The 56,357-nt window shown below is 59.7% G+C and carries 52 protein-coding genes (2 of these 52 running past the window's edge); 38 read left to right on the top strand and 14 right to left on the bottom strand.

Annotated features, from left to right (window positions below; translation table 11 throughout):
* Window positions 1-927, bottom strand: partial view of an inorganic triphosphatase gene (locus FFH90_RS29335; protein ID WP_138866473.1) — the 5' portion only. Its footprint begins 441 nt before the window's first position; the window shows 927 of its 1,368 coding nt (coding positions 1-927); it begins with the start codon at window positions 925-927; its stop codon lies beyond the left edge, outside the window.
* Between the two features lie 177 nt (window positions 928-1,104).
* On the opposite strand from FFH90_RS29335, the gene argE reads away from it, so the two are divergent.
* Together argE and argA are read left to right on the top strand one after the other, a co-directional pair.
* Window positions 1,105-2,262, top strand: a complete 1,158-nt coding sequence (gene argE, locus FFH90_RS29330; RefSeq protein WP_111453013.1) for an acetylornithine deacetylase — start codon at window positions 1,105-1,107, stop codon at window positions 2,260-2,262.
* Window positions 2,263-2,397: 135 nt separating this feature from the next.
* On the top strand, window positions 2,398-3,696 hold the full coding sequence (gene argA / locus FFH90_RS29325) for an amino-acid N-acetyltransferase (protein WP_019580550.1): 1,299 nt from the start codon (window positions 2,398-2,400) through the stop codon (window positions 3,694-3,696).
* 66 nt (window positions 3,697-3,762) lie between these two features.
* On the opposite strand, the gene FFH90_RS30085 is transcribed toward argA, so the two are convergent.
* Complete coding sequence (locus FFH90_RS30085; protein WP_168206190.1) at window positions 3,763-3,918, bottom strand: hypothetical protein; 156 nt, start codon at window positions 3,916-3,918, stop codon at window positions 3,763-3,765.
* Window positions 3,919-4,410: 492 nt separating this feature from the next.
* Here FFH90_RS30085 and FFH90_RS29320 point away from each other — a divergent pair, with 492 nt between their 5' ends.
* Together FFH90_RS29320 and FFH90_RS29315 are read left to right on the top strand one after the other, a co-directional pair.
* Window positions 4,411-5,751 carry an OprD family outer membrane porin gene (locus FFH90_RS29320; RefSeq protein ID WP_064621028.1) on the top strand — a complete coding sequence of 447 codons (1,341 nt, stop codon included), beginning with the start codon at window positions 4,411-4,413 and terminating at the stop codon, window positions 5,749-5,751.
* A gap of 396 nt (window positions 5,752-6,147) precedes the next feature.
* Window positions 6,148-7,530, top strand: a complete 1,383-nt coding sequence (locus tag FFH90_RS29315; protein WP_064621027.1) for an OprD family porin — start codon at window positions 6,148-6,150, stop codon at window positions 7,528-7,530.
* A gap of 53 nt (window positions 7,531-7,583) precedes the next feature.
* Here the strand turns inward: FFH90_RS29315 and FFH90_RS29310 are convergent.
* Window positions 7,584-8,806, bottom strand: a protein-coding gene (locus FFH90_RS29310) for an IS3 family transposase (protein ID WP_168206155.1) whose coding sequence is annotated in 2 segments (ribosomal slippage) — window positions 7,584-8,455 and window positions 8,455-8,806 — 1,224 coding nt in all. Because the reading frame shifts where the segments join, the coding sequence is not laid out codon by codon here.
* 331 nt (window positions 8,807-9,137) lie between these two features.
* On the opposite strand from FFH90_RS29310, the gene FFH90_RS29305 reads away from it, so the two are divergent.
* From FFH90_RS29305 to FFH90_RS29275, 7 genes are all read left to right on the top strand, one after another.
* Window positions 9,138-9,776, top strand: a complete 639-nt coding sequence (locus FFH90_RS29305; RefSeq protein ID WP_138866472.1) for a peroxiredoxin — start codon at window positions 9,138-9,140, stop codon at window positions 9,774-9,776.
* 239 nt (window positions 9,777-10,015) lie between these two features.
* A complete protein-coding gene (ssuE, locus tag FFH90_RS29300; protein ID WP_018928624.1) occupies window positions 10,016-10,609 on the top strand; it encodes an NADPH-dependent FMN reductase in 594 nt (197 codons plus the stop codon).
* 101 nt (window positions 10,610-10,710) lie between these two features.
* A complete protein-coding gene (locus tag FFH90_RS29295) occupies window positions 10,711-11,676 on the top strand; it encodes a sulfonate ABC transporter substrate-binding protein (protein WP_138866471.1) in 966 nt (321 codons plus the stop codon).
* Window positions 11,677-11,701: 25 nt separating this feature from the next.
* Window positions 11,702-12,850 carry an FMNH2-dependent alkanesulfonate monooxygenase gene (ssuD, locus tag FFH90_RS29290; protein ID WP_018928626.1) on the top strand — a complete coding sequence of 383 codons (1,149 nt, stop codon included), beginning with the start codon at window positions 11,702-11,704 and terminating at the stop codon, window positions 12,848-12,850.
* Window positions 12,851-12,859: 9 nt separating this feature from the next.
* Window positions 12,860-13,642, top strand: coding sequence for an aliphatic sulfonate ABC transporter permease SsuC (gene ssuC, locus FFH90_RS29285; protein ID WP_018928627.1), 783 nt, complete (start codon window positions 12,860-12,862; stop codon window positions 13,640-13,642).
* Entirely contained in the window at window positions 13,639-14,445 is an 807-nt protein-coding gene (gene ssuB / locus FFH90_RS29280; RefSeq protein ID WP_138866470.1) for an aliphatic sulfonates ABC transporter ATP-binding protein, read from the top strand. Before ssuC ends, ssuB begins: the two co-directional genes overlap by 4 nt.
* A gap of 34 nt (window positions 14,446-14,479) precedes the next feature.
* Window positions 14,480-14,695, top strand: coding sequence for a molybdopterin-binding protein (locus tag FFH90_RS29275; protein WP_003229256.1), 216 nt, complete (start codon window positions 14,480-14,482; stop codon window positions 14,693-14,695).
* 95 nt (window positions 14,696-14,790) lie between these two features.
* Here the strand turns inward: FFH90_RS29275 and FFH90_RS29270 are convergent, their stop codons facing one another.
* A complete protein-coding gene (locus FFH90_RS29270) occupies window positions 14,791-15,426 on the bottom strand; it encodes a TetR/AcrR family transcriptional regulator (protein WP_018928629.1) in 636 nt (211 codons plus the stop codon).
* Window positions 15,427-15,666: 240 nt separating this feature from the next.
* Window positions 15,667-17,043 (bottom strand): glutamine synthetase family protein, encoded by a 1,377-nt coding sequence (locus FFH90_RS29265; RefSeq protein WP_018928630.1) that lies wholly within the window; start codon window positions 17,041-17,043, stop codon window positions 15,667-15,669.
* A 278-nt stretch (window positions 17,044-17,321) separates the two neighbouring features.
* Here FFH90_RS29265 and FFH90_RS29260 point away from each other — a divergent pair, with 278 nt between their 5' ends.
* The 8 genes from FFH90_RS29260 (at window position 17,322) to FFH90_RS29225 (ending at window position 26,491) form a co-directional block, all read left to right on the top strand.
* A complete protein-coding gene (locus FFH90_RS29260) occupies window positions 17,322-18,098 on the top strand; it encodes a gamma-glutamyl-gamma-aminobutyrate hydrolase family protein (protein ID WP_064621023.1) in 777 nt (258 codons plus the stop codon).
* Window positions 18,099-18,136: 38 nt separating this feature from the next.
* Window positions 18,137-19,495: a glutamine synthetase family protein gene (locus tag FFH90_RS29255; protein ID WP_138866469.1), complete on the top strand. Its 1,359-nt coding sequence runs from the start codon at window positions 18,137-18,139 to the stop codon at window positions 19,493-19,495.
* Between the two features lie 72 nt (window positions 19,496-19,567).
* Window positions 19,568-20,932: an aspartate aminotransferase family protein gene (locus tag FFH90_RS29250; RefSeq protein ID WP_018928633.1), complete on the top strand. Its 1,365-nt coding sequence runs from the start codon at window positions 19,568-19,570 to the stop codon at window positions 20,930-20,932.
* Window positions 20,933-21,114: 182 nt separating this feature from the next.
* Window positions 21,115-22,209: a polyamine ABC transporter substrate-binding protein gene (locus tag FFH90_RS29245; RefSeq protein ID WP_018928634.1), complete on the top strand. Its 1,095-nt coding sequence runs from the start codon at window positions 21,115-21,117 to the stop codon at window positions 22,207-22,209.
* 176 nt (window positions 22,210-22,385) lie between these two features.
* Window positions 22,386-23,483: a polyamine ABC transporter substrate-binding protein gene (locus FFH90_RS29240; RefSeq protein WP_018928635.1), complete on the top strand. Its 1,098-nt coding sequence runs from the start codon at window positions 22,386-22,388 to the stop codon at window positions 23,481-23,483.
* Between the two features lie 61 nt (window positions 23,484-23,544).
* A complete protein-coding gene (locus tag FFH90_RS29235) occupies window positions 23,545-24,687 on the top strand; it encodes an ABC transporter ATP-binding protein (protein WP_018928636.1) in 1,143 nt (380 codons plus the stop codon).
* Window positions 24,684-25,604, top strand: a complete 921-nt coding sequence (locus FFH90_RS29230) for an ABC transporter permease subunit (protein WP_018928637.1) — start codon at window positions 24,684-24,686, stop codon at window positions 25,602-25,604. The genes FFH90_RS29235 and FFH90_RS29230 overlap by 4 nt, the downstream gene beginning before the upstream one ends.
* The gene (locus FFH90_RS29225) at window positions 25,601-26,491 is read left to right on the top strand and encodes an ABC transporter permease subunit (protein ID WP_018928638.1); all 891 of its coding nucleotides are present in this window, start codon (window positions 25,601-25,603) and stop codon (window positions 26,489-26,491) included. Before FFH90_RS29230 ends, FFH90_RS29225 begins: the two co-directional genes overlap by 4 nt.
* Window positions 26,492-26,633: 142 nt before the next feature.
* On the opposite strand, the gene FFH90_RS29220 is transcribed toward FFH90_RS29225, so the two are convergent.
* Together FFH90_RS29220 and FFH90_RS29215 are read right to left on the bottom strand one after the other, a co-directional pair.
* Window positions 26,634-29,036 carry a penicillin acylase family protein gene (locus tag FFH90_RS29220; RefSeq protein WP_138866468.1) on the bottom strand — a complete coding sequence of 801 codons (2,403 nt, stop codon included), beginning with the start codon at window positions 29,034-29,036 and terminating at the stop codon, window positions 26,634-26,636.
* A 102-nt stretch (window positions 29,037-29,138) separates the two neighbouring features.
* Window positions 29,139-29,717, bottom strand: a complete 579-nt coding sequence (locus tag FFH90_RS29215; protein WP_138866467.1) for a DUF6436 domain-containing protein — start codon at window positions 29,715-29,717, stop codon at window positions 29,139-29,141.
* Window positions 29,718-29,814: 97 nt separating this feature from the next.
* Between FFH90_RS29215 and FFH90_RS29210 the strand changes: the two genes are divergently transcribed.
* Window positions 29,815-30,762: an alpha/beta hydrolase gene (locus FFH90_RS29210; protein ID WP_018928641.1), complete on the top strand. Its 948-nt coding sequence runs from the start codon at window positions 29,815-29,817 to the stop codon at window positions 30,760-30,762.
* 42 nt (window positions 30,763-30,804) lie between these two features.
* Here the strand turns inward: FFH90_RS29210 and FFH90_RS29205 are convergent, their stop codons facing one another.
* Window positions 30,805-31,557: a DUF2059 domain-containing protein gene (locus tag FFH90_RS29205; RefSeq protein ID WP_018928642.1), complete on the bottom strand. Its 753-nt coding sequence runs from the start codon at window positions 31,555-31,557 to the stop codon at window positions 30,805-30,807.
* A gap of 133 nt (window positions 31,558-31,690) precedes the next feature.
* Between FFH90_RS29205 and FFH90_RS29200 the strand changes: the two genes are divergently transcribed.
* Both FFH90_RS29200 and FFH90_RS29195 read left to right on the top strand, forming a co-directional pair.
* Window positions 31,691-32,323, top strand: coding sequence for a 2OG-Fe(II) oxygenase (locus FFH90_RS29200; protein WP_018928643.1), 633 nt, complete (start codon window positions 31,691-31,693; stop codon window positions 32,321-32,323).
* Window positions 32,324-32,325: 2 nt separating this feature from the next.
* Complete coding sequence (locus FFH90_RS29195) at window positions 32,326-32,811, top strand: DUF523 domain-containing protein (RefSeq protein ID WP_018928644.1); 486 nt, start codon at window positions 32,326-32,328, stop codon at window positions 32,809-32,811.
* Between the two features lie 29 nt (window positions 32,812-32,840).
* Here the strand turns inward: FFH90_RS29195 and FFH90_RS29190 are convergent, their stop codons facing one another.
* Complete coding sequence (locus tag FFH90_RS29190) at window positions 32,841-33,425, bottom strand: transporter substrate-binding domain-containing protein (RefSeq protein ID WP_138866466.1); 585 nt, start codon at window positions 33,423-33,425, stop codon at window positions 32,841-32,843.
* Window positions 33,426-33,565: 140 nt separating this feature from the next.
* Here FFH90_RS29190 and FFH90_RS29185 point away from each other — a divergent pair, with 140 nt between their 5' ends.
* Window positions 33,566-33,991, top strand: coding sequence for a DUF4399 domain-containing protein (locus FFH90_RS29185; protein ID WP_111453006.1), 426 nt, complete (start codon window positions 33,566-33,568; stop codon window positions 33,989-33,991).
* Between the two features lie 77 nt (window positions 33,992-34,068).
* On the opposite strand, the gene serA is transcribed toward FFH90_RS29185, so the two are convergent.
* Window positions 34,069-35,298, bottom strand: coding sequence for a phosphoglycerate dehydrogenase (serA, locus tag FFH90_RS29180; protein ID WP_018928647.1), 1,230 nt, complete (start codon window positions 35,296-35,298; stop codon window positions 34,069-34,071).
* Window positions 35,299-35,502: 204 nt separating this feature from the next.
* Here serA and FFH90_RS29170 point away from each other — a divergent pair, with 204 nt between their 5' ends.
* The 4 genes from FFH90_RS29170 (at window position 35,503) to FFH90_RS29155 (ending at window position 39,711) form a co-directional block, all read left to right on the top strand.
* Window positions 35,503-36,897, top strand: a complete 1,395-nt coding sequence (locus tag FFH90_RS29170; protein WP_138866465.1) for an FAD-binding oxidoreductase — start codon at window positions 35,503-35,505, stop codon at window positions 36,895-36,897.
* A gap of 38 nt (window positions 36,898-36,935) precedes the next feature.
* Window positions 36,936-37,601, top strand: coding sequence for a fumarylacetoacetate hydrolase family protein (locus tag FFH90_RS29165; protein WP_018928649.1), 666 nt, complete (start codon window positions 36,936-36,938; stop codon window positions 37,599-37,601).
* A gap of 181 nt (window positions 37,602-37,782) precedes the next feature.
* Window positions 37,783-38,718: an SdiA-regulated domain-containing protein gene (locus tag FFH90_RS29160; protein WP_018928650.1), complete on the top strand. Its 936-nt coding sequence runs from the start codon at window positions 37,783-37,785 to the stop codon at window positions 38,716-38,718.
* Window positions 38,719-38,805: 87 nt separating this feature from the next.
* Complete coding sequence (locus tag FFH90_RS29155; protein ID WP_064621006.1) at window positions 38,806-39,711, top strand: SdiA-regulated domain-containing protein; 906 nt, start codon at window positions 38,806-38,808, stop codon at window positions 39,709-39,711.
* Window positions 39,712-39,772: 61 nt separating this feature from the next.
* Here the strand turns inward: FFH90_RS29155 and rpiA are convergent, their stop codons facing one another.
* Window positions 39,773-40,444, bottom strand: coding sequence for a ribose-5-phosphate isomerase RpiA (gene rpiA, locus FFH90_RS29150; protein ID WP_138866464.1), 672 nt, complete (start codon window positions 40,442-40,444; stop codon window positions 39,773-39,775).
* 349 nt (window positions 40,445-40,793) lie between these two features.
* Between rpiA and ilvA the strand changes: the two genes are divergently transcribed.
* Together ilvA and FFH90_RS29140 are read left to right on the top strand one after the other, a co-directional pair.
* Window positions 40,794-42,308, top strand: a complete 1,515-nt coding sequence (gene ilvA / locus FFH90_RS29145) for a threonine ammonia-lyase, biosynthetic (protein ID WP_028939103.1) — start codon at window positions 40,794-40,796, stop codon at window positions 42,306-42,308.
* A 39-nt stretch (window positions 42,309-42,347) separates the two neighbouring features.
* Entirely contained in the window at window positions 42,348-42,776 is a 429-nt protein-coding gene (locus FFH90_RS29140) for a DUF2269 domain-containing protein (RefSeq protein ID WP_018928654.1), read from the top strand.
* A 117-nt stretch (window positions 42,777-42,893) separates the two neighbouring features.
* Here the strand turns inward: FFH90_RS29140 and FFH90_RS29135 are convergent, their stop codons facing one another.
* On the bottom strand, window positions 42,894-43,550 hold the full coding sequence (locus tag FFH90_RS29135) for an HAD family phosphatase (protein WP_138866463.1): 657 nt from the start codon (window positions 43,548-43,550) through the stop codon (window positions 42,894-42,896).
* A 143-nt stretch (window positions 43,551-43,693) separates the two neighbouring features.
* Here FFH90_RS29135 and FFH90_RS29130 point away from each other — a divergent pair, with 143 nt between their 5' ends.
* Both FFH90_RS29130 and ptsP read left to right on the top strand, forming a co-directional pair.
* Window positions 43,694-44,173 carry an RNA pyrophosphohydrolase gene (locus FFH90_RS29130; protein ID WP_007897732.1) on the top strand — a complete coding sequence of 160 codons (480 nt, stop codon included), beginning with the start codon at window positions 43,694-43,696 and terminating at the stop codon, window positions 44,171-44,173.
* Window positions 44,174-44,195: 22 nt separating this feature from the next.
* Window positions 44,196-46,475: a phosphoenolpyruvate--protein phosphotransferase gene (gene ptsP, locus FFH90_RS29125; RefSeq protein ID WP_105340763.1), complete on the top strand. Its 2,280-nt coding sequence runs from the start codon at window positions 44,196-44,198 to the stop codon at window positions 46,473-46,475.
* 95 nt (window positions 46,476-46,570) lie between these two features.
* Here ptsP and FFH90_RS29120 read toward each other — a convergent pair whose 3' ends face one another.
* The gene (locus FFH90_RS29120) at window positions 46,571-47,317 is read right to left on the bottom strand and encodes an NRDE family protein (RefSeq protein ID WP_138866462.1); all 747 of its coding nucleotides are present in this window, start codon (window positions 47,315-47,317) and stop codon (window positions 46,571-46,573) included.
* 134 nt (window positions 47,318-47,451) lie between these two features.
* Here FFH90_RS29120 and FFH90_RS29115 point away from each other — a divergent pair, with 134 nt between their 5' ends.
* The 3 genes from FFH90_RS29115 (at window position 47,452) to FFH90_RS29105 (ending at window position 50,166) form a co-directional block, all read left to right on the top strand.
* On the top strand, window positions 47,452-48,234 hold the full coding sequence (locus FFH90_RS29115; RefSeq protein WP_105340765.1) for a sulfite exporter TauE/SafE family protein: 783 nt from the start codon (window positions 47,452-47,454) through the stop codon (window positions 48,232-48,234).
* Window positions 48,235-48,317: 83 nt separating this feature from the next.
* Window positions 48,318-49,130, top strand: a complete 813-nt coding sequence (lgt, locus tag FFH90_RS29110) for a prolipoprotein diacylglyceryl transferase (protein ID WP_111452999.1) — start codon at window positions 48,318-48,320, stop codon at window positions 49,128-49,130.
* A gap of 64 nt (window positions 49,131-49,194) precedes the next feature.
* Window positions 49,195-50,166 (top strand): thymidylate synthase, encoded by a 972-nt coding sequence (locus tag FFH90_RS29105; protein ID WP_064621000.1) that lies wholly within the window; start codon window positions 49,195-49,197, stop codon window positions 50,164-50,166.
* A gap of 93 nt (window positions 50,167-50,259) precedes the next feature.
* On the opposite strand, the gene cadR is transcribed toward FFH90_RS29105, so the two are convergent.
* The gene (gene cadR / locus FFH90_RS29100) at window positions 50,260-50,709 is read right to left on the bottom strand and encodes a Cd(II)/Pb(II)-responsive transcriptional regulator (RefSeq protein ID WP_007897786.1); all 450 of its coding nucleotides are present in this window, start codon (window positions 50,707-50,709) and stop codon (window positions 50,260-50,262) included.
* 84 nt (window positions 50,710-50,793) lie between these two features.
* Here cadR and FFH90_RS29095 point away from each other — a divergent pair, with 84 nt between their 5' ends.
* The 4 genes from FFH90_RS29095 to FFH90_RS29080 form a co-directional block, all read left to right on the top strand.
* Complete coding sequence (locus tag FFH90_RS29095) at window positions 50,794-53,115, top strand: heavy metal translocating P-type ATPase (RefSeq protein WP_138866461.1); 2,322 nt, start codon at window positions 50,794-50,796, stop codon at window positions 53,113-53,115.
* Between the two features lie 16 nt (window positions 53,116-53,131).
* Entirely contained in the window at window positions 53,132-53,995 is an 864-nt protein-coding gene (locus tag FFH90_RS29090) for a LysR family transcriptional regulator (RefSeq protein WP_018928662.1), read from the top strand.
* Between the two features lie 227 nt (window positions 53,996-54,222).
* The gene (locus tag FFH90_RS29085) at window positions 54,223-55,299 is read left to right on the top strand and encodes a putative 2-aminoethylphosphonate ABC transporter ATP-binding protein (RefSeq protein ID WP_138866460.1); all 1,077 of its coding nucleotides are present in this window, start codon (window positions 54,223-54,225) and stop codon (window positions 55,297-55,299) included.
* A protein-coding gene (locus FFH90_RS29080; protein ID WP_138866459.1) for a putative 2-aminoethylphosphonate ABC transporter permease subunit crosses the window boundary here: on the top strand, window positions 55,299-56,357 show its 5' portion. 666 nt of this gene lie beyond the right edge of the window; the window shows 1,059 of its 1,725 coding nt (coding positions 1-1,059); the start codon lies at window positions 55,299-55,301; its stop codon lies beyond the right edge, outside the window. Before FFH90_RS29085 ends, FFH90_RS29080 begins: the two co-directional genes overlap by 1 nt.

Raw genomic sequence — 56,357 nt, 5'->3', positions numbered from 1 at the left:
GCGCACGTCTTCGTCGTCCAGGCCGGCCTGTACCAGCGGGCGCCAGTCTTCCAGCAAGGCATCCAGCGCGACCCGCAGATCGTGAGTCGACTGACGCGGCGCGGCTTGACCGAGGCTGCTGATCAGCGCGCGCATTTCAGCGAGGTTTTCGACCCAGTCCTGCAGCAGGCGCCAGTGGCCATTGAAGCGATACTGCTCGGCCAGGCGCTGGCTGCTGCCAAGCAAATGCCAGCACAAGGCGGCGAACGCATCGTCCAGTGGCATTTCGGCGGTGATCTGCGGCGCCGGCAAGCTCAGCGAGTAGCTGTTGGCGTCGAACAGGCGATAACCGCGTTCGGCCTTGCTGATGTCGCATGGCATCAGCGGCAGGGTCGCGGCCAGTTCGGCGGCCAGTTCCAGCAGTGCGGCCGGCTCGCCTTCGCGCAGTTCCAGTTCCAGCTCGCAGATTTCTTCTTTCTGCTTGCCGACCACCACGTGGCCCAGGTCCAGCGCGGCTTCGATGACCACTTTGGTCTTGCCACGGCCCCAGGCGATTTCCGCGCGTTCACGCACGAAATCGGTGGTGAAGATGGCTTTCAGGGTTTTCTTGTCCAGTTCGGCCAACTGCTCGGGCCAGCATTCGCCGTCGAGCTTCTTCACGTCGAGTTTGGCTTTGGGCAGGTGCCAGTCGTACTCGTGACGTTCGGACAGACCGGCGACGCTCTGGCCACGGGTCTTGAGGGTCTGAATCACTTCTTCGCCATCGCGGCGCAGGCGCAGGGCAACCTTGGCGCGGGCCAGGTCGCGCTCGGGCGTGTCGAAGTACTGGTTCATCAACTCACGGCGTTCCCAGCCACTTTTGTTGCGTTTCTTCAGTAACGGGTGCTCGCGCAGGGCGGCGAGGGTTTCGCGGCTGACGCGGAGTTTGATTTCGGTTTCTTTCTGCATGGCCGGAAAATCCAGGATCGGGAGCGCAGCCGGGGAAATGTGTGGCTGCCAAGGTCGTGCAGTGTACAGGACTCAAGGGTTGTAGGGTCTGTTGACGCTTGGTGACGGCCGCGACGGTTTATTCCTGTCGCCGGATGGCTCTATGATGGACTTCAATTCGGGAGTTGGGAGTCAGCGATGCCTTTGCCGTCCATGAAAGATCAGTTCGCTGCGCTGATCGCCGCGCCGTCCGTCAGCTGTACCCAACCGAATCTGGATCAAACCAATCGGCCGGTCATCGACTTGTTGGCGACATGGCTCGGGGAGCTGGGTTTTGCCTGCGACATCCAGCAGGTCAGCCCCGGCAAGTTCAACCTGCTGGCCAGTTTCGGTTCCGGTCCCGGCGGCCTGGTGCTGGCCGGTCACAGCGATACGGTGCCGTACGACGCGGCGCTGTGGCAGACCGATCCGCTGAAACTGACGGAAGTGGACGGCCGTTGGGTGGGCCTGGGCAGTTGCGACATGAAGGGCTTTTTTGCCCTGGCCATCGAAGCCGTCAAACCCTTGCTCGAGCAACCATTCAAGCAACCCTTGCTGATTCTTGCGACCTGCGATGAAGAGAGCTCGATGTCCGGTGCGCGTGCCTTGGCCGAAGCCGGGCGGCCACTAGGTCGTGCGGCGGTGATTGGCGAGCCGACGGGGCTGAAACCGATCCGTCTGCACAAAGGCGTGATGATGGAGCGCATCGATATCCTCGGTCAGAGCGGTCACTCCTCGGACCCGAGCCTGGGCCATAGCGCCCTTGAAGCCATGCACGATGCCATCGGCGAACTGCGCGGCTTGCGTCTGGCGTGGCAGCGGGAATTTCGTAATCCGCAGTTCAGTGTGCCGCAGCCGACGATGAATTTCGGCTGCATTCACGGTGGCGATAACCCCAACCGCATCTGCGGCCAGTGCTCGCTGGAATTTGACTTGCGTCCGCTGCCGGGCATGGACCCCAGTGCCCTGCGCGCGGCGATTTTGCAGAAGCTCAACCCTATTGCCGCACGGCACCAGGTGAAGATCGATTACGCGCCATTGTTCCCCGAAGTGCCGCCATTCGAGCAGGCCGAGGACTCGGAATTGGTGAGGGTCGCCGAAAAGCTCACCGGCCATCGCGCCGAAGCAGTGGCGTTCGGCACAGAAGCGCCTTATCTTCAGCGCCTTGGCTGTGAAACACTGGTCTTGGGCCCCGGCGATATCGCCTGCGCCCACCAACCGGGGGAATACCTCGAAATGTCACGTTTGCAGCCTACCGTGCATCTATTACGTCAACTGATCGAACATTACTGCCTGACGCCGGCGTCGCTCGTATAAATTGCCAGTGTCACTACCCGTACTTATGAGGAGAGCGCGCGTGTCGCCAAGCCTGTTCCGACGATAACCATCAGCCCGCTGTGCGTTTACTGCGTTACTCTTTTTTCGGCTGCTATTTATTACAGGCCCAGGTTCATGCCCGAATACGTCAATTGGCTTCGTCACGCTTCGCCTTACATCAACGCCCACCGCGATTGCACCTTCGTCGTCATGCTGCCCGGCGACGGTGTGGAGCACCCGAACTTCGGCAATATCGTCCACGACCTGGTGCTGCTGCACAGCCTGGGCGTGCGACTGGTACTGGTTCACGGTTCGCGTCCGCAAATTGAAACCCGCCTCGCTGCTCGCGGCCTGACCCCGCACTACCACCACGGCATGCGCATCACCGATGCAGCGACGCTGGAGTGCGTGATCGATGCGGTCGGCCAACTGCGCATCGCCATCGAAGCGCGGTTGTCCATGGACATGGCCTCGTCGCCGATGCAGGGCTCGCGCCTGCGGGTGGCCAGCGGCAATCTGGTCACTGCGCGGCCGATCGGCGTGCTCGAAGGTGTCGATTATCACCACACCGGCGAAGTGCGCCGGGTCGACCGCAAGGGCATCAATCGCCTGCTGGACGAACGCTCCATCGTGCTGTTGTCGCCGTTGGGTTACTCGCCGACCGGCGAAATCTTCAACCTCGCCTGCGAAGACGTCGCGACCCGTGCGGCCATCGACCTGGGCGCAGACAAGTTGCTGCTGTTCGGCGCCGAGCTCGGTCTGCTGGATGAGCAGGGTCGTCTGGTTCGCGAGTTGCGTCCGCAACAAGTGCCGGCACACCTGCAACGCCTGGGCAGCAACTATCAGGCCGAGCTGCTGGATGCGGCCGCTGAGGCATGCCGGGGCGGTGTGGCGCGCAGTCATATCGTCAGCTACGCCGAAGACGGCGCGCTGCTGACCGAACTGTTCACCCGTGACGGTGGCGGTACGCTGGTGGCCCAGGAACAATTCGAAGTTGTGCGCGAGGCGGCCATCGAGGACGTCGGCGGTTTGCTGGACTTGATCAGCCCGCTGGAAGAGCAGGGCATTCTGGTTCGCCGGTCCCGCGAGGTATTGGAGCGCGAAATCGAGCAGTTCAGCGTGGTCGAGCGTGAAGGCATGATCATCGCCTGCGCGGCGCTGTATCAGATTGCCGATTCGGATGCGGGGGAGCTGGCGTGCCTGGCGGTGAACCCGGAGTACCGTCATGGCGGTCGCGGTGATGAATTGCTGGAGCGCATCGAAACCCGCGCCCGGGCTCAGGGCCTGAAAACCCTGTTCGTGCTCACCACCCGGACCGCCCACTGGTTCCGTGAGCGAGGATTCGTGCCGAGCAGCGTCGATCGCCTGCCGTCGGCGCGGGCGTCGCTGTACAACTATCAGCGTAATTCGAAGATCTTCGAAAAAGCCCTCTGACTGAGTGGCTGTCTATATTGGCTTTTGTGGCGAGGGAGCTTGCTCCCTCGCCACAGGTTTTGCGTGCTACTCGGTGACGTATTTGGCGCTGACATACGGCGCATAGTCCGGCAGCACCGCCTCTACCTTCCCTTGTTCCTGCAAGAATTTCGTTCTCTCGCCAATCGCTTTGGCCGTGCCGTCATTGCGCTGCGCGGTGATCTGCTGCGCGGGGCTGACCATTTCCGGATCGTTATTGAAACGACGCCAATCGACTTTATGGCCTATGGTTTCTCGAATCGTCGTCGGCTCGAAGGCCTGCGGTGGGGGGGGACGCCGGTTTGATAGCCGAACGCGAGCGTCGTCGCCTGAGTGGAAAGAGAAAATATTAGCGATACACAAACTGTAACAAATTGACTAGATAGTGCGCGTTTAGCCATGATGGCGTCGCCTTTTCGATAGGGATTGACGCGTACGGGATGTGCCAAAGCCAATGGGAATAAAAAAAGGCTGGTAAATACCCTTTAGGAATTAGCTTTTGGGCCAATGCCGTTATATCCGGTTCGATGAGCCGCCGGCAGGGACTCAATATTCGACGTTAGACCTTGGTCGTAGACACACATGGTTACGATTGACTTGGTAGTCACGGTCTGGCGCTAATCGCGCATCTGTGGATCCAGGGCTCTCGACCCAAGACCAAAGAACACAAAAATTAGAAAACGAGAGGAGCGAAACATGAATAAGTCCACCTTAGCCCTGGCTGTGGCCGTGGGGGTTTTGGCGCAGCAGGCAGGCGCAGCGGGTTTCCTGGAAGATAGCAAGGCTTCCGTCAGTTCTCGCACGATGTATTACGACGCTGACGTACGTGAAGGTGCGAGCACTCCTGCTAACAGACAGCGAGAAGCCGCTGAGGGTCTCAAGTTCGATTACCTGTCCGGGTTCACCCAGGGTACCGTTGGTTTCGGTATCGACGCCCAGGCACTGGTCGGCATCCATCTGGATGGCGGCAGGGGACATCACCCGCTCGGTAACAGCAACTCCTTCTTCCCGAGCGACGGCGACAGGTCCGCCGACGAGTGGAGTCGTCTGGATGGCAACGTCAAGGCGCGCTTCTCGAAGACCGAGGCCCACTTGGGTGGCGCTTTGGCACCTAACTTGCCGATCCTGATCGCGAACGACAGCCGTGTGCTGCCGCAGACCTTTGACGGTGGGACCATCACCTCGAAGGAAATTGACAATGTGACCTTCAACTTGGGTCAACTGGAGCACGCGTCGGGTCGCGCCTCCTCCAACAGAACTGGCCTGGCAGTGGCTGGCGGTACTCATGACAGCAACCAGTTCCGTTACGCCGGTGCTGACTGGAAAGTCACCAAAGACCTCACGCTGCAGTACTACTACGCGAACCTGGAAGACTACTACAAGCAGAACTTCCTCGGCCTGGTGCACGTCTACCCGATCGCCCCGAACCAGTCGTTCAAGACTGATATTCGTTATTTCGACAGCAGCTCCGATGGCAAGAACGGCGACGTCGGCTACCGCTTCAACAACAACAATGGTTACGCCAAGAATCCAGGCGAGGTCGATAACAAGACCTGGAGCGCGACGTTCACCTACACCCTGGGTGGCAGCGCGTTCCTGCTTGGTCATCAGCGTGTCAGCGATGACGGCGGCTTTGTCTTCTTGAACCAGGGCAGCCTGATCGATAGCAAAGGTCGTCCAGAAGGTGCCGGTGGCGCCAGCTTCTACTCGTTTACCGACGCCACCGTGGGCAGCTTCATCCGTGCCGGTGAAAACACCACGTACGGTCAGTACTCCTATGACTTCGCCTCACTGGGCGTGCCAGGTTTGAAAGCTTCGATTGCTTACCTCGATGGCCGAGACATCAAGGCAACCAACGGCGTGGGTAAAGACCTGAATGAGCACGAGACTGACGCGCGTGTGGACTACGTGATTCAAACGGGCCCACTCAAAGGGTTTGGCACGACTCTGCGTCACGGTACTTACAGCGGTAATACCAGCACCGCTGACCAAGACCAGACCCGTCTGATCTTCAACTACACCTACAGCTTCCTGTAATAACCCTCAAAAAAAAGCCTCGCCTGTTGGCGAGGTTTTTTTTGGTGTGTTTTTTTATATTCCAAAAAAATAGCTTAAGTTGATTATTTATTCTTTTTTGTTTTTTACCCAAGTCTATAAAATGAATCCATCAGGTACTCATTGGCAGCGACACGAGTATCGGATTCAGCACCCCCCGATTTTGAAGATCAAGGAATTGGTTCATGAGCCGATACCTTATGTCCCGGCATGGATATATATGCCTAAATGGCATTAAAAAAAACCGCGATAAATCTTTTGGTTTGTCATGTCGGCAAAAACAAGGGGGCTGACCACCCGGCGCTCATTGCGCATCTTTGGATCCGGGCACTCGACCAGGACCAGGAACCCAGAATTAGAAATGAGAGGAGCGAAACAATGAACAAGTCCACCTTGGCCCTGGCTGTGGCCGTAGGGGTTTTGGCGCAGCAGGCAGGCGCCGCCGGTTTCATCGAAGACAGCAAGGCTACATTGGGGCTGCGTAACTTCTACATCAACACCGATAACCGCGATTCCGACGCGGGTACCGCCAAGGTCAAGGCCAACGGCGTTCAAAGCAAGAACGAAGAATGGGGCCAAGGTTTCGATCTGCGCTTCACTTCCGGCTACACCCAAGGCACTGTCGGCTTCGGTATCGATGCCATCGGCCTGTTGGGCGTGCGTCTGGACACCGGTGGCGGTACTAACGGCGCCACTTCGACTTCTTACGGCGGCACTGTTTTCCCAAGTGAGTCCAACGGCAAAGCGGTTGATAACTTCTCCAGCCTGGGCCTGACTGCCAAAGCCAAGATTTCCCAGACCGAATTGAAGTTGGGTACCCTGCAGCCAAAACTGCCGGTGATCGTGACCAACGACGGTCGTCTGCTGCCGCAAACCTTCCAGGGCGGTCAGATCACCTCGAACGAAATCAAAGACCTGACACTGGTTGGCGGTCAGATCGAGCACGCCAAGGGGCGTAACTCCAGCAACAACGAAGAGTTGTCGATCGCTGGTGCCAACGCTCACACTGCTGCCGGTCGTGACAGCAACAAGTTCATCTATGGCGGTGGCGACTACAAAATCACCAAGGACCTGACCGCCCAGTACTACTACGGCAACCTGGAAGATTTCTACAAGCAGCACTTCCTGGGTCTGGTTCACAACTGGTCGATTGGTCCAGGTGTACTGAAGTCTGACTTCCGTTACTTCAACAGCCGTAACGATGGCGCCAACGGCCATGACTCTGCCTATTTCACTACAGGTGACTACGGAACCGGCATTACCAAAGGTAAAGTCGACAATAACCTGTATAGCGGTCTTTTCCTGTACTCGGTTGCCGGTCACACCTTCGGCGGCGGTTACCAGGTCAGCAATGGTAATAGCGACTTCCCTTGGCTGAACCAGGGTGATGGCTCGTCGGCTTACCTGACTACCGACAGCCAGATCGCCAAGTTTGCCCGTGCTGGCGAACGTACCTGGCAAGCTCGCTACGCGTTCGATTTTGCCAAAGTCGGCGTCCCAGGCCTGACTGCGGGCATGGTTTATCTGCGTGGCGATAACATCGACACAACCGGTAAAGTGGGGGCAGCTCAGACTAGCGTCAACGCAACTGGCCGTTCCGAGTGGGAACGCGACCTGACCCTGGCGTACGTAGTACAAGAAGGTCCGTTGAAAAACCTGGGCCTCACCTGGAAAAACGCCATGTGGCGCAACGACATCCCAGGTCAGCGCGACCAGGACGAAAACCGTCTGATCGTCAGCTACTCGATCCCGCTGTTGTAATAGCGCTCGCATAACCTGTCTAGTCCTGAAATAGGTTTACACCTGTTTCACCCTCAAAACGCCCGATGCACCGCATCGGGCGTTTTGCATTTCAACGATAGGTGCGGACGTTTGCTGTTGTAGATGCTTATCGACTCGTCGACCATTCGAATCGCCTCGGCCAGATCTCTAGGTCGGTGAAGCAGAAACTCTGTCTTCAAGATCCCGTTCACACGCTCTGCCAAAGCGTTCTGATAACAGTCATACCCGTCGGTCATCGAGCACCTGATTCCATGTTTGGCGTGCAACTTCTGGTAGAGATCAGAGCAGTATTGCGAGCCGCGATCTGAGTGATGCACCAGCGTCTGATCCGTTCTTCTGCCCCGTAGAGCCTTACTCATCGCCTGGATGACCGATTCGGTGTGCAGGGTTTCATGCACGTGATGGCCGACGATTTTGCGAGAGTAGGCATCGGTCACCAAGCTCACATAGGCAACGCTTTGTTGGGTCGGCAAATAGGTGATGTCCGCCACCCAGACCTGCTCGGGTCCCGTGGCAGTCACTTGATCAGGGCCAGGTTTTAACCGGTTCGGATGTCGGCGGAAGCGATGATGGCTGTCAGTGGTCTTGTGATAGGCGCGCTTGCGAGGAACCAGTTGCCGATTGTCTCGCAAGATATCGAATAGCCGATCTCGACCTACCGTTTGCGTCAGCTCAGGCTCCGCCTGCATAAGGCCATGCAGCTTGCGAGTGCCCAGCCGGGGCATCTGAAGACGTGTTTCCAGGACAAAACCCAGCACTTTCTGAGCATGACTGGCTTGCGCGTCATAAGCCCGGTTTCGTTTGTAGTACGCCTGCCGGGATATGCCCAGAAACTGGCAAGCCCTCTGAATGCTCAGGCCTTGGACTTGCCCTTGGGTGAGGACTTGCCGGATCGCTTTTTTACGATAGAAACCCCGTAATCGTTCTTCAACACGTCAACCACCGCTTCGAAGAATTGGGCTTTCTGATTGGCAAGGGCCAGTTTTTCCTCCAGCTCCTTGATTCGCTGCTCAGGGGTCAGCGGCAAACTTTGTTCGTCCATCGGTCGGCTCCTCTGGGCGCGAATAGAGGCGCCTTGGCTCCAGTCCTGCCGCCCATGCTTGCGTAACCACACCAGCACAGTCGACCGCCCCTGAATCCCGTAGCGCCGTTGAGCCTCTTTATAACTCAACTCGCCTTTTTCGACCTGATCGACGACTGCCAATTTAAAGCCCAGCGTGTAATCTCGCTGGCTGCGCCTTTTCCCCGTATCCATTGGTTCCTCCTGAAGATAAGTCAGAAGGTGTAAACCTTATTCAGGACGAGACAACCGACAAAAAAAAGCCCCGCCCGGCATCACGCCGGGCGGGGCTTTTGCGTTTTCAAGGCGGGCTCACCCCCGTAAACCCTCCTTGAAGTTCCCTTTTTGCAACAACTCAAGGCCTTCTCGAACCTTGGGATCGATGTTCGTCCCGATGGCGGATCAGGTCCAGTGAACAGATCTTTAATATTTCTTTATGATCTAAATAAATTGATATTTATTCTTTTTAATTAAATTGGAACGCAGGCACAGTTGAGCTCAACAAGCACTCACCAGGAGCAGCACCATGAGCCTCAGACTTGGCGATATCGCCCCCGATTTCGAACAGGATTCCAGCGCCGGCACCCTCCGTTTCCACGAATGGCTGGGCGATAGCTGGGGCGTGCTGTTTTCCCATCCGGCAGACTTTACGCCGGTGTGCACCACCGAGCTGGGCTTCACCGCCAGGCTCAAGGATGAATTCGCCCAGCGCAGCGTCAAAGCCATTGCCCTTTCCGTGGACCCGGTGGATTCGCATCACAAGTGGATCGAGGACATCAACGAAACCCAGAACGCCATCGTCAATTTCCCGATCCTCGCCGATGCGGACCGTAAAGTGTCCGACCTGTACGACCTGATCCATCCGAATGCCAACGACACCTTGACCGTGCGCTCGTTGTTCGTGATCGATCCGAACAAGAAGATCCGGCTGACCATCACTTACCCGGCGAGTACCGGCCGTAACTTCAATGAGATTCTGCGGGTAATCGATTCGCTGCAGCTCACCGACAACTACAAGGTGGCCACACCGGCCAATTGGCAGGACGGTGATGAGGTGGTGATCGTGCCGTCGCTCAAGGACGAAGATGAAATCCAGCGACGTTTTCCCAAGGGTTATCGCGCGGTGAAACCGTACCTGCGCCTGACGCCGCAGCCGAATCGTTAACGTCAAAAGATCGCTCCCACGCAGAGCGTGGGAACGATCATGTCTACCAAAGCAGGGGATTTTCAGGCCGTTTCGACGGCCTGTTTTTTTGTCCGGAAAAAGACAAACAACATATTCACTTAAGCTATAACCAAATGAATAAATATGATTTATGGATATATAAATCACCTGTTAAGGTCATTCCATCGACGCGAGATCGCAAGCTGCGAATCGCCAACACCGCTCAAGGAATTGTCTGAATGCTGGTCGTCTCACTCGGTGGCAGCCCCAGCCCACGCTCCCGTTCCGGGGTGTTGCTGGAGCGCTCCAAACGCTGGTTGCAAGAGCAAGGTGTGGAAGTGGTGAGTTATCAGGTACGGGACTTCCCGGCTGAAGATTTACTGCATGCCCGCTTTGACAGCCCGAAGGTGATCGATCTGTTGCAACAGATTGATAACGCCGACGGCCTGCTCATCGCCACACCGGTTTACAAAGCGTCGTTCTCCGGCGCGTTGAAAACCGTACTGGATTTGCTGCCCGAACGCGCCCTGGCCCACAAAGTGGTTCTGCCAATGGCGACCGGTGGCAGCATCGCCCACATGCTGGCGGTGGATTACGCGCTCAAGCCAGTGCTGTCGGCGTTGAAGGCTCAGGAAATGCTCCACGGGATTTTCGCCGTAGACAGTCAGATCGCTTACGGCGAAGGCAGCGCCCAGGCGCAGTTGGCTCCCGAGCTTGCACAACGACTGAATGAATCGCTGGAGCTGTTCTACAGCGCCATGGCTCGCCGGCCCAAGCCGCTCGATCCAAACCTGTTGAACGAACGTTTGTTGAGTGCTCGCTGGAGCATTTAAGCCAGCCCTCAAGCAACATCTGAATTTGAAGTACTCACCTTACTGGCCCGCCAACGGGCAAGCAGGTGCAGCCAAAACCCAACTGCAAAAAGGAGAGCGCCATGCGCCCTGTCATTTTGCGTCGTGGTCTGGTCGCTCTGTTTGCTGCGGCTGTGTCCTTCGGCGTCATTACTCAAGCCCAAGCCGAGACTTTGCGAATCGGCTATCAGAAATACGGCACCCTGGTGCTGCTCAAAGCCAAAGGCACTCTGGAAAAACGCCTCGCCGCCCAAGGTGTGGACGTGCAATGGACGGAATTCCCCGGCGGCCCGCAACTGCTTGAAGGCCTGAACGTCGGCTCCATCGACTTCGGCGTCACCGGCGAAACGCCTCCGGTTTTCGCTCAGGCCGCGGGCGCCGATCTGCTCTACGTCGCTTATGAACCGCCAGCGCCCCACAGCGAAGCGATCCTGGTGCCGAAGGGCTCGCCGATCAAATCGGTGCAGGAACTCAAGGGCAAGAAAGTCGTGCTCAACAAAGGCTCCAACGTGCACTACCTGCTGGTGCGTGCGCTGGAAGACGCCGGCCTCAAATACACCGATATCCAGACCGTGTTCCTGCCGCCCGCCGATGCCCGCGCCGCATTCGAGCGCGGCAGTGTCGATGCCTGGGTGATCTGGGACCCGTACCAGGCTGCCGCCGAACAGCAACTGCAAGCGCGCACCTTGCGCGATGGCAAAGGCATCGTCGACAACCATCAGTTCTATCTGGCGACCAAGCCTTATGCGCAGAAAAATCCTGAAGTGATCAAAACCCTCGTGGAAGAAGTGCGCGCGGTCGGTGAATGGTCCCGGGCCAATCCCGAGGACGTAACCCGACAGGTTTCGCCACTGCTCGGCCTGCCAGCGGACATTACCCTGACTTCGGTGAAGCGCCAGGGCTACGGCGCGCTGTTCCTGACCCCTGAGGTGGTCGCCGCCCAACAGAAAATCGCCGACAGCTTCTACCAGCTCAAGCTGATTCCCAAGCCCTTGAGTATCAAGGACGTGATCTGGACGCCACCGGCAGCCGTCGCCAAAGCGCCGTAATCCGATTCCCCAAGGAGACCACTCCATGAGCCTCAATATCTTCTGGTTCCTGCCTACTCACGGCGACGGCCATTACCTTGGTACCGCCGAAGGCGCTCGCGCCGTCGACCACGGTTACTTGCAACAAGTCGCGCAAGCGGCGGATCGTCTGGGTTTCGGCGGGGTGCTGATTCCCACCGGTCGCTCCTGCGAAGATTCGTGGCTGGTGGCTGCCTCGCTGATCCCGGTGACCCAGCGTTTGAAATTCCTCGTCGCCCTGCGCCCCGGGATCATTTCCCCGACGGTGGCGGCGCGTCAGGCCGCGACCCTGGATCGTCTGTCCGGCGGTCGTGCGCTGTTCAACCTGGTCACCGGTGGCGATCCGGAAGAACTGGCCGGCGACGGTCTGTTCCTCAGTCACGAAGAGCGCTATCAGGCCTCGGTGGAATTCACCCGCATCTGGCGCCGGGTACTGGAAGGCGAAACCGTCGATTACGACGGTCAGCACATCAGCGTGAAGGGCGCCAAGTTGCTCTATCCGCCGATCCAGCAACCGCGTCCGCCGCTGTATTTCGGCGGCTCTTCGGAAGCGGCGCAGGATCTGGCGGCAGAGCAGGTCGAAATGGTCCTGACCTGGGGCGAGCCACCGGCCGCCGTTGCCGAGAAAATCGCACAGGTTCGCGCCAAAGCCGCGAAGCTCGGGCGCACCGTGCGCTTCGGTATTCGCCTGCATGTGATCGTTCGCGAAACCAACGCCGAGGCGTGGCAAGCGGCGGATCGACTGATCTCTCATCTGGACGATGACACCATTGCCCGCGCCCAGGCTTCTCTGGCGCGTTTCGATTCGGTCGGCCAGCAACGCATGGCCGCTTTGCATGGCGGCAGTCGCGACAACCTGGAAGTCAGTCCCAACCTCTGGGCCGGTGTCGGTCTGGTGCGCGGCGGGGCCGGTACGGCGCTGGTCGGCGATGGTCCGACCGTGGCCGCTCGGGTGAAGGAATACGCCGATCTGGGCATCGATACGTTCATCTTCTCCGGTTATCCACACCTGGAAGAATCCTATCGGGTGGCCGAGTTGCTGTTCCCGCACTTGGACATCGAGCGCCCGGAACTGCCGAAAAGCGCCGGTTACGTCAGCCCGTTCGGCGAGATGGTGGCCAACGACATTCTTCCCAAAGCCGCGTCCCAGAGCTGAGGCGTGGCCATGAAGAAAACTATCCACAGCCTCGCACCCTGGGTGTTGCCGATTCTGTTGCTGGCGGTATGGCAGTTGTCGGTGTCGGCGGGCTGGTTGTCGACGCGGATTCTGCCGGCACCGATCGCGGTGATCGAAGCCGGTGTGAGCCTGTTCCGCAGCGGTGAAATCTGGACTCACCTGGCTATCAGCGGCTGGCGCGCGGCACTCGGGTTCGCCATCGGCGGCGGCATTGGCCTGGCGCTGGGCTTTATCACCGGCCTGTCGAAGTGGGGCGAGCGCCTGCTCGACAGTTCGGTGCAGATGATCCGCAACGTACCGCACCTGGCGCTGATTCCGCTGGTGATCCTGTGGTTCGGCATCGATGAGTCGGCGAAGATTTTCCTGGTGGCGTTGGGCACGTTGTTCCCGATCTACCTCAACACTTATCACGGCATCCGCAACGTCGATCCGGCGCTGGTGGAAATGTCCCGCAGTTATGGCCTGTCCGGTTTCAGCCTGTTCCGTCAGGTGATCCTGCCGGGTGCGCTGCCTTCGATTCTGGTCGGCGTGCGTTTTGCCCTGGGCTTCATGTGGCTGACCCTGATCGTCGCCGAAACCATCTCTGCCAACGCCGGCATCGGTTACCTGGCAATGAATGCCCGGGAGTTCTTGCAGACCGACGTAGTGGTGCTGGCGATTCTTTTGTATGCCGTGCTCGGCAAACTCGCTGATCTCGCGGCCCGTGGACTTGAACGCGTGTGGCTGCGCTGGCATCCGGCCTATCAGGTTGCCAAGGGAGGTGCCGCATGACGGCTCAACAACCTCCACGCCTGCTGCGCGGAATCCCGCTGGCAGTGCGCAAGCTGCAAAAGACCTTCGGTTCGCGGCAAGTGCTGCGTGAAATCGACCTGCACATTCCTGCCGGGCAGTTTGTGGCGGTGGTCGGGCGCAGCGGTTGCGGCAAAAGCACCTTGCTGCGCTTGCTCGCCGGTCTCGACAAACCTACGGCTGGCGAGTTGTTTGCTGGCTCCGCGCCGCTGAGTGATGCCCGGGGAGACACCCGGCTGATGTTCCAGGAAGCGCGGTTGCTGCCGTGGAAGAAGGTTATCGACAACGTCGGTCTCGGGCTCAAGGGCAACTGGCGGCCGCAAGCGCTGGAAGCGTTGGAGTCGGTCGGCCTGGCGGACCGCGCCCACGAATGGCCGGCGGCACTGTCCGGTGGCCAGAAGCAACGAGTGGCCCTGGCCCGCGCGCTGATCCATCAACCGCGCCTGCTGTTGCTCGACGAACCGCTGGGGGCACTGGATGCCCTGACCCGTATTGAAATGCAGCAACTGATTGAACGGCTCTGGCAGAAGCACGGTTTCACCGTGTTGCTGGTGACCCACGACGTCAGTGAGGCGGTGGCGATTGCTGATCGGGTGATTCTGATTGAAGAGGGCGAAGTCGGCCTCGACCTGGCAGTGGAGTTGCCGCGCCCTCGGGTTCGCGGCTCCCATCGGCTGGCGGCGCTGGAAACCGAAGTGCTCAACCGCGTGCTGTCGGTACCCGGCCAACCGCCGGAACCGGAACCTGTTTCACCATTGCCCACGCAATTGCGCTGGGCTCAATAACGTAAAAACTCATCCAACGACAGGAATCAACATCATGACTATCAAAGCCATCAACGTTCGTAACCAGTTCAAAGGCTCGATCAAGGAAATCGTGCTCGGCGACGTCCTCTCGGAAATCGACGTGCAGACTGCCTCCGGCATCGTCACTTCGGTGATTACCACTCGGTCGGTGAAAGAGCTGGAACTGGTGGTCGGTAGCGAAGTGATCGCGTTTGTGAAATCCACCGAGGTGTCGATCGCCAAGTTGTAAGTGCGTGCGCCAACAACAACCCCGGAGGGTGTGAGCCCTTCGGGGTTTTTTATGCGTGCAGTGGTAGTGGTGGTGTATTCGAAGGCTGCGATCTTTTAAAGCGCTACGCGCTTGGGCAGGTACGGCGGCAAATACAGCCCGAGGTAGGCATCAAACACCCGCATCCCTTCTTCAGCCATGCGCGGCGTGATCTGCCCATGTTGCTGCACCGAGCGCGCATACACTCGATCTCCCAGCTCCATGGCCAGGGCAAACACATCGACGTCTGTCGGCAGCCTTGGCAGCTCGAAGTGATGGTCGAACAGTTTGTGCATCAGGTCGCCGAGTTCGATGTCGTGCTGGCGGTCAGCCTGGGTGACTTCGGTCAGGCCGTGCTGGGCGAGGATCAACTGGCGGGCAGCGGCGTCTTCGTCGTAGATGTCGAGCATGCGTTGTTCCACCAGTCGCGACAAATCGCGCCAGCCGTTGAGGGCGTGGTGGTCGATGGGCGCTTGCAGGCAAGCACGGAACGCGGCGTGGACGTCGGCGGTCAGGGCTTCGAGCAGGGCCGGCACGCTGGCGAAAAAGTGGTAGACGGAGGAGGGCGGGATCTCTGCGCGTTCAGCGACGCTGTAGATCGACAGACTGGCCACGCCCTCGGCGGCCAGCAGCGTGCGGGCGGCATCGAGTATCGAGTCGATCCGGGCCTGGCTGCGTGCGCGGGGTTTGCGTGGGGTGGCGAGTCGGGTCATTGAAGTCTCCTGCAGGGCAGCGGGCATTGTACGCAGAGCGCAGAGATGATCCATACCCCGTTGGAGTGCGCAGCAGTCCCCAATCCAGCTAACTCGGTATCCCTGATACAACGAGATTGCCGTTTTTGGGCTGCTACGCAGCCCAACGGGGGCAAGCCCCCTCGCCACAATGTTTAGTGGTTGGCCATAAAAAAACGCCGCAGGCGGTAAGGCCGGCGGCGTTGTTTTTACGGCAACCGTTTACACGGTATGCAGGTACCAGTTGTACTCGAGGTCGGAGATGGAGTGTTCGAACTCCTCCAGCTCGCTCTCTTTACAGGCGACGAAGATATCGATGTATTTCGGATCGATGTACTTGGCCATGACTTCGCTGTCGTCCAGCTCGCGCAGTGCATCGCGCAGGTTGTTCGGCAGGCTTTGCTCGTTCTGCTCGTAGCTGTTGCCTTCCACGGGCGCGCCCGGCTCGATCTTGTTGACCAGGCCGTGGTGCACGCCGGCCAGGACCGAGGCCATCAGCAGGTACGGGTTGGCATCGGCGCCAGCCACACGGTGTTCAATGCGCACGGCATCGGAGGAGCCGGTTGGTACGCGAATCGCCACGGTGCGGTTGTCCAGGCCCCAGCACGGCGAGTTCGGCACGTAGAACTGCGCGCCGAAACGACGGTAGGAGTTGACGTTCGGGCAGAGGAAAGCCATCTGCGCCGGCAGGGTCTCGAGCACACCGCCGATCGCGTGACGCAGTGCGGCGTTCTGCTCGGGATCCTCGCTGGCAAAAATGTTTTTGCCATCTTTATCAAGAATCGAGATGTGGACGTGCAGACCATTACCCGCCTGGCCTGGATATGGCTTGGCCATGAAGGTGGTGTCCATCTCATGGTCGTAGGCGATGTTTTTGATCAGACGCTTGAGCAGCACCGCGTAGTCGCAGGCCTTTATAGGGTCGGCCACGTGGTGCAGGTTCACTTCGAACTGCGCCGGGGCGCTTTCCTTGACGATCGCGTCGGCAGGGATGCCTTGCTCTTTCGCACCTTCCAGAATGTCCTGGAGGCAGTCGACATATTCATCCAGATCGTCGATCAGGTAGACCTGGGTCGAGTGCGGACGTTTGCCGGAGATCGGCGAGCGCGGCGGTTGCGGGCGACCGTTCACGTTTTCCTGGTCGATCAGGTAGAACTCCAGTTCGAACGCGGCGCAGATGGTCAGGCCCATCTCATCGAACTTGGTCACCACTTGACGCAGGACTTCGCGCGGGTCGGCGAAGAAAGGTTCACCTTCGAGTTCGTGCATGGTCATCAGCAGTTGCGCAGTCGGGCGCTTCTGCCAGGGCTCATTGCACAGGGTGTCGGGGATTGGATAGCAGATTCGGTCAGCATCGCCGATGTCCAGGCCCAGGCCGGTGCTTTCCACCGTCGAGCCATTGATATCCAGAGCAAATAGAGAGGCCGGCAGGTTGATGCCTTTCTCGTAAACCTTGTGGAGGCTGGTGCGTTCGATGCGCTTGCCGCGCACCACACCATTCATATCCGCAATCAGAAGGTCAACGTACAGAACCTCAGGATGTTCCTTAAGGAACGCGTTCGCTTCGTTAAGCTGAACGGCACGCGGGGGTACCGACATGATGCAACACCTTTGTTGTTAAAAATATCAATCATTGATCTTTTCAGATTCCAGTCAACCCGAACGGCATGCCGAAGTCAAGTGAGGCCTTTTTTGCCCTAAAAAAGCGCTCGCAAGGCTTTTTTGAGGCACTTTGGGGCGTATTTTTGTCTTCTGACGTCTTGGCTCCCGCGGGCTTGAGCGGGCCGTGTTGTATTTTTTACGGGGGTGTTGTGTAAAAAAATGAACAAGGCTAAGCTCGATTCAAACCCATAACAGCAATAATACCGGGGTGCTTCATGTCTCGCCTGCCGTTAATCGGCGTCACCGCCTGCTCAAAGCAGATCGGTCTGCATGCTTATCACATCAGTGGCGACAAATACGTACGCGCCGTGGCTTCAGCTGCCAAAGGCCTGCCGTTGATTCTTCCATCCCTGGCAGATCGACTGGCGCCGTCCGATATTCTGGACGCTCTGGACGGCATTCTTTTTACAGGCTCTCCTTCTAATATAGAACCGTTTCACTACAACGGCCCGGCCAGCGCGCCGGGTACTGCTCATGATTCTGCACGCGATGCCACCACTCTCCCGCTGATCCGCGCCGCTGTCGAGGCTGGCGTTCCCGTGCTCGGTATCTGCCGCGGCTTCCAGGAAATGAATGTGGCGTTCGGTGGCAGCCTGCATCAGAAGGTCCACGAGGCCGGTCCCTTCATGGACCACCGTGAAGACGACAGCCTGCCGCTCGAAGGGCAGTACGCCCCCAGTCACCCGGTGCACGTCCAGCCGGGTGGTGTACTTGCGGGGCTGGGCCTGGCGAGCGACATTCAAGTCAACTCGATTCATGGTCAGGGCGTCGAGCGGCTGGCGCCGGGCCTTCGTGTGGAAGCTGTGGCGCCCGATGGGCTGATCGAAGCGGTCTCTGTAATCGAAGGCAAAGCTTTTGCTTTAGGCGTGCAATGGCATCCCGAATGGCAGGTAAGCTTGAATCCTGACTACCTTGCGATTTTCCAGGCATTTGGCGATGCCTGCCGCAAGCGCGCATTACAACGCGACGCCGATGCGTCAAACAACGCCTGACTTATAAAAGTCAGGAAACTCAAGCCTAAGAGGCATTTATGAGTAACAACCTCGACCAGCTCACCGATTGGTTGAAAGACCACAAGATCACAGAAGTCGAATGCATGATTGGCGACCTGACCGGCATCACCCGGGGCAAGATCTCGCCGACCAACAAGTTCATCGCCGAAAAAGGCATGCGCCTGCCCGAAAGCGTTCTGTTGCAGACCGTGACCGGCGACTATGTCGAAGACGACATCTATTACGAACTGCTCGACCCGGCCGACATCGACATGGTCTGCCGCCCCGACCAGAACGCCGTGTTCCTGGTGCCCTGGGCCATCGAGCCCACCGCCATCGTGATCCACGACACCTATGACAAGCAGGGCAATCCGATCGAGCTGTCGCCGCGCAACGTGCTCAAGAAGGTACTGAAGCTCTACGCCGACCACGGCTGGCAGCCGATCGTGGCGCCGGAAATGGAGTTCTACCTCACCAAGCGCAGCGATGACCCGGACTACCCGTTGCAACCGCCGATTGGCCGTTCCGGTCGTCCGGAAACCGGTCGCCAGTCGTTCTCCATTGAAGCGGCGAACGAATTCGACCCGTTGTTCGAAGACGTCTACGACTGGTGCGAATTGCAGGAGCTGGACCTCGACACGTTGATCCACGAGGACGGCACTGCGCAGATGGAAATCAACTTCCGTCACGGCGATGCCCTGTCCCTGGCCGACCAGATTCTGGTGTTCAAACGCACCATGCGAGAAGCCGCACTCAAGCACAACGTGGCGGCGACCTTCATGGCCAAGCCCATGACTGGCGAGCCGGGCAGTGCCATGCATTTGCACCAGAGCATCATCGACATCGAGACCGGCAAAAACGTCTTCTCCAATGAAGACGGGACCATGAGCCAGCTGTTCCTCCATCACATCGGCGGTTTGCAGAAATTCATCCCTGAGTTGCTGCCGCTGTTCGCGCCCAACGTCAATTCGTTCCGCCGCTTCCTGCCGGATACCTCGGCACCGGTGAACGTGGAGTGGGGCGAAGAGAACCGCACCGTGGGCCTGCGGGTTCCGGATGCCGGGCCGCAGAACCGTCGGGTGGAAAACCGTCTGCCGGGTGCCGACGCCAACCCTTACCTGGCCATCGCCGCCAGCCTGTTGTGCGGCCTGATCGGGATGCTCGAAGGGCATAACCCGAGTGCCCCGGTGGTGGGGCGTGGTTACGAGCGGCGCAATCTGCGCCTGCCGTTAACCATCGAAGACGCGCTGGATCGTATGGAAAACAGCAAGACCATCGAAAAGTATCTGAGCAAGAAATTCATCACAGGCTACGTCGCGGTCAAGCGGGCCGAGCATGAAAACTTCAAGCGCGTGATCAGTTCGTGGGAGCGGGAGTTCCTGCTCTTCGCCGTCTGATGCGCCGGGCGCGACAAGGGGCGTGATTGCCCTCTGACGTCGCGCCGTCACTGCAATCCAAGGAGAATTCGCATGACCAGCAACAACCCGCAAACCCGTGCATGGCAAACCCTGAGCAATGATCACCACCTGGCCCCGTTCAGCGACTTCAAGCAGCTGAAAGAGAAAGGCCCGCGGATCATCACCAATGCCAAGGGTGTTTACCTCTGGGACAGCGAAGGCAACAAGATCCTCGACGGCATGGCCGGTCTGTGGTGCGTCGCGATCGGCTATGGTCGCGATGAACTGGCCGATGCCGCCGCCAAGCAAATGCGCGAACTGCCTTATTACAACCTGTTCTTCCAGACCGCTCACCCGCCGGTGCTGGAGCTGGCCAAGGTCATCGCTGAAATCGCGCCTGAAGGCATGAATCATGTGTTCTTCACCGGTTCCGGTTCTGAAGGCAACGACACCATGCTGCGGATGGTTCGCCACTACTGGGCGATCAAGGGCCAGCCGAAGAAGAAAGTCATCATCAGTCGCAAGAACGGCTATCACGGCTCCACCGTGGCCGGCGCGAGCCTGGGTGGCATGACGTACATGCACGAACAGGGCGATTTGCCGATCCCGGGCATCGTCCACATCGCCCAACCGTATTGGTTCGGTGAAGGCGGTGACATGACGCCACAAGAGTTCGGTATCTGGGCGGCCAATCAGCTGGAAGAGAAGATTCTGGAAATCGGCGTCGACAACGTCGGTGCCTTTATTGCCGAGCCGATCCAGGGCGCCGGCGGCGTGATCATTCCGCCAGACAGCTACTGGCCGCGCATCAAGGAAATCCTCGCCAAGTACGACATCCTGTTCGTGGCCGACGAGGTGATCTGCGGTTTCGGTCGTACCGGTGAGTGGTTCGGTACCGATTTCTACGACCTCAAGCCCCACATGATGACCATCGCCAAAGGTCTGACGTCCGGCTACATCCCGATGGGTGGCCTGATCGTGCATGACGATGTGGTCGAGGTGCTCAACGAAGGTGGTGATTTCAACCACGGTTTCACCTATTCCGGGCACCCGGTGGCCGCGGCGGTGGCGCTGGAAAACATCCGCATCTTGCGCGATGAGAAAATTGTCGAGCATGTGCGAGCAGAGACGGCACCTTATTTGCAGAAGCGTCTACGGGAACTGAACGATCACCCGTTGGTGGGGGAAGTGCGTGGGGTCGGTCTGTTGGGGGCTATCGAGCTGGTTCAGGACAAGGCCACTCGCAAGCGTTACGAAGGCAAGGGCGTCGGCATGATCTGCCGGCAGTTCTGCTTCGACAACGGCCTGATCATGCGCGCCGTTGGCGACACCATGATCATTGCACCGCCACTGGTGATTACACCGGCTGAAATCGACGAGTTGGTGACCAAGGCGCGCAAGTGCCTGGACCTGACCCTGAGTGCGTTGCAGGGCTAAGTGCTAGGCTCTGAGCGAGGTGCAATGTCTGCACTTCGCTCAGTGCAAACAAAGGATGGGGCTTTCCTTGAAAGCCTGCCTTGGATCTTGCCAGACTAACGGTTGTTCGGATGCCCTGTAACAGGCTGCTGAGCACGTGGTTAAAAAGAAAAACTGGAGCATTACCCATGAAGGCATTAGGTATGAAGATAACTGGCAAGACCCTCCTCGCCATGTCCCTGATGGGCGTGATGGCGGGCGCCGTTCAGGCCGACGATAAAGTGCTGCACGTGTACAACTGGTCCGATTACATCGCACCGGACACCATCGCGAACTTCGAAAAAGAGTCCGGGATCAAGGTGGTGTACGACGTATTCGACAGCAACGAAACCCTGGAAGCCAAGTTGCTGGCAGGCAAGTCCGGTTACGACGTTGTCGTACCGTCGAACAACTTCCTCGCCAAGCAAATCAAGGCCGGTGTTTACCGGGAGCTGGACAAGTCCAAGCTGTCCAACTACGGCAACCTGAACAAATCACTGCTTAAAGCGGTTTCCGTCAGTGACCCGGACAACAAACATGCCTTCCCTTACATGTGGGGCTCGATCGGGATCGGTTACAACCCTGAGAAAGTCAAGGCAGCACTGGGCGTCGACACGATCGATTCCTGGGACACCCTGCTCAAGCCTGAAAACATTGCCAAGCTCAAGGGCTGCGGTGTGAGCTTCCTGGATTCGCCGACCGAAATGCTGCCGGTCGCCCTGCATTACCTGGGTCTGCCAACCGACAGCCAGAAGAAAGAAGACATCAAGAAAGCCGAGGAGCTGTTCCTCAAGATTCGTCCTTCGATCACCTACTTCCACTCCTCGAAGTACATCTCGGACCTGGCCAACGGCAACATCTGCGTAGCCGTCGGCTATTCGGGTGACGTCCAGCAAGCCAAGTCCCGTGCTGCCGAAGCCGGTGACAAGGTGAAAGTCAGCTACGCCATTCCAAAAGAAGGCGCTGGCAGCTTCTACGACATGGTCGCAATCCCCAAGGATGCGGAAAACGTCGAGGGGGCCTACAAGTTCATGAACTACCTGCTGCAACCGAAAGTAATGGCTGACATCACCAACGCTGTGCGTTTCCCTAACGGTAATGCTGAAGCCACCCAGTATGTGAGCAAGGACATCACTTCGGATCCGGGCATCTATCCGACTCCTGAAGTACAGGCCAAGCTGTATGCGATCGCTGATTTGCCAGCCGCAACCCAGCGTGAACTGACCCGCAGCTGGACCAAGATCAAATCCGGTAAATAAGTAATAAACCTGTAGCCGCTGCCGCAGCCTTGGGCAGCGACTACAGGGCTCTGCATAAAAGTTTTGCTGGAACGGTTTTTCGAGGGTAAGTTGCGCGCCGGTTTTGTTGTCAGGCAGCCATGGCTGTCATGTAGCGCGGGGCAACTTGGGCCCAACTAATTTTAGAGGACCTCCACTTGCCTGTTTTTTCTTTGTTGCGCAATGCCCTGCTGGTCGGCGCCGGGCTGACGCTTGCCGTCAGTGCCCAGGCCACCGGCACGGTGCATATTTATAACTGGTCGGACTACATCGGTGAGACCACCCTGGCCGACTTTCAGAAAGACGCCGGTATCAAGCCGATTTACGACGTATTCGATTCCAACGAAACCCTGGAAGGCAAATTGCTGGCCGGGCGTACCGGTTACGACGTGGTCGTGCCGTCCAACCATTTCCTTGGCAAGCAGATCAAGGCCGGCGCTTTCCAGAAGCTCGACAAGTCTAAGCTAGGCAACTATTCCAACCTCGACCCGGTGTTGCTCAAGCGCCTGGAGCAGAACGATCCGGGTAACCAATATGCCGTGCCGTATCTGTGGGGCACCAACGGCATCGGTTACAACGTCGACAAGATCAAGGCTGTGCTGGGGCTCGACAAGATCGACTCCTGGGATGTGGTGTTCGAGCCGCAAAACATCAAGAAGCTGCACAGCTGCGGCGTCGCGTTCCTCGACTCCGCCGATGAAATGATGCCCACGGTCCTCAACTACATGGGCCTGAACGCCAATAGCACCAACCCCGAAGACTACAAAAAGGCCGAGGCTAAATTGCTGGCGGTGCGGCCTTATGTGACGTACTTCCACTCATCCAAATACATCGCGGACCTGGCCAACGGCGATATCTGCGTTGCGATCGGTTTTTCCGGCGACATTTTCCAGGCCAAGGCACGCGCGGCTGAAGCCGGTAAAGGCATGAACATCGCCTACTCGATTCCAAAAGAGGGTGGCGCACTCTGGTTCGACATGCTGGCGATCCCCAAGGACGCGGCCAACGTCAAGGAAGCCCACGCCTTCATCAACTATTTGCTCAAGCCTGAGGTGATCGCCAAGGTCAGCGATGCCGTGGGCTACGCCAACCCAAACCCTGGGTCGGACAAACTGATGGAACAATCCATACGCACCGACGCGTCGGTTTATCCGCCGCAAGCGGTCCTCGACAAGATGTACGTGTCCATCGAGTTACCGCCGAACATTCAACGTTTGATGACGCGCAGCTGGACCAAGGTCAAGTCGGGCAAATAGCGTCAAACTATCCAGGTTCGCCACATTGAGCGAACTGCAAATTCTGTTGGGAGTTTCGTAAATGGCAGTTGCCTCCGGCGCCTATAAGAAAGCCCTCGAGGGCGACCAATCACCTAAACAGGTGTTGGTCAAAATCGACCGGGTCACCAAAAAGTTCGACGAGACGATTGCCGTGGACGACGTGTCCCTGGAAATCAAGAAAGGCGAAATCTTCGCCTTGCTCGGCGGCTCGGGTTCGGGCAAATCCACCTTGCTGCGGATGCTGGCAGGTTTCGAACGGCCCACGGAGGGGCGCATTTTCCTTGATGGCGTAGACATCACTGACATGCCGCCGTACGAGCGGCCGATCAACATGATGTTCCAGTCCTACGCCTTGTTCCCGCACATGACCGTGGCGCAGAACATCGCTTTCGGCCTCAAGCAGGACAAGATCCCGACGGCCGAGGTCGATGCCCGCGTGGCCGAGATGCTCAAGCTGGTGCAGATGAGCGAGTACGCCAAGCGCAAACCGCATCAGCTGTCCGGTGGTCAGCGTCAGCGCGTGGCCCTGGCGCGTTCGTTGGCCAAGCGGCCGAAGCTGTTGTTGCTCGACGAACCGATGGGCGCGCTGGACAAGAAACTGCGTTCGCAAATGCAGCTGGAACTGGTCGAGATCATTGAACGCGTCGGCGTAACCTGCGTCATGGTGACCCACGACCAGGAAGAGGCCATGACCATGGCCGAGCGCATCGCGATCATGCACCTGGGCTGGATCGCCCAGATCGGCAGCCCGATCGACATCTACGAAACCCCGACCAGCCGCCTGGTCTGCGAATTCATCGGCAACGTCAACATCTTCGAAGGTGAAGTGGTGGACGATGCCGAGGGCCATGCACTGATCACCTGCAAGGATCTGGACCGCAACATTTACGTGGGTCACGGCATCAGCACCTCGGTGCAGGACAAGTCCGTTACCTATGCGATCCGTCCGGAAAAACTGCTGGTGACGGCCGAAATGCCGACCTGCGAACACAACTGGTCCAGCGGCAAGGTGCACGACATCGCCTACCTCGGCGGCCATTCGGTGTTCTACGTCGAACTGCCGAGCGGCAAGCTGGTGCAGTCCTTCGTCGCCAACGCCGAGCGCCGTGGCCAGCGCCCGACCTGGGGTGACCAGGTTTACGTGTGGTGGGAAGACGACAGCGGCGTGGTACTTCGCTCATGAACATGCGCAAACTCAAACGCCGGCTCAATCGAATACTTCCCGGTGGCCGTCAGCTGGTCATCGGGGTTCCGTTCATCTGGCTGTTCATGTTCTTCATGCTGCCGTTCTTCATCGTCCTGAAGATCAGCTTCGCTGAAGCCGACGTGGCCATTCCGCCGTACACCGAGATCTACACCTTCGTTGACCAGAAACTGCAGGTGCTGCTCAACCTGGCCAACTACGCGATGCTGGGCGATGACGAGTTGTACATCGCCGCTTACCTAGGCTCGCTGAAGATGGCGCTGTTCAGCACCATCCTCTGCCTGCTGATCGGCTACCCGATGGCCTATGGCATTGCCACCGCCCGCAAAGAGCTGCAAACGGTGCTGGTGCTGCTGATCATGATGCCGACCTGGACCGCGATCCTGATCCGCGTGTACGCGTGGATGGGCATCCTCAGCAACAACGGGCTGCTCAATGGTTTTCTGATGAGCATGGGCTGGATCGACGAGCCGTTGCAGATCCTCAATACCAACCTGGCGGTTTATATCGGGGTTGTTTACTCCTATCTGCCATTCATGATCCTGCCGCTCTACGCCAACCTGGTGAAACACGATCACAGCCTGCTGGAAGCCGCATCGGACCTCGGTTCGAGCAACTTCAACAGCTTCTGGAAGATCACCGTGCCGCTGTCGAAAAACGGCATTATCGCCGGCTGCATGCTGGTGTTCATCCCGGTGGTGGGGGAGTTCGTGATCCCGGAACTGCTCGGCGGTCCGGAAACCCTGATGATCGGTAAAGTGCTCTGGCAAGAGTTCTTCAACAACCGCGACTGGCCGGTGGCGTCTGCCCTGGCGGTGGTGATGCTGGCAATCCTGATTGTGCCGATCATCCTGTTCAACCGCAGTCAGGCCAAGGAAATGGAGGGTAAAGAATGAAGCGCTTCCGTTTCTCGAACCTGATGCTGGTGCTGGGTCTGCTGTTCATCTACGCACCGATGCTGATTCTGGTGATCTACTCGTTCAACGCCTCGAAACTGGTAACGGTGTGGGGCGGCTGGTCGGTGAAGTGGTACGTCGGCCTGCTCGACAACACGCAACTGATGGGCTCAGTGGTGCGCTCGCTGGAAATCGCTTGCTACACGGCGATAGCGGCGGTGGCATTGGGGACGCTGGCGGCGTTCGTGCTGACCCGCATCACCCGCTTCAAGGGCCGCACACTGTTTGGCGGCCTGGTCACCGCACCGCTGGTGATGCCGGAAGTGATCACTGGTCTGTCGCTGTTGCTGCTGTTCGTGGCCATGGCGCAGATGATCGGCTGGCCGCAGGAGCGCGGCATCGTCACCATCTGGATCGCTCACACCACATTCTGTGCAGCCTATGTGGCGGTGGTGGTGTCGGCGCGCTTGCGTGAATTGGATTTGTCCATCGAAGAAGCCGCCATGGACCTCGGTGCGCGGCCATGGAAAGTGTTCTTCCTGATCACCATTCCAATGATCGCGCCGTCACTGGCGGCCGGCGGCATGATGTCGTTTGCCTTGTCGCTGGATGATTTGGTGTTGGCGAGCTTTGTGTCCGGGCCAGGCTCCACGACCCTGCCGATGGAAGTGTTCTCGGCGGTGCGCCTGGGCGTGAAGCCTGAGATCAACGCCGTGGCCAGCCTGATTCTGCTGGCGGTGTCGCTGGTGACCTTCCTGGTCTGGTTCTTCAGCCGTCGCGCCGAAGAAAGCCGCAAACGTGCGATCCAGCAAGCCATCGAGGAAGCCGCTGCCGACTCCTGGAAACAACCGGACGTACGTCGGGCGCAGGCACCGGAAGCGGCTTAAAACTGCTGCCGATCAAAAGATCGCAACCTGCGGCAGCTCCTACAGTGGAATGTGAATCCCGTAAGAGTTGCCGCAGGCTGCGATCTTTTGACTTTATGGCCCAGAATTTTGTGGCGAAGGCGTCAGCCCGGCCAGAAAAAATCTACCGCGCCGGCAACAGCTTCAAGGTGCTGCGGGTATTGGCCATCACTTCTTCCTCATTGAAATTCGCCTGGTAATAAACCCCTTCGATATACGCCTCGGCCTGGTCGGCATAGTGGCTGTTGAACGGCACGCCGCTCTGGCCCACCGGGTTGATGGTCAGGCTATGGGCCGGGTCGGCGAAGTCGATCAGCCGCCGGGTCGACGGGCCGTAGGTCACGGGCCACGGCGCCGAGCCGATCTTGGCCGAGAGGTTGTTCGGTACTTCGTGGGTGCCGGGTGCCGCGAATGGGCCAACGTTGAAAATCTGGTCCAGGGGCTTTTGCATCCCCAGTGGATGGCCGTGGGTCAGGGTGTGCGCCTTGCCCCACTGCCATTGCGCGGAATCGGCGCCAAGGGTGGCTTTGAGATGAGCCATGCTCGCTTGCCAGGCCACCTTGACCGTATCGGCGCGGGTTTCCTTGCCAGGGGTGTTGCGATTGTCCCACCACGGCGAGTCGGCGGAGGCCGCCAGGCGCGGCAGCGCGGCATCGATCACCCGGGTCGGGAGCAGCGTTTCGAAGAAGTCATTGCCCAGTTCATCGTGCATCGTCGCGTCGGCGAGGTTGAACAGAAACTGGTTGAACAGGGTGGCGCTGATGGAGTCCAGTGGGTAATCGCCGCTCCACTGCGCCAGTTGCTCCACCAGTTTGAGTTCGGCCGGGTCGCTCACCACTTCACGCAGTACCGGCAGCAAAGGCGCCAGCAAGCGCGGCCCGTAGGCGGTGGTCGTACCCAGTTGCAGCTTCTGGTTGGCCGCGTTGTCCCACTTCACGTTCTTGTCGCTGAGCTGGCGATTGAGCTGCTGCCCGCGATCGGCGAGGTTGTAGTAGCCGGGAATTTCCATGCCGGTCGGCGACACCGGTTGGAAGTTGGCCGAGACGATGTAGCCCCGCGCCGGGTTTTCTTCCTGCGGGTTGGCACTGAACGGGTAAAAACCTTCCTTGTCTGCCTGAGGGGTGCTGCCGTCGAGGATGAAACCGGGCTTCACCCCGGCCGGACGCTTGGGCAGCAACGCCGAGGCCCACCAGCCGATATCGCCCTTGGCGTTGGCGTAGACGATGTTCAACCCTGGAGCCTGAACCTTGGCGGCCGCGGCGCGGGCCTTGGCCAGGGTGTCGGCGCGGTTGAGCTGGTAGAAGCCGTCAAGGATCGGATTCGGGGTTTCGAGGAACGCCCACCACATGGCTACCGGCGTCTTGCCGGCGGCAGTGCCAAGCGCATCGTTGACGATCGGGCCATGGGGCGACTGGCGCAGCGTCAATGTGACCGGTGACTGGCCTTTCACTGCGATCTGTTGTTCGGTGGTGACCATGTCCACCCACTTGCCGCGATACCAGACCTGGTTCGGGTTGTCCGGGTTGACCTTCTCGGCGATCAGGTCCAGATCGTCGTTCTGGAACATCGTCAGGCTCCAGCCGAAGTCCAGGTTGTGGCCGAGAAATGCAAACGGCACCAGCGCCTGATGGTAGCCATACAGCTCGAAGCCTGGCGCCGACAGGTGCGCCTCGTACCACACTGACGGCACCGAGAAGCGTATGTGCGGGTCACCGGCAAGCAGCGGCTTGCCGCTTTTGCTGCGGTTGCCGGAAATCACCCAGGCGTTGCTGCCTTCGAATTGCGGCAGGCCGTGGTCGGCCAGAGCCTGCTCACTCAGACGGGCAAGGGCGTTCAGGTCTTTCCAGTCACTGGCGGCGAGGACCGGCGGGGGGCTGGCGCGCCTTTTGGCCAGTACGCCGTTGGGTTGCCAGTCGAGATCGAAGATGTTCAGGTAATCGGCGCCCAGTTGGTCACGCACGTAAGTCAGCAAGGGTTCGGTGCGAAACGCCGCGGCAAAGCTGTAGGCCATGTAGCCGGCGATGCTGATGCTGTCTTCGGCGGTGAAAGGGCGCTTGGGGATTCCCAGCACGTCGAACTCTACTGGCGCGGCGTGGCTGTCCTGATATTGATTGATGCCGTCCAGATAGGCTTGCAGGGCCTTCCACGCCGGCGACTCACGATCCAGCGCGGCCACGTAACTGTCAGCACGTTCGCGGATGCGCAGGCTGCGAAACAGTTTGTCGGTGTCGAGCAGTTTCGGGCCGAGGACTTCGGCCAGCTCACCACGGGCCAGGCGCCGCACGGCTTCCATCTGGAACAGTCGGTCCTGGGCCTGCACGTAGCCGAGGGCGCGGTAGAGGTCGGTTTCGTTTTCGGCGCGGATATGCGGCACGCCGCGCTCGTCGTAGCGCACGGTCACTGAACCTTGCAGATGCTGCAACGCCACCTGGCCCTGGCGCGTCGGTTGTTTGCTGTACACATACCAGCCGCCCCCGGCGGCGAGCGCGACGATCAGCAAGGCAAGTACGGTCAGGACGCGTTTCATGGTGACTCCTTGTTCTTTCGGGGTTGCCCCCGTGCGGGCTGCAAACGTGTAGCACAGACCTCCTGTGCCGGGCATCGCGGTCCTGGAAAAGTCAGGAATGCCTTACTTCGCCTTCGCAGGCCACGGGCAGTAGCAACCCACCGCCATCGTATGGGTGGCGTTCACCGCCCTGCCTGCGTTCAGCGCTTGCAGGATGGGCTCGATAAAACTGTTGCTCGAATTGCAGGTCAGGCCTTCGCTGTACGGGCCGAAATATGCCAGCTTGCCGTCGCGGTCCCATATCGCCACTGCCGGACTGGCGGGAATCTGTTCGGAGCCAGGCAGGGCAGCGAGGGTTTTCAGGCGGCTCAAGGTGCCGGGCAACTGGCCGTGACTGCCGGGCTTTTGTACCGTATAGAACTCGACGCCCTGCGGTACATATTGCTCAACCAGTTCAGTCAGGTGTTGTTGGTTGCCGACATTGCATGGGCAGGCCGGGTCCCAGAAGTGCACCAGGCGAATGGCGCCGGGGCCGGCGAGTTCGTCGGGCAGGCGCAACGGGTCGCCGGAGAACACGGCGGTGTGCGAACTGAAGGCTCGCAGGTAGCGTCCCTGAAACCAGTCGTAAGCGGCCCACAGCACACTGGCACACACAAGGGCGAGCAGGCTGGCAAGCAGTGTGGTGCGATAGGCCGGGCGCATGGGTTTCAATCCTCGAAGGTCGGCTAGCTTGCCATGCTTGCTGCGACAGATGAATATCGCAGGCCGATAAAGTCCGTTTAGCGCTCTGGAATAGCCCATGTCTGCCACTTTCGATCCCGATCATTTGCGTGCCAGCCTGCGGCCGTTGGCCGAGTGGCGGCCGCTGTCGACGGAGGCCATGGCCTATCAGCGTTTTTACGGGCTGGATTTTCCACAGCGGACCCTGCGCCGTGGCTTGGGGCGTTTCGAGATCGATGGTTATGAAGTGGTCAGCCAGCTCTGGTGGCCCGAGCGGGCGAAGGCGACGCTGTTTCTATTTCACGGCTTCTACGATCACACCGGGCTCTACCGGCATGTGATCGAGTGGGCGCTGGACCAAGGGTTTGCGGTAATCGCCTGCGACCTGCCGGGGCATGGCTTGTCCAGTGGCGAACGGGCGAGTATCAAGGACTTCGCCGAGTACCAGAGCGCCCTGCAAGGCCTGCTGGCCGAGGCGCAGTCGTTGGGCCTTCCGCAGCCCTGGCACTTGTGCGGGCAAAGCACCGGCGGGGCGATTGTGATCGACCATGTACTCAATCAAGGTGCGAGCAGCCCGGCCCAGGGGCAAGTGATTCTGCTGTCGCCCTTGGTGCGGCCGCGAGCCTGGGGTTGGTCGCGGCTCAGTTATTACCTGCTCAAGCCGTTTGTCAAAGGCATCGCCCGGCGCTTCAGCGAGAATTCCAACGACCCTGACTTCCTCGCTTTCCTGCAGGCCGATCCGCTGCAACCGCTGCGTCTGCCAACGGCCTGGGTCGGTGCGCTGGGACGGTGGATCAAGCGTATCGAAGCGGCACCGAGCAGCCCGCGGCGGCCGCTGATCGTGCAGGGGCAGGCGGACATGACCGTGGATTGGGAGCACAACCTTGAAGTGCTGCGAGGCAAGTTCGATCGGCCCCAGGTGTTGATGCTGCCTGAGGCGCGGCATCATCTGGCGAATGAGTCGCCGGGGTTGCGGCAGGAGTATTTCGGGTTTTTGACCAAGCGCATGAGTCGGGATCGGCGGTGACATTTCGATAGTCTTCGCGGGCCATTTCACGGACGCCAAAAATTACTGGGTCAGGCTCGACGTACTTTGCCCCACTGCCAACCCCGCCCGAATCGCCGCCAATGCCGCTTGGTAATAAGCCTTGCCTTCAGAGGACTCGGCAAAGGTCGAAAACTCTTCCAGTTCGTCATCCGACAGGTCGCGATAGACATACAGCAGCGTGTTGTTCAGGTCGGCGCCGATCTGCTCCATCAGGCGCTGGCGCTGACCGTTCAACATGCCTTGAGCCTGACCGTTGCCGAGCAAGCCAGGGATCATCGAACTCAGGCTGTCGGCCGCGACGCCTGCGATCGCCAGGCTGACTTCAGCGCCGGCCTCGCGGGCGGGCAGGGCCTGGGCCAGGTGGCCGATGATCAGTTGACGGGTATCGCTGGCTTGCATCTTCGGCAAGCCCTTGGCGTTTTTCGCCAATTGATCGCGACGGGTCGCCAGCAGTTCGGCGGCGACGATTTTCTTGCCCAGGGGCGATTGAAAGAAGGTCAGCGCAGGTTTCGGGTCGGCGAGCTTCTTGCGCAGTTGCGCTTCGGCGCGCTGGTCCATGGCCTTGGGGGCGAACCGCAGATTGCTGTTGTCGACCAGGGCCTGGAACACTGCCGGTGGCAAGCTGTTCTGATAGCGCTGCTGAGCGGCCGAGAGAGCATCGTTGAAATGCGCGCGTTGTTCTGGCCAACCGGCGACCTTGTACAACTGGTCGTGGCCGTCCGCCCAGGCGGGCAAAACGCAGAACATCAACAGTGAGAAAAGCAAGCGACGCATAGGGACTCCTGTCAGCAGGCGACTATTCTCCGTGCGGCATTCGTACTTGTCGAGAATTCGTATCAGGTTGAGTACCTTATCCGACCAATCCTCCGCTGCGTGGCTCTGTCGGATTTGCGGGCACAGGAATACTATGCGCGCCATGCACATACCCTCTGATCATCCACTGCTGTTACGTATCGTCGACGACCTGGCCGAACACGGCTGGTCGCAGCAGAATATTTTCCTGCCCCTGGACCTGACCCGGGCGCTGGCCGCCGAATGTCGTAAACGTGCCGCCGAGGGTGAGCTCGCCCCGGCCGCCGTGGGGCGCGGGGCGTTTTCGGAGATTCGCGAGGGCATTCGCGGCGACCATATCCAGTGGCTCGAACCCGGCCAGGCCGAGTCCTGCGACAGCTACCTGGGGTTGATGGACAGCCTGCGTGAGGCGATGAATCGTGGTTTGTTCCTGGGCCTGGAAGATTTCGAAAGCCATTTCGCCCTGTACCCGCCCGGCGCTTTCTACCTCAAGCATGTCGACCGTTTCCGTGACGACGACCGGCGCATGGTCTCGGCGGTGATCTACCTCAACGACGCCTGGCTGCCCGAGCATGGCGGTCAGTTGCGCATGTACCTGGACGAAGGCGTCGAACACGATGTGGTGCCCACCGGCGGATGCCTGGTGGTGTTCCTGTCGGGCGACGTGCCCCACGAAGTCCTGCCCGCGACCCGAGAACGCCTGTCCTTGACGGGCTGGTTCCGCCGTCGTGGCAACGAGCCGTTCTAATCATGCAAAAAATTCTGGTAAGCCGCTGTTTGCTCGGTCACCGCGTCCGTTACGACGGCGGGGCCAGCGGGCCGTTCGATCTGTTGGAACAGTGGATTGCCGAGGGCCGGGTGGTGCCGTTGTGTCCGGAAGTCGCCGGCGGGTTGCCGACACCCAGGGCTGCGGCGGAAATTCCCGGCGGGCAGGGCGGTGAAGTGCTTGATGGCCTTGCATCGGTCATCACCACCGAGGGCGAGGACGTCAGTGCCGAGTTTCTATCGGGGGCTTCTCAGGCGCTGGAGCTGGTGCAACAGCACGGCATCCGGATTGCCGTGCTCAAGGCCAACAGCCCGTCTTGCGGGAATCTGCTGACCTATGACGGGACGTTCAGTGGAGTGAAGGTCAGCGGTGAGGGCGTGACCGCCGCGCTGCTCAAGCGCCATGGTGTGCAAGTCTTCAGCGAGCTGGAGTTGCCGCAAGCGGCGCAGGCCCTGGCAACCCTGAAGTAACAGCCCGCAGGGTTACTCATTCGCCCGAATCAAGGTTTCGGCGCCACACCCGCATCTGCCCCAAACCACTTTTGCTCCAGCGCCTCCAGCCGGCCATCGGCCTTGATCCGCTGCATTGCATTCTCAAGGCTGGCATGAAACGCCGGATTACCCTTCTGAAACGGAATCGCCAGGCTCACAGGGGTGGCCTTCGGTTTTTGTTCCATCAGCGACTGCACCAACAGGATTGATCGTGGTTGCTCTTCTTTCTGCGCGATCAATTGTGCGTTGGTGTGAATGTAAGGTTCGCTGAAGTCGAAACGATCCTTCAGGTCCGGGGTCAGTGCTATGTGATTGATGGCAACGTCGTATTTGCCGCTTTCGACGCCGGTCATCAGATCGTCGGAATCGGTGACGACGAAGTCGGCCCGTACATCCAGCTCATTGGCCAGCAGTTGACCCAACTCGACCTCGAACCCGGTCAGTTTGCCGTCATCCTTGAAATTGAAGGGCGGTGTATTAGCCTCAAGAGCAATGCGCAATTCGCCGCGGTCGTTTACATCGTCCATCAGTTCGGCATGAGCCAAAGGGCTCAAAAGGGGTAGCAGGCAGATCAGGCCAGGCAAAAAGCGCATGGTCACTCCTTTGAATTCATTTATCTATCGCGACGCGCTGTTCAGGCTCGCTTTGCTATGGTTATTGAGTGCCTTCGACAACGAATGGCCGTTAAGTTGTTCACGGTCGAGCGAATTTTACGGAAAAACTGGAGAAGAGAATGAAAAGCTTTATGTCACGAGCAGCATTGGCTGGTGTGCTGATGGGTGTTTCGGTGCTGGCCGGTGCCGCCACCCCGGCTCCGAAGGGGGCAGAAGTGTTCATCGTATCTCCTGCGGACGGAGCCACGGTCGCGCAAACCTTTACAGTGAATTTCGGCGTCAAGGAAATCGCACTGGCACCAGCGGGCGACACCACCAAAAACACTGGGCACCACCATCTGCTGATCGATGTCGACAAACTACCGGCTGCCGGCGCTCCGATTCCAAACGATGCCAATCACATGCACTTTGGCAAAGCGCAGACTCACGCTGAAATCAAACTGGCACCGGGCAAGCACACCTTGCAGCTCGAACTGGGCGACAGCGGTCACATGCCGTTCGAGCCGCCGATCGTGTCGAAGAAAATCACCGTGACGGTGAAGTAACTTTTCCACAGCGATAAAAAAGCAGCCGTAAAAAAGGGAGCTCCGAGGAGCTCCCTTTTTTGTCGCTCAAGTCGCGATCAGAACAACACGCGGCAACGAATGGTGCCGTTGATGTGCTGCAGCTTCTCTTGCGCCATTTCCGAGTAATCGGCATCGACGTCGATCACGACGTAGCCGACTTTCTCGTTGGTCTGCAGGAACTGACCGGAAATGTTGATGCCGTTTTCGGCGAAGACCTTGTTGATCTCGCTCATCACACCCGGAATGTTTTCGTGGATGTGCAGCAGACGGTGCTTGCCAGGGTGAGCCGGCAAGGCCACTTCCGGGAAGTTCACGGACGATACCGACGTACCGTTGTCGCTGTACTTGACCAGTTTTTCCGCCACTTCCAGGCCGATGTTGGCCTGCGCTTCAGCGGTAGAACCACCGATGTGCGGGGTCAGGATCACGTTGTCCAGGCCACGCAGCGGGCTTTCGAACTCTTCTTCGTTGGAGCGTGGCTCCACCGGGAATACGTCGATGGCCGCGCCGATCAGGTGCTTGTCCTTGATCGCGTCCGCCAGGGCGTCCAGTTCGACCACGGTGCCGCGCGCGGCGTTGATCAGGATGCCGCCCTTCTTGATGGCGCGGATTTCCTTCTCGCCGATCATCCACTGGGTGGCAGCGGTTTCCGGAACGTGCAGGGTGACGATGTCGGACATGCCCAACAGCTCGTGCAGGTTGCCGACCTGGGTGGCGTTGCCCAATGGCAGCTTGGTCACGGTGTCGTAGAAGTAAACCTGCATCCCTAAGCCTTCAGCCAGGACCGACAGTTGAGTGCCGATCGAGCCGTAACCGACGATACCCAGCTTTTTACCGCGGATTTCGAAGGAGTTGGCTGCGCTTTTGATCCAGCCGCCACGGTGGCAGGAAGCGTTCTTCTCAGGGATGCCGCGCAGCAACAGGATCGCCTCGGCCAGCACCAGCTCGGCAACGGAGCGAGTGTTGGAGTACGGCGCGTTGAATACCGCGATACCGCGTTCGCGAGCCGCGTTGAGGTCGACCTGGTTGGTGCCGATGCAGAAACAGCCGACAGCCACCAGTTTCTTCGCGTGATCGAAGATCTCTTCGGTCAGTTGAGTGCGGGAGCGAATGCCGATGAAGTGAGCATCAGCGATCTTTTCCTTCAGCTGGGCGTCCGGCAGAGAACCTGTGAGGTACTCGATGCTGGTGTAGCCCGCCGCCTTGAGGACGTCGACAGCCGATTGGTGGACGCCTTCGAGAAGAAGGAACTTGATCTTGCTCTTATCGAGAGAAGTCTTGCTCATCTGCGTAAACCTGTGTCCCGGAGAAAAAATGGCAGGGAAGGGAGCAGCCAGAGCTGACCCGGACGGCAGGAAAGCCGTCGCCGCAGAACAGCCTTTGGGCACTATCCTGCGGGGTCGGTATGCTAGCATATGCGACCTGCTAACACTCATTCTGCGACGTGAAGCGTACTCAGGATGACCATGAATTGTTCGAGAGTTCTGTCGATGACCAATCCTGCGCTGATTGATGAGCTGAAGACCCTGGTTGAGCCTGGCAAGGTGCTGACCGACGTCGACTCCCTGAACGCTTACGGCAAGGATTGGACCAAACATTTCGCCCCGGCCCCGACGGCCATTGTGTTCCCCAAGACCATCGAGCAGGTCCAGGCCATTGTCCGTTGGGCCAATGAACACAAGGTTGCACTGGTGCCGTCCGGCGGTCGTACCGGGCTTTCTGCCGCAGCAGTGGCGGCCAATGGCGAAGTGGTCGTGTCCTTCGACTACATGAACCAGATTCTCGACGTGAACCTCACCGATCGCACCGTTGTTTGTCAGCCGGGCGTGGTTACCGAACAATTACAGAGCAAGGCTGAAGAGCACGGTTTGTACTACCCGGTGGACTTCGCTTCGGCAGGTTCCAGCCAGATTGGCGGCAATATCGGCACCAATGCCGGCGGGATCAAGGTGATTCGCTACGGCATGACCCGTAACTGGGTGGCCGGCATGAAAGTCGTCACCGGCAAGGGCGATCTGCTGGAACTGAACAAAGACCTGATCAAGAACGCCACCGGCTACGACCTGCGTCAGCTGTTCATCGGCGCTGAAGGCACCCTGGGTTTTGTCGTCGAAGCCACCATGCGTCTGGACCGTGCGCCGAAAAACCTTACCGCGATGGTGCTCGGTACCGCCGATTTCGATTCGATCATGCCGGTATTGCACGCGTTCCAGAGCAAACTTGACCTGACTGCCTTCGAATTCTTCTCCGACAAAGCCCTGGCCAAGGTCATGGCACGCGGCGATGTGCCGGCGCCGTTCGAATCCGACTGCCCGTTCTATGCATTGCTGGAATTCGAAGCGACCACCGATGAAGTGGCCAATCACGCCCTGGAAACCTTCGAGTACTGCGTCGAGCAGGGCTGGGTGCTGGACGGTGTGATGAGCCAGAGCGAAACCCAGTTGCAGAACCTCTGGAAGCTGCGCGAGTACATCTCCGAAACCATTTCCCACTGGACGCCGTACAAAAACGACATTTCGGTCACTGTGTCGAAAGTCCCGGGGTTCCTGAAGGAAATCGACGCGATCGTCGGCGAACACTACCCGGACTTCGAAATCGTCTGGTTCGGCCACATCGGCGACGGCAACCTGCACTTGAACATCCTCAAGCCGGATAACCTGAGCAAGGATGAGTTCTTCGCCAAGTGCGCCACCGTCAACAAGTGGGTGTTCGAAACCGTCGAGAAGTACAACGGTTCGATTTCCGCCGAACACGGCGTGGGCATGACCAAACGTGACTACTTGACCTATAGCCGCTCACCGGTTGAGATCGAGTACATGAAAGCCGTCAAGGCGGTGTTCGACCCGAATGGCATCATGAACCCGGGCAAGATTTTCGCTGTTTGATTCTTCGAACTTTAAGAGCACGAAGCAGGAGTCGGTCAATGAGCTATCAGCACCAGTATGTCGACGGAACGCGTATTCATTTTCCGCTGGGGAAAGTGGTGTGCATCGGCCGCAACTACGCCGAACACGCCAAGGAACTGGACAACCCGGTGCCCACCGAACCACTGCTGTTCATCAAACCCGGCAGCTGCGTGGTGCCACTGGAAGGCAGCTTCAGCATTCCGACCGAGCGCGGTTCGGTGCATTACGAAGCAGAAATAGCGGTGCTGATCGGCAAGCCATTGTCGACCAAGCCGAGCCGCGAAGAAGTGCTGGATGCCATCTCCGGCTTCGCCCCGGCCCTGGACCTGACCCTGCGCGACAAGCAGGCCGAGCTTAAAGCCAAGGGCCTGCCGTGGGAAATCGCCAAGTGCTTTGACGGTGCGGCGGTGATTGCGCCATTCGTGGCTGGCAGCACGTTTACCGACCTGACCGACATCGGCATCCGCCTGACCATCAATGGTGAAGTCCGCCAGGATGGCAACACCAAGGACATGCTCAATCCGATCGTGCCGATGATCCAGTACATGGCCGGCTGCTTCTCGCTGCAGGCCGGTGACGTGATCCTCACTGGCACGCCGGTGGGCGTTGGCCCGCTGAACGTCGGTGACGAACTGGTGCTCGAATTGCCGGGTGTCAGCCGCTTTACCAGTAGCGTTCTCTAAAAAGCAAAAAATCGCAGCCTGCCGCAGGCTGCGATCTTTTGATCTTGGCTGCCCACACAGGGCAATCCGGCCATTTCCCGTTTTTTTCACATTTTGTCTGGATAATTCCGGGGCTTATGGCATCTGAGCCTGTCCCAATGTGCTATTACCCATAGCCTGAATTTCTGGAACGCATCCCTGAATGGCCATCGAATCGCTGCCCAAGCTGAAAACTGCCCGCCGCTCGCGCTTTGTCATGCGTTGGTATTTCTGGCTTTTACTGGTGGCGGTCGCCGCTTATGGCCTTGCGTTTGCGATGCATTGGGATGATCGCGGTGTGCTCTGGGTGAAGGAGCGCTTCGAAAGCCCTGCCGAACGAAAAGAGAGTGTCTGGCTGCCGGACTATCGGGCGGTGATCGACGCCAAACTGCTGCCGGGCATGGAGAAGGACGAAGCGTCGGACGTGTCTTACGACCCGCAGACCAAAACCCTGTTCTCCGTGATGGGCAAGAACCCGTTCCTGGTCGAGCTGACGTTGCAAGGCGACGTGTTGCGCAAAATGCCGCTGGTGGGGTGGAGCAACCCGGAAGGGGTGACGGTAATGGGCAATGGTTTGCTGGCGATTACCGATGAGCGCGAACACCTGCTCTCGATCGTCAAGGTCGATGCCGATACGCGCGAGCTGAACATCGCCAATTTCCCGAAATACGATCTCGGCCCCTCGAAAAACCAGAATAAAGGCTTCGAAGCCGTCGTCTGGGATGCCCGTCGCCAGCAACTGCTGCTGGGTGAAGAGCGTCCACCAGCGCTGTTCAGCTGGAAAAGCGATGGCAGCCAGATCCTGAAGGGTGACAAGCAGAAACTCTCCAGCGACGCACTGGATGTCCGTAACCTGTCGGCCCTGGCCATCGATCCGCGCACCGGTCACACCCTGGTGCTGTCCGCCGACTCTCACTTGTTGCTGGAACTGGACGAGAAGGGCGAGCAGGTCAGTTTCATGACCTTGCTCGGAGGGTTCAATGGCCTGAAGAAAACCATTCCCCGTGCCGAAGGCGTCACCATGGACGAAGCGGGCACGCTGTACATGGTGAGCGAGCCGAACCTGTTCTACCGCTTCGAAAAGCAACAGGTTCGGTAGTTGCGGTAGAAGGTCGCGGGCCATTAGGGTTTTAATTCAGGCAGCCGTGGTGTTTCATCCGCCCGTCCTGTTTCCGAGTTTGCCTGAATGCGTCGACTTGTCCGCCCCAAACCCCTGATGCTGATCCTGTCGGTCATTGCCCTGATCGTGTTGGTTGCCGTCGGCCAGTACCAGCGCCTGTTTGAACGCAGCGGGTTCAATGTGCAGGCGCTATGGCAGCCGATGAATACCCGATCCATTGGCTTGGACCAGTATCAGGTGGCGATCGAGGCGCGAGTCATTGACGGTCTGGACGACGATGTTTCAGCGCTGACCTTCGATCCCGTGCGCAAAAGCCTGTTCACGGTCACCCAAAAAAACGCCGAGCTGATCGAGTTGTCCCTGGAAGGCAAAATCCTGCGGCGTGTGGCGCTGGTCGGGTTCGGCGACCCGGAAGCAGTGGAGTTCATTAGCGCTGACACTTACGTGATCACCGATGAGCGTGAGCAACGGCTGATCAAGATTCATCTACGCAAGGGCACGACGTTCCTCGATGCCGCGGACGCCGAGCAGATGACCCTCGGCGTGCACATGAGCGGCAACAAGGGTTTCGAGGGGTTGGCCTATGACTCGGTGGGCAAGCGCTTGTTCGTCGCCAAGGAGCGCGACCCGATGCTGATCTACGAAGTGCAGGGCTTTCCCCATTACAACCCGGAGAAGTCCTACGCGGTGCACGTGGTGAACAATCCCAAGCGCGATGGCGGAATGTTCGTGCGAGACCTGTCGAGCCTGCAATATGACGAGCGCAGCGGCCATTTGCTGGCACTGTCCGATGAGTCGCGGTTGATTCTTGAACTGGATGTGGACGGGCGACCGCTGAGCACCCTGTCACTGAGCAAGGATCGTCAGGGATTGCACAAGCCGGAAGGCATTGCCATGGATGACGACGGCACCCTGTACCTCGTCAGCGAGCCGAACCTGTTCTATGTCTTCAAAAAACCGGCACAGCCCTGACCAACACCGCAAAACCAATTGTAGGAGCGAGCAAGCTTCGCTCCTACAAATGGGTGTGGCATCAGGCCTTGAGGGTTTTCACGCCTTCGCTCGTGCCCAACAGCAGCAAGTCCGCCGGGCGGGCCGCGAACAAACCGTTGGTGACCACGCCGACGATGGCGTTGATCTGTGCTTCCAGCTCCACCGGGTTGGTGATCTGCATGTTGTGCACGTCAAGGATGATGTTGCCGTTATCGGTCAGCACGCCTTCACGGTAAACCGGGTCGCCGCCCAGCTTCACCAGTTCGCGGGCCACGTGGCTGCGAGCCATCGGGATCACTTCCACCGGCAATGGGAACGCACCGAGCACCGGCACCAGTTTGCTGGCGTCTGCGATGCAGATGAAGGTCTTGGCCACGGCCGCCACGATCTTCTCGCGGGTCAGGGCTGCACCGCCGCCTTTAATCAGGTGCAGGTGCTCGTCGCTTTCATCGGCGCCGTCGACGTAGAACTCCAGATCGCTGACGGTATTGAGCTCATACACCGGAATACCGTGGTCCTTGAGGCGCGCGGCGGTGGCTTCGGAACTGGCCACTGCGCCGTCAAACGCGCCTTTGTGCTTGGCCAGGGCGTCGATGAAGCAATTGGCGGTAGAGCCGGTGCCGACCCCAACGATGCTCTTGTCATCGAGTTTCGGGAGGATGAAGTCGACGGCGGCCTGAGCCACTGCCTGTTTGAGTTGATCCTGGGTCATGCGGGCTCCGAGGTGCCGAAGAGGGGGACGAAAGGCCGGCATTATAGGCCTCGCGATGTGGAAGGTCATTGCCAGTGTGTCGAATGGAGACGAGGGGGCTTGTCTGTGGCGAGGGAGCTTGCTCCCGCTCGGCTGCGCAGCAGTCGTAAAACCTGCCAATACAGTGTGTTTGAAGAAACGGGCTGCCTGTTTTGGGGAGCACTTCGCACTCCAGCGGGAGCAAGCTCCCTCGCCACAATGAGTCTCTTGCGTTTGCGAGTGGCTAAAACCACCTGTTTAGTGTGGTCGCCCGCCCGAAAGCCGGGTTAGACTCCTTGGCCCTGCCCAACCCGTTCAGTGATGCTTTCCGATGCTCGAACAGTACGTCAAAAAGATCCTCACCTCGCGCGTTTATGACGTTGCCGTAGAAACCCCATTGCAGACTGCTCGCCAGCTCTCCGAGCGGCTGGGCAACGAGATTTGGCTCAAGCGTGAAGACTTGCAGCCGGTGTTCTCGTTCAAGATTCGCGGCGCTTACAACAAGCTGACGCAACTGAGCGATGAAGAGCGCGCCCGTGGCGTGGTCACCGCTTCGGCGGGCAACCATGCGCAAGGCCTGGCCCTGGCAGCCAAAGTGCTGGGCGTGAAAGCGACCATCGTGATGCCCAAGACCACCCCGGAGATCAAGGTCGAAGGCGTGCGTTCGCGCGGCGGCAAAGTGGTACTGCACGGCGATTCGTTCCCGGAAGCCCTGGCCTACTCGCTGAAACTGGTCGACGAAAAAGGCTACGTCTACATTCACCCCTACGACGATCCCCACACCATTGCCGGGCAGGGCACGGTGGCCATGGAGATTCTGCGCCAGCACCCGGGGCGTCTGGATGCGATCTTCGTTCCTGTGGGCGGCGGCGGATTGATCGCCGGGATTGCGGCGTACGTGAAATACCTGCGTCCGGACATCAAGATCATCGGCGTCGAACCGGATGACTCCAACTGCCTGCAAGCCGCCATGGCGGCCGGTGAGCGCGTGGTGTTGCCGACCGTGGGCCTGTTTGCCGATGGCGTCGCGGTGGCGCAGATCGGCCAGCACACCTTCGATATCTGCAAAGACTACGTTGATGAAGTGATCACCGTCAGCACCGATGAAATCTGTGCGGCGATCAAGGATATCTACGACGATACCCGCTCGATCACTGAACCTGCCGGCGCCTTGGGCGTGGCCGGGATCAAGAAATACGTCGAGCAACGTGGCGTCACCGGCCAGACCTTCGTGGCCATCGATTCCGGCGCCAACGTCAACTTCGACCGCTTGCGACACGTCGCCGAGCGTGCCGAGCTGGGCGAGGGCCGCGAAGCCATCATCGCCGTGACCATCCCCGAGAAACCGGGCAGCTTCAAGGCATTCTGCGAAGCCATCGGCAAGCGCCAGATCACCGAATTCAACTACCGCTACAACACCGGCAGCGAAGCACACATCTTTGTCGGCGTGCAGACCCATCCGGAAAACGACCCGCGCAGTGCGCTGCTCGCCAGCCTGACCGAGCAGGGTTTCCCGGTACTCGACCTGACCGACAACGAACTGGCCAAATTGCACATTCGCCATATGGTTGGCGGGCGTGCCGCCCAGGTGGTCGATGAGGTGGTGCTGCGCTTCGAGTTCCCGGAGCGTCCGGGTGCGTTGTTCAACTTCCTCAACAAGCTCGGTGGGCGCTGGAACATTTCGATGTTCCACTACCGCAACCACGGCGCGGCGGATGGCCGTGTGGTCGCGGGCCTGCAAGTGCCCCACGACGAGCGTCATCTGGTACCGGCTGCGCTGGAAGAAATCGGCTACCCGTACTGGGACGAAAGCGACAACCCGGCCTATCAGCTGTTTCTCGGCTGAGCGGCTACGCTGATGGGCAGCCTATAAGGAAATCGAACAATGGAAACGTTAACCGCCCTCAAAGTCGCGCATGGCGTGGCGACGGTGCTGCTGTTGATCAGCGCACTGGGGCTGGCAATCTGGGTCTGGCGCACTCGTCGTAACGGTGATGCGACGGCGCCTGCGCGTACCTTGCAGCGACCGCAGGTGTTCATCTGGTTGTTGATGGGCCTGGCGCTGTTGAGCATGCCGTTTACCGGCTGGTGGATGGTGCATCTGGTGGGCTGGCCGTTGGGGCAGACCTGGTTGCTGGCGTCCAGTGTGCTGTACACCGTGGCGGCGCTGGGCTGGTTCTGGCTGCTGGTGCGGCTCAATCGGCTGCGCAAGGCGCCAGCGGCGGGGAATGGGAAGTTTACGTTGGCGTTGGCGTTGTTCAGTTTTGTCTGCTTGATCGCCATTGCGGGGTTGATGGGGGCCAAGCCGGTATAGCGCGGAATCTGTAGCAGCTGCCGAGGCACGAGACCGCGATGGGATGCGAAGCGGGCCCAAGGGCGGTCCTGCGGACCGCAACGCAGCCTCGTACCTCGGCAGCTGCTACAGGCTTAATCAATCGCGCAAACTGATCACCGGCCAGCCACGTTTCTCGGCCTCGGCCCGCAAGTTAGGGTCCGGATCGACCGCGATCGGATTCGTCACTTGCTCCAGCAACGCCAAGTCGTTCATCGAGTCGCTGTAGAAATAACTGTCTTCCAGGCTGTGGCCGGTTTCTTCCAGCCAACGATTCAACCGGGTCACCTTGCCTTCACGGAAGCACGGGACATCGGTGCTGCGCCCGCTGTACCGTCCGTCGATCATTTCGCATTCGGTGGCGATCAGGGTCTCGACGCCCAAACGCGTGGCAATCGGCCCGGTCACAAAGCGATTGGTGGCGGTGATGATGACCAGCTTGTCGCCAGCCTCACGGTGTTGGGCCAACAGTTCGAGGCCCTTGGGCAGCACGATCGGTTCGATGCAGTCGCGCATGTAGTCCAGGTGCCATTGATCCAGCGTAGCCATTTCGGTGCGACCGAGGACTTCCAGGCAGAAGTTCAGGTACGCATCGTTATCCAGCTTGCCGGCCAGGTAATCCTGATAGAACTCGTCGTTGCGCGCCTTGTAGGCGACGGCGTCGAGGAAACCGCGTTCGCACAGATAATCGCCCCAGGCGTGGTCACTGTCGCCGCCCAGAAGCGTGTTGTCCAAGTCGAATAAAGCCAGCCGCATTGCAGTTACTCGCTGAAAAGTCTGTAGAAAGGTCTCCAGAATACGGACTTTTCACAAGAGTGCACATAAGGTAGGTCGGCTCGTTGCTGCTTTCACAACCTTTGTGGAACAATGCGGCGACATGCGTTTGCGAGGTTGTTGCCGTGATCGACCCCGATGGTTTCCGCCCCAATGTCGGGATCATTCTGACGAATGATGCTGGCCAGGTGCTATGGGCTCGCCGAATCAATCAAGATGCCTGGCAGTTTCCACAGGGCGGGATCAACCCCCAGGAGACGCCGGAAGACGCCTTGTACCGCGAGTTGAACGAAGAAGTGGGCCTGGAGCGCGAAGATGTTGAAATTCTCGCCTGCACCCGGGGCTGGTTGCGTTATCGTTTGCCGCAACGTCTGGTCAGAACGCACAGCCAACCGCTGTGCATCGGCCAGAAGCAGAAATGGTTTCTCCTGCGCCTGATCTCCAACGAGCAGCGGGTGCGGATGGATTTGACCGGTAAACCGGAATTCGATGGCTGGCGCTGGGTCAGCTATTGGTATCCGTTGGGCCAGGTGGTGACATTCAAGCGCGAGGTGTATCGACGCGCTCTCAAAGAGCTTGCCCCGCGCCTTTTAGCGCGCGACTGACGACGGAGTTCGACCCCGAGCCATGCTCAATACGCTGCGCAAGATCGTCCAGGAAGTTAACTCCGCCAAGGATCTCAAGGCGGCGTTGGGGATTATTGTGTTGCGCGTCAAAGAGGCCATGGGCAGCCAGGTCTGCTCGGTCTACCTGCTTGATCCAGAGACCAACCGCTTCGTGCTGATGGCCACCGAGGGCTTGAACAAGCGCTCGATCGGCAAAGTCAGCATGGCACCCAACGAAGGTCTGGTCGGCCTGGTCGGCACGCGTGAAGAACCCCTGAACCTCGAAAACGCCGCGGATCACCCGCGCTACCGTTACTTCGCCGAGACCGGTGAAGAGCGCTACGCGTCGTTCCTCGGGGCGCCGATCATTCACCACCGCCGCGTCGTCGGCGTGTTGGTCATTCAACAAAAGGAACGCCGCCAGTTCGATGAGGGTGAAGAAGCCTTCCTCGTGACCATGAGCGCGCAGCTCGCCGGCGTTATCGCCCACGCCGAGGCCACCGGTTCGATCCGTGGCCTGGGCCGTCAGGGCAAAGGTATCCAGGAAGCAAAGTTCGTCGGCGTACCGGGTTCGCCGGGCGCGGCGGTCGGCACCGCGGTCGTCATGCTGCCACCGGCCGACCTGGACGTGGTGCCGGACAAGACCATCACCGACATTGATGCAGAGCTTGCACTGTTCAAGACCGCCATCGAAGGCGTGCGCGCCGACATGCGCGCCTTGTCCGCCAAGCTGGCAACCCAGCTGCGACCTGAAGAGCGGGCGCTGTTCGACGTCTACCTGATGATGCTCGACGATGCCTCGCTCGGCAGCGAAGTCACCACCGTGATCAAGACCGGTCAGTGGGCCCAGGGCGCGCTGCGTCAGGTGGTTACCGATCACGTCAACCGTTTCGAACTGATGGACGACGCCTACCTGCGTGAGCGGGCCTCGGACGTCAAGGACCTCGGCCGCCGTTTGCTCGCCTACTTGCAGGAAGAGCGGCAGCAGACGCTGGTCTACCCCGACAACACCATTCTGGTCAGCGAAGAACTGACGCCGGCGATGCTCGGCGAGGTGCCGGAAGGCAAGCTGGTGGGCCTGGTGTCGGTACTCGGTTCCGGCAACTCCCACGTGGCGATCCTGGCGCGTGCCATGGGTATTCCGACGGTGATGGGCCTGGTCGACCTGCCGTACTCCAAGGTCGACGGCATCCAGATGATCGTCGACGGCTACCACGGCGAGGTCTACACCAACCCGAGTGACGTGCTGCGCAAGCAGTTCGCCGACGTGGTCGAGGAAGAGAAACAACTGGCCCTCGGGCTGGATGCATTACGCGACCTGCCGTGCGTAACGGTCGATGGCCACCGCATGCCGCTGTGGGTCAACACCGGCCTGCTGGCGGACGTGGCACGGGCGCAGAAGCGCGGTGCCGAGGGCGTGGGTCTGTACCGCACCGAAGTACCGTTCATGATCAACCAGCGTTTCCCGAGCGAAAAGGAACAGCTGGCGATCTATCGCGAGCAACTTGCCGCGTTCCATCCACAACCAGTGACCATGCGTAGCCTGGACATTGGCGGTGACAAGGCGCTGTCGTACTTCCCGATCAAGGAAGACAACCCGTTCCTCGGCTGGCGCGGCATTCGCGTGACCCTCGACCACCCGGAAATCTTCCTGGTGCAGACCCGCGCCATGCTCAAGGCCAGCGAAGGCCTGAACAACCTGCGTATTCTGCTGCCGATGATTTCCGGCACCCATGAACTGGAAGAAGCCTTGCACCTGATCCACCGGGCCTGGGGCGAAGTCCGCGACGAAGGCACCGACGTGCCGATGCCGCCGGTTGGCGTGATGATCGAGATTCCGGCAGCGGTGTATCAGACCAAGGAACTGGCGCGGCAGGTGGACTTCCTGTCGGTCGGCTCCAACGACCTGACCCAATACCTGCTGGCCGTGGACCGAAACAACCCACGGGTGGCCGACCTCTACGACTACCTGCACCCGGCGGTGCTGCAAGCCCTGCAGAGCGTGGTGCGTGATGCCCATGCCGAAGGCAAGCCGGTGAGTATCTGCGGCGAAATGGCCGGTGACCCGGCGGCGGCGGTGCTGTTGATGGCAATGGGCTTCGACAGCCTGTCGATGAACGCCACCAACTTGCCGAAAGTGAAGTGGATGCTGCGTCAGATCAACCTGAGCAAGGCCAAGGAACTGCTCGCCGAGCTGATGACCATCGACAACCCGCAAGTTATCCACAGCTCGCTGCAACTGGCGCTGAAAAACCTTGGGTTGGCACGGATGATCAATCCGGCTTCGGTCAAGACCCTCTAAAACGCTGAGGGCCTCTTCGCGGGCAAGCCTCGCTCCTACACCGTCCTGTAGGAGCGAGGCTTGCCCGCGAAGACGTCCGCAAACACACCGCATCTCTAAATCCTGATCTCTACCTCCCCCAAATGCCCCCCATACGGCCCGAAACTCCGCTCGACCATATGCCGCATCCCATTCGCCTGAACAATCAACGCCGTGCTCGCCCGCGTCCCATAAGCCTGGCTCTTGATAAACACGCTCGACAACAACGTCTCGGTGGCTTGCCCCACGCCAGTGTCCGGCAGCTCGGCAAGTGGTGCGATCTGCGGATCGCTCAGCAAGGCCAATAACGCCTGTGGTTGTGGATCGTCCAGGACTTCGCTCAACGCTGCCTTGGCCTTGAGCACTTTTGGCCACGGCGTATTCAGCCCCGCGTTCGATAACCCATAAATCCCTGGTTCGAGCCTGACCGCCGCGGTTTCCCGAGCGTTGAAGTGCCAGAGCTCTTTGGCATTGCCGATCAGCAGATTGAACCCGGCATATTCAGCCGAACGTCCGATAACGTCGCTTAAATAGTCTTCAATGGGCGTTTCCCCGCTGAGAAACTGCGCCACCAGTTCGCCTCGCGACTTGGCGGCCGGCGGTTGAAGGGGATCACGGATGTTGGTCAGTGCGGCGAAGCGCCCATTGGCGCCGACACCGAGCCACGTACCGCCGGCCTCGAGGTCACGCCCGGCGTAGACATGCGGGGCGTGCGGCCATTGCGCCAGGGGCAGGCTGGGCCGGGCATAGAATTCGTCGCGGTTGGCCGCCACGATCAGCGGCTGGGCATGACCCGGCCGCCAGGCAAAGACAATCAGGCACATAAGGTGGTCCTTGTGTGTTTTTTGCTCACTCTACGCAGACATCGCTCATCGATCCATCGCCATCCGCAGTGGAGCCCGAGGCCATGCATCCGTTACCATGCCGCTCCTGTTTCGGGATGCTTGGGGATGTGGCCATGGAATTTCTGCTCTATCTGGCGCTGGGCGCCTGTGCGGGCGTGCTGGCCGGGCTGTTTGGGGTAGGCGGCGGGATTATCATCGTCCCGGTGCTGGTGTTCAGCTTCACCTTGCAGGGATTTGATCCGTCGATCCTGACGCATCTTGCAGTCGGTACTTCCCTGGCGACGATCATTTTTACGTCGGTCAATGCGGTTCGCGAACATCATCGCCGCGGCGCCGTGCGTTGGCCGATTTTTGCCTGGATGACTCTCGGCATTCTGATCGGTGCCGGTTTCGGCGCGCTGACCGCCGAAGCGATCTCCGGGCCGAATTTGCAGAAAATCATCGGCGTATTCGCGTTGATCATCGCTGTTCAACTCGCCTTGGACTTCAAGCCCAAGGCCAGCCGAACGGTGCCCGGTAAAGTCGGTCTGACCGTGGCCGGCAGTGTGATTGGCTGGGCTTCGGCGATTTTCGGGATCGGCGGCGGCTCGCTGACCGTGCCATTCCTGACCTGGCGCAGCGTACCGATGCAACAAGCGGTGGCCACATCGTCGGCCTGTGGCCTGCCCATCGCCTTGGCAAGTGCATTAAGTTTCATGATTCTGGGCTGGCACGATCCACTGCTGCCGGCCCATAGTCTCGGTTTTGTTTATTTGCCGGCGCTGCTGGGGATCGCTCTGACCAGCATGGTCTTCGCCCGCCTCGGTGCACGACTGGCCCACAGGCTGTCGCCACGCTTGCTGAAAAGACTGTTTGCCGCTTTGCTGTTTTGCGTCGGCTTGAACTTCCTGCTCTGACACCTAACGCAATCCTGGCTTAATCCTGGCGTGACAGCGTCGCCCGGGAATTTTGAAGGTTTCAACTCTAACGAGGAGTCGCAATGCTGCCTTACCCGCAGATCGACCCGGTGGCCCTGGCCATCGGTCCGCTGAAAATCCACTGGTACGGCCTGATGTATCTGGTCGGCATCGGCGGCGCGTGGCTGCTGGCGTCCCGTCGGCTGAACCGCTTCGACCCGACCTGGACCAAGGAGAAACTCTCCGACATGGTGTTCTGGATGTCGATGGGCGTCATCGTCGGTGGCCGCTTGGGTTATGTGCTGTTTTATGATCTGAGCGCTTACCTGGCCAACCCGATGTTGATCTTCGAAGTGTGGAAGGGCGGCATGTCGTTCCACGGTGGCTTCATCGGTGTGATGCTCGCAGCGTTGTGGTTTGGTAAAAAGAACAACAAGTCGTTCTTCCAGCTGATGGACTTCGTTGCGCCGATGGTGCCGATCGGTCTGGGTGCCGGGCGCATCGGCAACTTCATCAACGCCGAGTTGTGGGGCAAGCCGACCGACGTGCCGTGGGCGATGATCTTCCCTCCGTTCAGCGACCCGGCGCAGTTGCCGCGTCACCCGTCGCAGCTGTACCAGTTTGCGCTGGAAGGTGTGGCGCTGTTCCTGATCCTCTGGCTGTTCTCGCGCAAGCCACGGCCGACCATGGCGGTATCCGGGATGTTTGCGCTGTTCTATGGCATTTTCCGTTTCATTGTCGAGTTCGTCCGCGTTCCGGATGCGCAACTGGGCTATCTGGCGTGGAATTGGCTGACCATGGGCCAAGTGCTGTGCGTACCGATGATCGTCGGCGGTCTATTCCTGATCTGGCTGGCTTATCGACGCGCCCCGGTGGCCCCCGCAGCAGCTGCATAAGCAGCAGGCGCAAAAAAATCGAACCCCGGGGCGACGGCTCCGGGTTCAAGGACACAGGTAATTCATGAAGCAATATCTCGATCTGGTCGCCCACGTCATCAAGAACGGCACCAAACAGGCCAACCGCACCGGCGTGAACACCATCAGCTTTCCGGGTGCGATGCTGCGCTTCGATTTGCAGGAAGGTTTCCCGGCGATCACCACCCGCAAGATGGCCTTCAAGTCGGCCATCGGCGAGATGTGCGGTTTTCTGCGCGGGGTGAACAACGCCGCTGAATTCCGTGCGCTGGGTTGCAAGGTCTGGGACCAGAACGCCAACGAAAACGCCCAGTGGCTGGCCAACCCGTTCCGTCAGGGCGAAGACGACCTCGGCGAGATCTACGGCGTGCAATGGCGCAAATGGCCGGCGTATAAGCAAATCCCGGTCAGCAACCAGGCCGCCATCGAGCAGACCCTGAGCCAGGGTTATCGGCAGATTGCTGAAGGCGAAGAAGATGGCCAGGCGTATGTGGTGTTGTACAAGGCGATCGACCAGATCCGCCAGTGCGTCGACACCATCATCAAGGACCCGGGCAGCCGTCGCATCCTGTTCCACGGCTGGAACGTTGCGCAGCTCGATGAGATGGCCCTGCCGCCGTGCCACTTGCTGTACCAATTCCACCCGAATGTCGAGACCAGGGAAATCTCCCTGACCCTCTACATCCGCTCCAACGACCTGGGCCTGGGCACGCCGTTCAACCTCACCGAAGGCGCTGCGCTGCTGAGCCTGATCGGCCGCCTGACCGGTTACACGCCGCGCTGGTTCACCTATTTCATTGGCGATGCCCACGTCTACGAAAACCACCTGGACATGCTCAACGAACAGCTCAAGCGCGAGCCATTCGCCATGCCGAAGCTGAAGATCTCCGATCGCGTGCCGGAGTTCGCCAAGACCGGTGTGTACCAGCCGGAGTGGCTGGAGCTGATCGAGCCAAGTGATTTCTCGCTCGAAGGCTACGAGCACCACGCTCCGATGACGGCGCCGATGGCGGTCTGAGTCTGGCACCGCTTCGCGGTGTTCGCGGGCAAGCCTCGCTCCTACAGGTTCACACGATACCTGTAGGAGCGAGGCTTGCCCGCGAAGGCATTCTTAATGCCCATGGCTTCGGCCGACATGGGAATGCTCAACCTCCGTCGCCACAACCCCGCCACTCACCTCCAGCCGCTGCAAAATCCCGCACTGATCGATATCCGGCCCTTCGCTGCAGCGTTGGCGCAGGTCGAGCAGTTGTGTCTGCAAGGCCAGCAAACCGTCGATTCGTGCCTTCACATGATGGATATGTTCGTCGATCAACGCGTTGACGTTTTCGCATTGATCCTGCGGGCTGTCGCGCAGGGCCAGCAGGCTGCGGATTTCCTCCAGGGTCATGTCGAGGGTGCGGCAATTGCGGATGAAAGTCAGGCGTTCGGCGTGGGCCTGGGTGTAGACGCGGTAATTGCCGTCGCTGCGGGCCGGTTCCGGCAGCAGGTTTTCGCGCTCGTAGTAGCGGATGGTTTCTACGGCGCAGTCGGTGAGTTTCGCCAGTTCTCCTATTTTCATCGCGTCGATCTCCAAAAGGGTGCTTGACCCTATAGTGGCTACAGGGTCTTTACTTGGCAACAGGCACCTTCATGGACGCGACCAATGAGCGATTCTCTTCACACCCACAAACCCGAGGCTGATCACGATCACGATCACGATCACGATCACGATCACGATCACGATCACGATCACGATCACAGCCACAAGCTGCAGCCTGCGCCCCAGCATGCCCATGGTAGCCATGATCATGGCGGCCACGGCGATGCCTGCTGTTCCTCCAAAGAGGCGCCATCGCTGATCAAGTTGAGCGAGACACCGACCGCCGGCGCGCGGCTGAGCAGCTTCCGCATCGAGGCCATGGACTGCCCGACCGAGCAGACGCTGATCCAGAACAAACTCGGCAAGCTTGCGGGCGTGCAGCAACTGGAGTTCAACCTGATCAACCGGGTGTTGGGCGTGACCCATGACCTGCCAGGCACCGCGCCGATCATCGAGGCGATCAAGTCCCTCGGCATGCACGCCGAGCCGCTGGAGCAAGGCGTCGAAGCGCCAATACCTGTGCCAGAGAAAAAACCTTGGTGGCCATTGGCGCTGTCCGGCGTTGGTGCGTTGGCGGCTGAAGTGATCCACTTCACTAACGCGGCGCCCACTTGGGTGGTGGCGGTGATTGCGCTGATCTCAATCCTCAGTGGCGGCCTGGGTACCTATAAAAAGGGCTGGATCGCCCTGAAAAACCTCAACCTGAACATCAACGCGCTGATGAGCATCGCGGTGACCGGTGCGGTCCTGATCGGCCAGTGGCCGGAAGCGGCGATGGTGATGTTCCTGTTCACCGTCGCCGAGCTGATCGAAGCCAGGTCCCTGGACCGGGCGCGCAACGCCATCGGCGGACTGATGCAGATGGCGCCCGAGCAAGCCACGGTGCAGCAAGCCGACGGCAGTTGGGTCGCACAACCGGTGAAAAGCATCGAGCTGGGTGCGCGGGTGCGAGTGCGTCCCGGTGAGCGGATCGGTCTGGACGGCGAAGTGGTGTCCGGCAGCTCGACTATCGATCAGGCACCGATTACCGGTGAAAGCCTGCCGGTGGAGAAAACCGTTGGCGACAAGGTGTTTGCCGGCACCATCAACCAGTCCGGTTCACTGGAGTACACTGTGACCGCAGCGGCCGATCACTCGACCCTCGCGCGGATCATCCACGCCGTCGAACAGGCCCAGGGCGCGCGGGCGCCCACCCAGCGTTTCGTCGACAGCTTTTCGAAAATCTACACACCGGCGGTGTTCATCCTGGCCCTCGCCGTGGCGGTGATCCCGCCGCTGTTCATGGACGCGCTGTGGTTCGACTGGATCTATCGGGCACTGGTGTTGCTGGTGGTCGCCTGCCCATGCGCCTTGGTGATTTCCACTCCGGTGACCATTGTCAGCGGCCTCGCGGCAGCGGCGCGCAAAGGGATTCTGGTCAAGGGCGGCGTCTACCTGGAGCACGGCTACAAACTCGATTACCTGGCTTTCGACAAGACCGGCACCCTCACGCATGGCAAACCGGTGCAGACCGACTATTTGTCCCTCGACCCGACCGCCGATCAAACAGCCCCGGCCATTGCGGCGGCACTGGCCGGTCGCTCGGATCACCCGGTGTCGCTGGCCATTGCCAATGCGGTTGTGGATAAACAATTCGCGTCGCTGACTGTGGATAACTTCGAAGCCCTGGCTGGGCGTGGCGTGCGCGGCGAGATCAATGGTGAGCTCTACCACTTGGGTAATCACCGTCTGGTGGAAGATCTGGGTCTGTGTTCTCCAGCGTTGGAAGAGCAGCTGTTTGCGCTGGAGAAACAGGGCAAGTCGGTGGTGCTGTTGCTCGACAAGTCGGGTCCGCTGGCCTTGTTTGCCGTCGCGGACACTGTGAAAGCGACCAGTCGCGAAGCGATCCAGCAGTTGCATGAACTGGGCATCAAAACCCTGATGCTGACCGGTGACAACGTTCACACCGCCGAGGTCATCGCCGCCCATGTGGGCATCGATCAGGCGCAAGGCGATCTGTTGCCGAGCGAGAAGCTGCAGGCCATCGAAACGCTGTATGCCCAGGGCTATCGCGTGGGAATGGTCGGCGACGGCATCAACGACGCTCCTGCACTGGCGCGGGCCGAGATCGGTTTCGCCATGGCGGCCGCCGGGACCGACACCGCCATCAAAACCGCCGATGTCGCCCTGATGGACGACGATCTGCGCAAGATCCCGGCCTTCATCAGCCTGTCGCGGCAGACCTCCAATATCCTCAAACAGAACATTGCCCTGGCATTGGTCATCAAAGCGATCTTTCTTGGGGTAACCTTCGCCGGGCTCGCCACCATGTGGATGGCGGTGTTCGCCGACATGGGCGTGAGCCTGTTGGTGGTGTTCAACGGTTTGCGCCTGTTGCGCAAATAGACGATGAGGAACGGGTGTGCTGAGTGCCGAGCTGAAGGCGTTTTACATGGTGGCCCGGCTGGGCAGCATTACCCTGGCGGCGAAAAAGCTCGGCCTGAGCCAACCGACGGTGACGACCCAGATCCGGCACCTGGAAAGCCAGTATTCGGTTGAGCTGTTCTACCGTGGCGGCCGCCGCCTCAGCGTCAGCGACGAAGGTGCGCGGCTGTTGCCGATGGTCAAGGCACTGCTGCAGCAGGAAGCCGATATCGAGTTCTTCCTGCGTAACAGCGGTCAGGTCCAGGGCACGTTGCGCATCGCCGCCACGGCGCCGTATTACATCCTCGATCTGGTGAAGACCTTTCGCGAGCGCTTGCCGCAGGTGGAGGTGTCGGTGGAAATCGGCAACTCCCAGCAGGTGCTCGAAGCGCTGGAGGATTACCGGGTCGATGTCGCCGCGTCCTCGCAGTTGCTCGACGATGCGCGGCTGATCCGCCGGGTACTGGGCAGTGACCCGCTGGTGTTGGCGGTGCATCGTAATCATCCTCTGGCGGTGCATGACCATGTGCCGCTCAGTGCGCTGGCGGGGCACACCTTGTTGATGCGCGAGTCGGGCTCGACCACCCGGCGCTTGACCGAAGAGTTGCTGGCCAGTGCCGGGGTGAGTTTCGGGCCGCTGCTGGAGATTGGCAGCCGCGAGTCGATTCGTGAAGCGGTGCTGCGCAACATCGGCATCAGCATCATCGCGCGGCAGGAAGTGCCGCACGATCCGCAATTGCGGGTGCTGACCCTCGAGAATGCGCCGCAGATTCCCGAGTACCTGTACTGCCTCAAGGAGCGAAAAGGCGCCCGGCTGCCGGCGGCGTTTCTCGGACTGGCGCAGGAAATGGCCCCCGCGTAGATCCCTGTGGCGAGGGAGCTTGCTCCCGCTGGACTGCGCAGCAGGCCCATTTTCTGGGGCCGCTTCGCAACCCAGCGGGAGCAAGCTCCCTCGCCACAGGTTACTCATCGCTCGTTCTACCCAACCCAAATCCTTGAATACCACTATCGGCCGTTTTTGCCTCGTTGCCACATGACGGACGCATTGCAAACCTAGGATGGCCCTCATCTGCTTGATGAGGCCTGTCCATGAACCACTCGATCGCAACTGCCCTGACCAACCCCGGCGCGCCGATGAAAGTGCGCGGCGTGCAGAAACGCTTCGGTGCGTTCACCGCGCTGGATAACGTTTCCCTCGACGTGACGGCCGGTGAACTGGTGTGTTTGCTGGGGCCGTCGGGTTGCGGCAAGACCACCTTGCTGCGTTGCATCGCCGGCCTTGAGCGCCAGGACAGCGGCGAGTTATACCTCGGTGATCGCGACGTTTCCCACCTGGCGCCTCAGGCCCGGGACTACGGCATTCTCTTCCAGTCCTACGCGCTGTTTCCCAATCTCACCGTCGAAGCGAACATCGCCTACGGCCTCGCCGGCAGCGGTCGCGATGAGGTGCGCAAGCGTGTCGGTCAGATGCTGGAGCTGGTTGGCCTCACCGGCAGCGAGAAAAAATACCCCGGCCAGTTGTCCGGCGGTCAGCAGCAACGCGTAGCGCTGGCCCGGGCTCTGGCGCCGGCCCCTTCCTTGTTGCTGCTGGACGAACCGATGTCGGCGCTCGACGCCCGGGTCCGCGAGCATCTGTGCACCGAGTTGCGCCAATTGCAGCGCAACCTCGGCATCACCACCCTGATGGTCACGCACAATCAGGACGAAGCCATGCTGATGGCCAACCGCATCGCCGTGATGAACAACGGCAAGGTCGAGCAGTACGCCACACCGCAGGACATCTACGACCGCCCGGCCACACCGTTTGTGGCGGAGTTCGTCGGTCAGGGCAACTGGCTGCCGTTCCGCCGTAGCAGCGACAGTCATGCCCTGGTCGGCGGGATGCACATGCGCCTGGCCGATGGTAGTGCGAAAACCGCGTCGGGCCGGTTGTTCTGCCGTCCCGAGGCGATCAACGTCAACCCGCTGGTGCATGAAGAAAACCTGTTCCCGGCCAAGGTTCGCGAAATCACTTTCCTCGGCAATCGTTGCCGCATGAGCTTCGAACTCGATCAGCTGCCGGGTCATGCATTGCTGGCGGAACTGGCGCCGGAAGCGATGCCGCGTCTCGGTGCGCAGCAGATCATGGTCGCCTTGCCGCCGCGTAGCCTGCAGGTGTTCGCCTGATGAGCGCGAACGTCGCGCTGCCGATACCGCACAAGCAGGTTCGGCAGGCCTCCCGTGCCGAGATCGGCGACCGGCTGTTCGTGGTCGGCGGCAAGCTGCTGTTGTTGGTGTTGCTCTGTGTGGCAGTGTTGATGCCGTTACTGGCGATCTTCTGGCGCGGGTTCAGTTCGCAGGCCGGGCAGGGCGGTGGTCTGGTGGCTGCCGGTGAATTGCTGACCGGTGCGAATTTCCATTGGTTGCTGGGTAACAGCCTGAAGGTTTCCCTCAGTGTGGCGGCGATTGTCGTACCGTTGGCCTACCTGTTTGCCTACGCCCTGCAACGTACGTTGATTCCCGGCAAAGGCATCTGGCGCGGCATGTCGCTGCTGCCGTTGATGGCGCCGTCGATGTTGCCGGGGATTGCGCTGGTTTATCTGTTCGGCAATCAGGGCCTGTTGCGCGGTCTGTTCTCGGACAACATCTACGGGTTCTGGGGCATTGTGCTCGGCGAGGTCATCTACACCTTCCCACACGCCTTGATGATTTTGCTGTCAGCGCTGTCCCTGGCGGATGCGCGACTGTTCGATGCCGCCTCCAGTATGGGCGCGAGCCCGGCGAAAGCCTTTCGCAGCATCACTTGGCCGGCGACGCGTCAGGCGGTGTTCGCAGCGTTCTGTCTGGTGTTCACCCTGACCATCACCGACTTCGGTGTGCCTGTGGTGGTGGGTGGCGACTATCAGGTGTTGGCGCTGGAAGCCTACAAAGCGGTGGTCGGCCAGCAACAATTCGGTCGCGGCGCACTGATCGGCATGGTTCTGCTGCTGCCGGCGCTGTTCAGCTTTGGTGTCGACGCCTGGCTGCGTCGGCGTCATGGCGATTCCATGAGTGGCCGGGCGCAAGTCTTTCAGCCAATGCCGTCGAGGCTGCGCGACGGTTGTTATCTGGCCATCGTGCTGCTGATCTGCGCGGTGTTGCTGCTGGTGTTCGGCACGGCGGTGTACTCGTCGCTGGTGAAGTTCTGGCCGTACAACCTGTCGCTGTCGCTCAACCATTACCAGTTCAACGACACCGCGGGCGGC

The sequence above is a fragment of the Pseudomonas sp. ATCC 43928 genome, assembly GCF_005938665.2.
GTDB lineage: Bacteria > Pseudomonadota > Gammaproteobacteria > Pseudomonadales > Pseudomonadaceae > Aquipseudomonas.
This window is presented reverse-complemented; position numbering and strand designations above follow the sequence as displayed.

What these genes read in the sequence shown, in the direction of transcription:
- FFH90_RS29245 (WP_018928634.1), top strand. Translation starts at nt 21,115, where the DNA reads ATGAAGATAACTGGCAAGACCCTCCTCGCCATGTCCCTGATGGGCGTG.
- FFH90_RS29185 (WP_111453006.1), top strand. Translation starts at nt 33,566, where the DNA reads ATGAAAAGCTTTATGTCACGAGCAGCATTGGCTGGTGTGCTGATGGGT.
- argA (WP_019580550.1), top strand. Translation starts at nt 2,398, where the DNA reads ATGCCCGAATACGTCAATTGGCTTCGTCACGCTTCGCCTTACATCAAC.
- ssuE (WP_018928624.1), top strand. Translation starts at nt 10,016, where the DNA reads ATGCTGGTCGTCTCACTCGGTGGCAGCCCCAGCCCACGCTCCCGTTCC.
- FFH90_RS29135 (WP_138866463.1), bottom strand. Translation starts at nt 43,550, where the DNA reads ATGCGGCTGGCTTTATTCGACTTGGACAACACGCTTCTGGGCGGCGAC.
- ssuD (WP_018928626.1), top strand. Translation starts at nt 11,702, where the DNA reads ATGAGCCTCAATATCTTCTGGTTCCTGCCTACTCACGGCGACGGCCAT.
- FFH90_RS29265 (WP_018928630.1), bottom strand. Translation starts at nt 17,043, where the DNA reads ATGTCGGTACCCCCGCGTGCCGTTCAGCTTAACGAAGCGAACGCGTTC.
- FFH90_RS29250 (WP_018928633.1), top strand. Translation starts at nt 19,568, where the DNA reads ATGACCAGCAACAACCCGCAAACCCGTGCATGGCAAACCCTGAGCAAT.
- FFH90_RS29190 (WP_138866466.1), bottom strand. Translation starts at nt 33,425, where the DNA reads ATGCGCTTTTTGCCTGGCCTGATCTGCCTGCTACCCCTTTTGAGCCCT.
- FFH90_RS29105 (WP_064621000.1), top strand. Translation starts at nt 49,195, where the DNA reads ATGAAGCAATATCTCGATCTGGTCGCCCACGTCATCAAGAACGGCACC.
- FFH90_RS29120 (WP_138866462.1), bottom strand. Translation starts at nt 47,317, where the DNA reads ATGTGCCTGATTGTCTTTGCCTGGCGGCCGGGTCATGCCCAGCCGCTG.
- cadR (WP_007897786.1), bottom strand. Translation starts at nt 50,709, where the DNA reads ATGAAAATAGGAGAACTGGCGAAACTCACCGACTGCGCCGTAGAAACC.
- lgt (WP_111452999.1), top strand. Translation starts at nt 48,318, where the DNA reads ATGCTGCCTTACCCGCAGATCGACCCGGTGGCCCTGGCCATCGGTCCG.
- FFH90_RS29195 (WP_018928644.1), top strand. Translation starts at nt 32,326, where the DNA reads ATGCAAAAAATTCTGGTAAGCCGCTGTTTGCTCGGTCACCGCGTCCGT.
- FFH90_RS29305 (WP_138866472.1), top strand. Translation starts at nt 9,138, where the DNA reads ATGAGCCTCAGACTTGGCGATATCGCCCCCGATTTCGAACAGGATTCC.
- FFH90_RS29275 (WP_003229256.1), top strand. Translation starts at nt 14,480, where the DNA reads ATGACTATCAAAGCCATCAACGTTCGTAACCAGTTCAAAGGCTCGATC.
- rpiA (WP_138866464.1), bottom strand. Translation starts at nt 40,444, where the DNA reads ATGACCCAGGATCAACTCAAACAGGCAGTGGCTCAGGCCGCCGTCGAC.
- FFH90_RS29270 (WP_018928629.1), bottom strand. Translation starts at nt 15,426, where the DNA reads ATGACCCGACTCGCCACCCCACGCAAACCCCGCGCACGCAGCCAGGCC.
- FFH90_RS29220 (WP_138866468.1), bottom strand. Translation starts at nt 29,036, where the DNA reads ATGAAACGCGTCCTGACCGTACTTGCCTTGCTGATCGTCGCGCTCGCC.
- FFH90_RS29160 (WP_018928650.1), top strand. Translation starts at nt 37,783, where the DNA reads ATGGCCATCGAATCGCTGCCCAAGCTGAAAACTGCCCGCCGCTCGCGC.
- FFH90_RS30085 (WP_168206190.1), bottom strand. Translation starts at nt 3,918, where the DNA reads ATGGTCAGCCCCGCGCAGCAGATCACCGCGCAGCGCAATGACGGCACG.
- ilvA (WP_028939103.1), top strand. Translation starts at nt 40,794, where the DNA reads ATGCTCGAACAGTACGTCAAAAAGATCCTCACCTCGCGCGTTTATGAC.
- FFH90_RS29140 (WP_018928654.1), top strand. Translation starts at nt 42,348, where the DNA reads ATGGAAACGTTAACCGCCCTCAAAGTCGCGCATGGCGTGGCGACGGTG.
- FFH90_RS29115 (WP_105340765.1), top strand. Translation starts at nt 47,452, where the DNA reads ATGGAATTTCTGCTCTATCTGGCGCTGGGCGCCTGTGCGGGCGTGCTG.
- ptsP (WP_105340763.1), top strand. Translation starts at nt 44,196, where the DNA reads ATGCTCAATACGCTGCGCAAGATCGTCCAGGAAGTTAACTCCGCCAAG.
- FFH90_RS29255 (WP_138866469.1), top strand. Translation starts at nt 18,137, where the DNA reads ATGAGTAACAACCTCGACCAGCTCACCGATTGGTTGAAAGACCACAAG.
- argE (WP_111453013.1), top strand. Translation starts at nt 1,105, where the DNA reads ATGCCTTTGCCGTCCATGAAAGATCAGTTCGCTGCGCTGATCGCCGCG.
- ssuB (WP_138866470.1), top strand. Translation starts at nt 13,639, where the DNA reads ATGACGGCTCAACAACCTCCACGCCTGCTGCGCGGAATCCCGCTGGCA.
- FFH90_RS29095 (WP_138866461.1), top strand. Translation starts at nt 50,794, where the DNA reads ATGAGCGATTCTCTTCACACCCACAAACCCGAGGCTGATCACGATCAC.
- FFH90_RS29315 (WP_064621027.1), top strand. Translation starts at nt 6,148, where the DNA reads ATGAACAAGTCCACCTTGGCCCTGGCTGTGGCCGTAGGGGTTTTGGCG.
- FFH90_RS29155 (WP_064621006.1), top strand. Translation starts at nt 38,806, where the DNA reads ATGCGTCGACTTGTCCGCCCCAAACCCCTGATGCTGATCCTGTCGGTC.
- ssuC (WP_018928627.1), top strand. Translation starts at nt 12,860, where the DNA reads ATGAAGAAAACTATCCACAGCCTCGCACCCTGGGTGTTGCCGATTCTG.
- FFH90_RS29210 (WP_018928641.1), top strand. Translation starts at nt 29,815, where the DNA reads ATGTCTGCCACTTTCGATCCCGATCATTTGCGTGCCAGCCTGCGGCCG.
- FFH90_RS29170 (WP_138866465.1), top strand. Translation starts at nt 35,503, where the DNA reads ATGACCAATCCTGCGCTGATTGATGAGCTGAAGACCCTGGTTGAGCCT.
- FFH90_RS29320 (WP_064621028.1), top strand. Translation starts at nt 4,411, where the DNA reads ATGAATAAGTCCACCTTAGCCCTGGCTGTGGCCGTGGGGGTTTTGGCG.
- FFH90_RS29085 (WP_138866460.1), top strand. Translation starts at nt 54,223, where the DNA reads ATGAACCACTCGATCGCAACTGCCCTGACCAACCCCGGCGCGCCGATG.
- FFH90_RS29200 (WP_018928643.1), top strand. Translation starts at nt 31,691, where the DNA reads ATGCGCGCCATGCACATACCCTCTGATCATCCACTGCTGTTACGTATC.
- FFH90_RS29230 (WP_018928637.1), top strand. Translation starts at nt 24,684, where the DNA reads ATGAACATGCGCAAACTCAAACGCCGGCTCAATCGAATACTTCCCGGT.
- FFH90_RS29205 (WP_018928642.1), bottom strand. Translation starts at nt 31,557, where the DNA reads ATGCGTCGCTTGCTTTTCTCACTGTTGATGTTCTGCGTTTTGCCCGCC.
- serA (WP_018928647.1), bottom strand. Translation starts at nt 35,298, where the DNA reads ATGAGCAAGACTTCTCTCGATAAGAGCAAGATCAAGTTCCTTCTTCTC.
- FFH90_RS29165 (WP_018928649.1), top strand. Translation starts at nt 36,936, where the DNA reads ATGAGCTATCAGCACCAGTATGTCGACGGAACGCGTATTCATTTTCCG.
- FFH90_RS29295 (WP_138866471.1), top strand. Translation starts at nt 10,711, where the DNA reads ATGCGCCCTGTCATTTTGCGTCGTGGTCTGGTCGCTCTGTTTGCTGCG.
- FFH90_RS29215 (WP_138866467.1), bottom strand. Translation starts at nt 29,717, where the DNA reads ATGCGCCCGGCCTATCGCACCACACTGCTTGCCAGCCTGCTCGCCCTT.
- FFH90_RS29235 (WP_018928636.1), top strand. Translation starts at nt 23,545, where the DNA reads ATGGCAGTTGCCTCCGGCGCCTATAAGAAAGCCCTCGAGGGCGACCAA.
- FFH90_RS29260 (WP_064621023.1), top strand. Translation starts at nt 17,322, where the DNA reads ATGTCTCGCCTGCCGTTAATCGGCGTCACCGCCTGCTCAAAGCAGATC.
- FFH90_RS29225 (WP_018928638.1), top strand. Translation starts at nt 25,601, where the DNA reads ATGAAGCGCTTCCGTTTCTCGAACCTGATGCTGGTGCTGGGTCTGCTG.